The following is a 57354-nucleotide window of genomic DNA, read 5'->3' as shown; positions in this document are numbered from 1 at the left end:
CAAAGCCCGGCGGAAGGGGGAGGTCCTCTCCCCCAGCAGCTGCCCGCCGCCAAAGGGCTTCATCACCGAGATGCCGACCTCCTCCCGCTGGCACTCCCGGTAGAGGCGGTTCCGGTTCTCGGCGCTGCCGATGCCATAGGTGCCGGTGGAGTAGTCATAGGCCGGGTTGATACTGAACATCACCATGTCCACCTGCCCGTCTCCAAAAAGCGGCGGACGGTCTCGGGGTTGTGGGAGGAAAGCCCCAGGTGGCGGATCGCGCCGGGCGATCGAAGGGATTTCATGTAGTCCCAGAGACCGCCCGGCAGCACCTGGCGGCAGTCCTCCTCGTCGATGCAGTGGACAAAGCCCATGTCGGTGTAGTCGGTGCCCAACAGCCGCAACTGCTCCTGAAAGCTCTCTTTGATCTCTGCCAGCTCCCGGGGTCCAGCCGTACCCACCGCCCTTGTACACCGCGCCAAAGTGCATCTGCAGGAGGAGTTTCTCCCGCCGCCCGGCAAAGGCCCGGGCATAGCAGGGGTAGGGCCTTCCCTCCAAAGCGGCCATATCAAAGTAGTTGATCCCCGCCTCGATGGCCCGGTTGACGGTGCGCTCGATCTCCTCCTCGCTGCCGGCGTGAATCGCCCCCATCCCCAGGCCGATAACACTGATCTTCTCGCCGCCGCGGGGCAGCGCTCGGTACTGCATGTTTGAAATTGTTCACTCCTTCCTGTGCAAGGGGCTGCTAGGACTGCACCTTTTGGGCGAAATCCGCCATCGCCTCTGAAATTTTGATCTGCTGGGGGCAGACCGCCTCACAGCTGCGGCAGCCGATGCAGGCCCCCGGCTGTTTGTCCGCCGGCAGGGCCGACAGGGCCATGGGGGCCAGAAAGCCACCCTCTGAAAAGCTGTGCTCGTTGTAGAGGGCCAGCAGCGAGGGGATGTCCAGCCCACGGGGGCAGTGGCTGATGCAGTAGTGGCAGGCCGTACAGGGCAGGACCCTGCGCTCCAACAGGCCGTCGGCCACCTTCAACAGCGCCTTCTTCTCCTCTCCATCTAGGGGCCGCTCCCGGGAGAAGGTGCGGATGTTCTCCTCCAGCTGGGCGGGGCTCGACATCCCCGACAGGGTCACCACCACTTCAGGAAGGGTCTGCAAAAACCGAAAGGCCCAGGCCGGGATCCCCTCGTCGGGACGCAGGGACTGCAGCCGCGCGGCGCTCTCCTCCGGCAAGTCGGCCAGCCGGCCGCCCCCCAGCGGCTCCATCACCCACACGGGAATGCCGTACTCCGCCAAAAGCTCCACCTTGCCCCTCGCGTCCTGAAAGGTCCAGTCCAGGTAGTTGAGCTGAAGCTGGCAAAACTCCATCCCCCCGCCGTAGGCCGCCAAAAAGCGGCGCATCACCTCACAGCTGCCGTGGGCCGAAAAGCCCAGGTGCCGAATCCGCCCGGCCCAGCGCGATTTCCGACTGGCCGCCGTGGTCGCCCCAGGCGGTGTCGCAGTAGTTGGTCCCCCGCTCCATGGCGATGTCCACCATCCGGCCGGTCTCAGCCTCGTCGATCTTCCCCTCCTCCCCTTCGACCGTCGGCAAGCGCATGGCGCCCATCCCCAGGGCCGACAGCCGCAGCTCTTTAAATGCCTTGTAGATCACAGGCTCTCTCTCCTCTCAACAGGGCGGCCCGCCAGTTTCAGGCCCCCTTTTTCCCACCTTACACCCTGGAGCCCACTCCAAGTCAAGGGGAGATTTTTCTTTTTTGCCCCCGCGTCTTGACAGCCATCCAGGCGTGGGGTACGGTGAGAAAAAGCGCCCTTTGTGGGTGCGAGAGGAACAAACAAGATGCGCAAGACCACTGTTTTGTTGATCGCCCTGCTCTGTCTGGCGCTGCCGGGCTGTGCCAAGACCGCCAGCACCCAGGAGGAGATGGTGGCCCTGGCCCTCCCTCACCTCCCCATCACCGGGGGGGGAAGCCGCCTCCCTGCGGGCAGTGGGGCAGGCCCGCCAGGGGGGATGGCCCTCCTGATCCTCGCCGTCGGCGAGGGGGAGGTGGCCGTCTACTTCCCTGTCAGCTTCGATCAAAACGGCAGCCGCTATATCTTTTCCGCCCTGGAGGAGGGGGAACTGACCCGGCGCGCCCCGGGCTGTTACAGCTACCGGTGGCGAAATGGGCTGGTGCTGCTGGTGGACAACCCCGACTGTGTCCGCGTCGAGCGAAGCGGGGGGACAATGGGGACAGGTCGCGTCGCCGACGGCTTTGACACCACCCCCATGCTCATTTTCGACGCGGAGGCCTTCTCCGCCGACAACGGGAGCGGAAGCGAGCCCCCCTACCGCTGCCGCTTCTTTGACGCGCAGGGGCGGGAGCTGCAGTGACCTTGCACCGGATATATAAAAGAGGAAGGACCCCACCGCGGTGGGGTCCTTCCCTTTTGGCTATTTTGCGGCGCTTCTGGCCGACAGGAAACCGCCCTTTTCCAGCCGCTGGCGGATGGGGTAGGCCGCCAGACAGGCGACAACGATCTTCCCCGCGTCTCCCGGCAGGAAGGGAACCACCCCCGTCAGCAGCGCCTGGCCAAAGGAGAGGTGCATCTGCATCCCCAGCCAGAGACTGCCGAAGGCATAGCAGAGCAGGCTCCCTGCCACCATGGCCACCGGGTAGAGCCAGACTGTTCCCGGAGACCGGTCCACCAGCCAGCCGGTGGCGGCGGCACAGAAGACAAAGCCGACGATGTAGCCCCCGGTGGGGCCGAAGAGTTTGTCCGCCCCGCCGGTAAAGCCGGCAAAGACCGGCAGCCCCACCAGCCCCACAGCAATGTAGACCAGGGTGCCGGCAGTCCCCCGCCAAAAGCCCAGACAGGCCGAGCAGAGAAGGACCGCAAAGCTCGCCAGGGAGATGGGCACCGGGGTGAAGGGCAGGGGAACGGACAGGGGGGCCAGCAGGGAGATGAGAGCTGCGGCCAGGGCGGTGAGCACCAGCTCTCTGGTCTTGGACGGTTGACGCATGGGAATTCCTCCTCAATGTAAACTATATTTTATATAACAAGTATACATTGATTTCCCCTTCCGTTCCATCCACAGATGAAACAGCCTTTCCCGTCCACCTCCACTGTAAACTATTTATAGTACACAAAGTTTACAACGGAGACATAAAAAAGGATCGCCCTGCCGGATTTGGCGGGGCGATCTTTTTTATGTAGGCGCCGTCAGGAGAAGAGTTTGTCCAGATCAAAGGTCTGGCCAAAGGTGGGCAGCAGCTTGGGGATCTCCCCGGTGTCCAACAGCTCGGGGTGGTTGCCGTGCAGGGGGGCCACCAGTTTGGGGGCGGCCAGCTTCATCATCCGGGTGATCTCCCGGGGAATGGCGTGGCCAAAGGTGCCGTGGAAGTGGTAGCGCACCCCAAAGTCATCCAGCCAGGCGTGCAGGATTTTGTCCCCCGCAAAGAGGGGGTTGCCGTCGGCGTGGAAGTAGTGGGAGGGAACTCCCTGCTCCCCGGTGCGCTCCAGCTCGGCCATGATGGGGGTCTTGGGGTAGATCAGGTAGAAGACATAGTCCCTTTTGTGGTGGACGATTTCCTGCAAGCTGACCGTCTTGTAGGGCAGGCCGCTGGGGTCCTCCCCCTCAAAGAGGCGGATGGCGTCGGTCTCCTCCAGCACCGGGTCCCCCTCCAGGTGGCTCAGCCCCTCGGTGGCGGCCGTGTGCCAGAGCAGGGCGGTGGCCCGGTCGAGCACCAGGGTGCGGCCGCACTCCTTGGTGACTTTTATGAAGTCCGCCACCCGCTCCACGTTGCGGCAGAGGATGTTCAGGTAGCACAGCCCCTGGGCCTCTCGCAACATCTCCCGGTAGAGGCCGGGCAGCTCCAACTCCTTCTGGGGCAGCTGCTTTTGCCAGAGGGTCTCCTCCTTCAGCTGGGTGGTCTCGGTGATGATCATGTCCAGGTGCTGCTCGGCCATATCGGCAAAGAGCCGCTCCACATAGTCCCGGTGGCGGCCGTGGGTCCGCCAGTCGCCGGTGTAGAGGATCTTGTGTCCCCCGGCAGTGACGAGGAGGGCCGAAGCGCCGGCGATGTCGTGGTCGGTCTCCCGCAGCTGGATGCGCAGCCCTTCGCCGAGCTGGCGCTCCTCCCCGTCGGCCAAACCGATGATGTTTGCCCTGGTGCCGTACCACTCGCCGCTGGCCACCACCCCGTCATAGACCGAGACCGAGTCCCTGTGCATATACAGGTCCACCTGCTCCCCCAAAAAGGGCAGCAGCTCCATGTGGTCTTGGTGGATGTGGCTGACAAAGGCCGACACCCGCTTGTAGCGGGGGAACTGCATTCCGTCCCAGGCGTTTTGGATCACGTCTTCATAGGACAGATCCCCCAAATAAGCCGGGTCGTAGAGGGGGAAGACCGGCGGGGCCTTGCGGGTCAACAGGTGCTGGCGAAGCCCCCGTGGCAGCTCCATGTGCACCGCCGGGTTGAGCCAGTCGTAGTGGGCCGAGGGGCGGGCGCCGTAGTCAAAGAGGATGGCATCCTCCCCACAGCCGATGAGGACGTGGGTGCCGCCGATGGTGTTGAGGCCCGAGAAAAAGGTGATGGTGGGATGCATGACGTCTCTCCTTTCTGCCGCTTAGCGGGCCAGCTGGCGCAGGGTGTCGCAGAGCTGGTCAAGGGTGGTCAGCCGGGCGTCCCACTGCACGTTGTCGTGAATTTCATAGGGGGACATGCAGATGGTCTTGCCCCCGAACTTCTTGATGGGCGAGAGGTCGTTGAAGGTGTGATCGCCGATGGAGAGCATCTCCTCCGGCCGCACGCCGGTCTCTTTTTGGATCTGGGGCAGCAGGGTGTCCAGCCCGTAGGGCTTGTTGGTGCCGTACTTCACCTGGTAGACCTTATCCAAAAGCCCCAGCTTGCGAATAAATCCCTCGGCCCCCACCTGCTGGGTGTTGGTGAAGATGTAGGTCTTTTTGCCGCTGGCAGTCACCTGGCCCACCGCCTCCTTGATGTCCTCGTGCAGCCGCATGGCATAGGGGCCCTCCAGCATCTCCTCGCGCACCTTCAAAAAGCACTCGGTCCCCCGGGCGCGGGGGATCCCCATCCGCTCGCCGATGAAGAAGGTCACACTCCAGGCGTCGCCCATGTAGGTAAAGTGCTTGTTGTGGTCAAAAAACCGCTCTTCAAAGCCGTCGCTGCGCCGGTTTTCCACCGGGGTCACGGCAAACAGCTCCTCCACCGTCTCACAGTGCAGGCTGGCGTCGGTCTCGTAAAAGTGCCCCAATTTGAGAGGCATCTGCCCCCGAATGAGCGCAAAGCACTTGGCGGTGATGTCGTCCTCCCGCCCCTGCCAGCGGGTCCCCTCGGCCAGATAGGCCACGTTGCGGGAGATAAAGCCCTCGTCCTGGTACAGGGTGCCGTCCATGTCCAGGATGACCACCTTGCAGTCCTCCAAAAAATCCATCTTCAAAGCGTACTCCTCCTCGCCGCCCCGGCAGAAATCAAGCCAGCCGCTGCATCCGTCCCTCTAAAAGGCCTGTCCCCTCAAGCACAGGCCTCTACACATCTGCCGCTGCTTTGCAGAAATCGCCAGGTGGGTTTCATTGATTTGCCTCTATGATAAAACGTTTTTACAAGAAAAACAAGGTCTCATTTGCACAAAGGCGCTCCCCCTCTTTTGTCACTTTGGGTCAGTCGCGCCGGGACTGCTCCGCCCGCATATCCTCCCGGCGGACGGGCCATACTCCCCCTGTATACAAGCGAAAGGGGGAAATGGCCTGTGAAACGCAGCACCCGTCTTTTTTGGCAGAGCTTCAGCCTCACCTTCCTCGCCCTCATTGCGGTCTTTGCCCTCGCCTTTGGGCAGCTGGTGCAAAAGCCCGCCTTGGAGGAGCGGGAGAAGCAGGCCCAGGTGGTGGAGGCAAACTACGCCTCGGGCACCAATCTGCTGCTCTGCCTGCGGCCTGAAGAGCGCAGCCTGCCCGACGCCTTTTTGCTGGTGGGGATAAGCGGGGCCAAGCGGCAGCTGGCCCTGACCGTCCTCCCCCCCTGCTGGAGGGTGTCCTTTGCCAACCGAGAGGACAGCCTGCAACAGTGCTACGGCTACGGCGGCGCCATGGAGTGCGTCAGCGCCCTGCAAGCCCTCACCGGGCTGCGCATCGACTACTACGCCGACTTGACCGATCAGACCCTGGCCGCCATCCTCGACGAGGTGGGGGAACTGCCCTTCAGCGTGGCCGAGGACATCTACCGCTACAACGAGACGAGCGGCCTGCTCACCTTCAAGCTGCCCTACGGCCTTCAAGATCTCAGCGGCGACAAGCTCACCGGCTACCTGCGCTACACCAAACTGGAGGGGGACGAGAAGGAGACGTTGCGCCTGAACCTCTTTAAGGCATACCTGGACCGCTACCTCACCGCCCAGTCGGTGGCGGGGATGTCCCAGTGGTTTGCCCGCTGGTCGGGCCAGTGCAAGACCAACATCACCTCGGTGGCCTGTCTGCAACTGCAAAAAGAGCTGACCGAGGCCCTCTCGGGCCAACCCAAAACCATCACCGCCCCCCAAATTTTTTACGGCGGCGGGCGGGACTACGATCCCACCCAGGACGGGATGCTGCTGAAAAGCTACTTTCGCTAAAAGGCGGGGAGAAGCGCCCGGACAGACAGCTGTCCGGGCGCTTCTCGCCTCTGTTCCCCTCACAGCAAATCGAGGCGGCCCAACACCGTCCCCAGGCAGCTAAACTGACTTCCCTCCTCCACGGCGACGTTGGGAAAAGCCCGGTTGAGCGCCGCCAGCCGCACCCCGCCGCGCACCCGCTGGTAGAGCCGGATATACCCCTCTCCGTCCAGGTTAAAAAGGCCGATCTCGTCCTGTCTGGCCGGGCGGCGGGAAACCGCCAGCACCTCCCCGGCGTAATAGGCCGGCTCCATGGCGCTGCCGTAGAGCACCACGGCAAAGTCGGCGGCTCGGGCCGTTTCATTGTCCTTTACCGAGATGTGGCGAACGGAGATGGAGTCCACCGCCGTCCGCCCACCCTCTGCCCGGGTGGGAAGATAGCAGGGCAGCACCAATTCATTCGGATTGCCGGGGCGGTGAAGGGTGTCAAATGTCTTGACCATGGTCAGGAGGATCCGCCGCTCCCTGCCGGTGATCCGCCGCAGGCTCCAGATCAGCTGGTACTCCTCCTCGGTGAGGAGCAGGGGCTGCTCCACCTCCTGCTCCAACAGGGCGGCGCGGCTCTGCCCGCTGGGATAGACGTCGCTGAAGTAGCGCATCGGCAGCCCGAAGAGTCGGGCCAGCCGCTCCACCGTCTTGAGGGAGGGGTCTTTGGTCGCCCCGCTGAGAATTTTGTTGAGAGTCCCCAGGGGAACGCCCGAGTAGTCCGCCAGCATCTGGGTGGTAAACCCCTCCCGCTCCTTCAGCAACCGCAGCTTTTCTGAAAGCTCCCGGCCTCCCCCCTCTACCCAAATATCCGCACACGGTAAATTTTCGCCCATTTCCTGTAAAAAGTCCCTCCTTTCATTGACTTTGTCCCCCTTCCTGGTAGCATGGGGTAGGCGGCGTGTGGGAGCCGCACAAGTTAGCAGAAAAGGAGACGTTTTTATGAACACACCGAGACATCGCTTTGCAGTCATCTCCAACCCGGAGAAAAACCGTTTTGGCATACAGGCGGAGGGCGGAATCGAGACGCCCCTCTTCTCCCCCGACCCCTTACAGGTGGCACGGCTGGCCTCTCTCTTTGAGCAGGAGGAGCTGGATCCCGCCCACCTCTGCGACGTGGTGCGGGATCTGTTCTGCTCCGCCGCCTTTCCCGACAGGGATTCCTACTTTCCCTCCCTCGAGTGGTAGACAGTCTTCTCTGATTCTATTTTACCATTATCAAAATCTTCTGAAAAGCGCCGATTTTCGACAAAAACAGACACCCTTTTCAGGCCTGAAAAGGGTGTCTGTTCTCTCTATCGGATGGGTGGACGCGATTGCCGGTTCACATCTCTCCCCGGTCCCGTCGCCGGGTGCGGCGGATCAGGTAACCGCTGCCCAGCAACACCGCCCCGGCGAGAGCCAGCAGCGCCGGGATGTCAAGGCGGCAGCCTGCAAAGGCAAAAAGGGCCACGCCCCCGCCCGCCACCAGGCTGAAAAAGAGAAAATCACAGAGTTTCACGGTCTTGTTCCTCCTCTCGGTCCAACTGCCCCTTGCGAAAGAGGGTGTAGCCGGCAGCCAGCGCCGCCAGCGACAGCAGACCCCAGTGGATGCCGCAGGAACCGGCTTTCCGGCCCATCTCCCTGCCCAGCAGCCCGGCGCCCGCATCCCCGGTGTTGGGCTGCCCGTCCCCGGGCGCAGTGCTCTCCCCCTCGATCGACCCGCCGGCGGTTTTCTCTGCCAGCACGTACTGCAAAAAGAGGGAGGTGCGGTTGCCGGAGGAGTCCTCCAGGGTGTAGGCGATGACGTATTCCCCTGGCAAGGCGGTGTCGATTCCCTCCACCGCCTTGCCGTTTTGGGTCACGGCGAAGCGGGTCTCCTTGAGTATTCCGTCCGGCTGGGCAGAGGTGAAGCGGTAGCGGCCGTCGATCAGGGCGCGGATTTCCGCCCCATCCAGCCAGCCGCCCGACAGGGGCGGGTCGGTGATGGCCTGCACCAGCCGGTCTGTCACCGTGGCGTACTTGGCGCCGCTCTGCCAGTCCTCTACCACCTCCGGGCCGTCGGGGTGACTGCCCGGCTCTACGGTCTCGTCCTCCGGGTTGTACTCCACCGCCGGGGGGCTGTCTTTGCCCAAGAGGGTATAGGTCAGGTGGACGGTGGTCCGGTTGCCCTGGCTGTCGGTCACTGTCTGGCTGATGACGCAACTGCCGGGCTTGGCAGTGTCGAGGGCCGCCTCCCTCCCGTCCACCGTCACAGTGACCGGGCTGCGGGTGAGGACCCCGTCCCCCTGGGCACTGCCGAACTGGTAGCGGCCCTGCAAAATCTGCTGGGCAATCTCCGGGGTCAGCTGGCCACCATAGGCCGCCGGGCTCCCCACCACCTCGGTGACGGCGTCGTACACATGGGCGTGTTTTCTCCCGGTCTCCGGGTCGTCCTTCACCGCCGGCTGGGGGAGGGGCTTTAACGGGTCAAAAGAGGGGCCCACCGGCGGGTTGGGGTTCTCGCCCCAGGCCACTGTGGGCGGGGCGTCTCGGTCAACGAGGGTGTCGGTGAGCACCACCGTAGTGGTGTTGCCCTCGGCGTCGGTCACCACGCAGGTGACGGTGAAGGCGCCGGGCCGGGTGGTGTCCACCCCCTCGCCGGTGACGTCCTTGCCGCCCTGGGAGATGGCGTAGGAATAGGTGAGTTCGCTGCTTCCCGGCAGGTTGGAGGAGAAGCCGTAGCGGCCGTCAAAGAGGTCCTTGGCGTCCTCCGCCGTGAAGCGGCCACCGTAGAGGGGGGTCTCCCGGTCGATGACCTCCTGGATGCGGTCGCGGATGGAGAGGTGGACCAGGCCGGTTTCGTCGGTGGTCTTCTCCGGGTCGGAGGGGGAGGCGCCGGGATCGCTGGGGTTGGCCGAGGGCGGGTCGTTGACGGTGACCGCCAGGGGATCGGAGAGATTCCCCGCCGCGTCCAGTACCCGGTACTTGCCGTTTTGGGTGGCGGCAAAAGTCTGGCTGGCGGCGCCGTTGCCGCCGGTGAGAGAGAAGGTCTGGGCGCTGGTCCAGCGGCCGGTCTTGGCGTCATAGCGCTCGACCTTCCAGACCCCCGAGAGGTTGTCCGACAGGGTGAGGGTTTTCCCCGAGGCGGCGAGGGTGGGGGCGGTGACGTCGATCTTCACCGCGTCCTCCACCGTGGTGGACAGTTCCCCCGTCTGGGTGTTCTTGGCCTGATAGGCCGTCTCCGTCCCGCCGGTCTCCTGGCTGTAACTGGTTTTGCGGTTGCCCTCATCCAGGGTGGCGGCGACTGATTCCCCCTCTTTGACGAGGAACTGGTTGAACTGGTCGGGGTAGAAGGCGATCTCCACCGGGCCGGCGTTCCAGCCGTTTTCGTTGGCCGGGGTGCGGGTGTAGTGGTAGTCCTTTCCCGCCGTCCCCTGCTCTGCCGCCGGCTTCTCCGGGTCGTAGGGCACCAGGGGGACCGCGGAAATCAGTTCCGCCCCCGAATACCGCTTGGACTGGAAAAAGTCGTCCACCATCATCTGGCCGATGGTCACCGCTTTCCCCTCTGTGTTCTGCACCATGGCGCGGTAGGTGATGACCGTCTCGGCGGGCGAACAGGTGAAGGGGATGCCGTCGTCGACCCCGTCCCCATTTGCATCCACCCCAACAATGTTGACCCCGCTCACTTCAACGCCGTCCACCGTCACCTTTTGGGCGGCGCCCTGCAAAGCTTCCAACCCTGCCGTGGGGTATTTGCCGTACTGCGCATCCTCTTTGTCCACCTGTTTCAGATGGGCGTAAACCACCTCGCTACCGGCAGCGGTATTGGCATTTTTTACCTTCGCCTGTACTGTCACCACCGCACCGTCGGGAATGGTGTTCCCTTCGCCAAATCTATTCCCATCTTCATCCAGCAGTTTGGTCTCCACAAAACTGGGGGAGTAGTGGGTATACTGAAGGCTCTTAAATTCGCCGGATACATTGATGCTTTGGTCGGGGGCAACGGAGCTGGGCCAACAGAGGTCGTTTCCCAACTGGATGGTGGCCTGATCTCCCTTGACAACCGAGCGAATATTAAAAGAAAAATTAACAGGCACTCGCCCTATCTCTCCATAACTCTCCATAAGTGATACCCGTATTACCTTTTTGGGATTTCTACTTTCCCTAACTCGGTCTATCACACCATATCACGCCGTAAGTTTAGTATTACGATAGTATAAAGAAAAGCCTTGACTGGTTGTTGTTCCTGTCAAGGCTCTCTTTGTTTTCTCCACTTATTTTAATGTAAAGATTTCTGATGGGAAGTATCGTCCACCTGCTTCGTTTTCTTTTATGCTGTCTTTGTCACATACGACCTTGCCAACATCTCCAAAATCAACTGTTATCGTGTTCCATTGACTGTCGTAATCAGTAAATTCAAGTATAGCGTCTGTGATTGAACTTGTACGAGAGATTGCCAAGTCCTCTATTGTAAGAGGGCTGGGGTCAGCTTTACTCAAATCAACTGTTACACACAAATCTTTGTCTTTCAACGCAACATCTGTGATTGCTTCATTGTCACTGTCAATAGCACCAGAAATAGCGGTTTTCACATCTTCAACGAATTTGTCAGATGTTGCTTGCTGTTCTGTTGAACTGATAGCGTCTTTTGCTCCGTCCTCAACACCGTTCTTTGCTCCTGTGTTTCCAAAGATAGCGGCCAGAATAACAACAATAATTACCCAAAACCACCACTTCTTGAAAATCGGTTTCTTGACATTGCTTTTGGTTGATTTATCTTTCATAATGCCATACCTCCAAGTTTGGTTGATATTAGCATTATAGCAGAGTGTAACACAAAAGTACAGTATAATTTTAACTCACTATTGTGTCATAGTTTTGCACCTCTTGTCAATACTATAATGTAATCAAAACCAATGGAGGAATTGCATTATGGAGAAATTTATCGTAACACCCAAAGAAGATAAATCTGTCACCATGACGATACGCATAGATAGAGCCTTGCAAGAGGAATATAACGATTTAGCAGCTAAAACGAATCGTTCTCGTAATGAACTAATCAGCATGGCTTTACAATATGCCCTTGACCACATGGAATTGAAAGATGAATGATGACTAAATGAGAGCCTTTGGATTTTTTCCTCTGGCTCTCAATTATTTATGCGTTCAATCGTAAGAACTCATTTACCTTTGTTGCTACTTCCTCTTGCTGTTCCTCAAAGCTATGAGCATAGATGTTCATTGTAGTGGAACAGGTTGAATGGCCTAATGTCTTTGATATTTCAATGATGTTGACTTCCAGATAATTGAGCAGGGTAGCACATGAATGTCTCAACCCATGAAGCGGAATAATCGGTAATTCCTCTAATCCCTCGGCCTTTGCTTTGTCTGGATTATTCTGCACCCATTCATTATAGCGGTGTAAATGCTTTGTGAAATACTGATAAGGTGTTGTATGCCCCATAAGTTTTCCGTCTGCTTGAATGAACAGATTACCGCCATTGCTCAAATCGCCTTGCCATGCAGTACCATGACTAAATCGTGTCTGTATGTACTCAAAGTGATACTGCTTCAAAAGTGGGATTACATCATCTGGAATAGATACCTTTCTGACAGATTTCTTTGTCTTAGGCTCTTTATAATCAAATCCGTTTTCCGTCATACCCACAGACTTTGAAATAGAGATTTTCTTCTCCTTAAAATCAATGTCATTCCAATGCAAAGCAAGTGTTTCGCCTTTTCTGAATCCACAGAATAATGAGAGAGTGAAGAACACCTTATATTGTGTAGGCACAGTATAGGATTCTGTGTACTCATTCACATAGTATGGTTTACCTGTATCATCAATACGCTGATGGCCTTTGTAGGTTACCTCGTATGACATATCCAGAGATTTCATAAACATCAATGCTTGCTTTGGAGTAAAGAACTTTAAGCCCTCGTCCTCGTCTTTTCTTTTGGGCTTTTGTGCGTCTTGGCAAGGATTGTTTTCAATCATGCTGTAACGCTTGGCTGTCTTAAAAATCAGATTCAACACATTAGCAAATCTCTTTATGGTACCTGTTGCATAGTCATCAACCAGAGTTCTATAAAAGGCTTCAATGTGTGGTGTTTTGATATGAGCTACCTTATATCCCTTAAAGTAGGGAATGATTCGGCTTTCTAATGCCTGTTTATATCCTGCATAAGTACCATAAGCAATGTTATCTTTAACACTCTCAAGCCATTTGTATGCAAAATCTTCAAATGACATTTTTTCTGCGTTGAAGTCATAGCCATATTTTAATTTATCTTCCATATCCATGGCATACTTCTTCGCTTCTCGTTCTTGTTGTTTGGGTGTTGCTGACTGATTAACCGAATATGTAAGATTCTTAACCAGTTTCTTACCCTTATTATCGTAACCCATACAGATTACTATACGATAGACAACTCTACCGCTTTTATATTCAACTCTGTTGACTGATGCCATATTTAACACCCTTTCTCAATTTGATTTTTGTAACGATAAAAGGTAGGTTTTGTCATGCCTAATTCACGCATAAGCTCAAATGGTTTCTTTTCCCCTTGCTGTACTAAGCGATAGTGGGTAGCAAATTCTTCAAGGTCCATAACTCTTGGCCTGCCATAATCGTCCCATTCTCCACGAGCCTTTTTCTGTTCAATGCCTTCTCGCTGTCTTTTCTCTCTTTTCTCAATTTCAACCTGTGCCATGCTTGCATACAACTCAATCATCATATTATTGATAGTCTCTAACATCATACGAGCCATTGAGTTTTCCATAGCTGATAGGTCAATCAATGTTGTGGGCAATTCTAACACCATAACACGAATACCGTTGTCCTTAAAGAATCGTAATTCCTTTAGTGTGGCTTCCTTATTTCGCCCTAATCGGTCAAGTTCTGTGACGATCAGCACATCACCACTTTCAAGGATTTCCTCTTTCAACATAATATATCGTGGCCTGTCAAAGTCTTTACCTGTTCTCTGGTCTGTATAAACTTTGCTTTTATACAACTGGATATTATGTGTTTTGCAATACTTGGTAAGTTCTGCAATTCCTCTGTCTAAGTGCTGGTCCTTTGTGCTTGTCCTGTGATAAGCTACATATTTCATTCCGACACCCCCTTATCGTATAAATCGCAGTTTCCACCATCAATAACGGTAGAGGGCTTTTCTTCATACATCTCACATTTAGAAACATTGCATGGCATATTCGTATCATCATATTTGTATAGGCAATCCGTACACACCAAATCAGCGTTTCTGATAAGTTCAAACTTTAGCTTGTCATTCTTAAACTTATCGTTCATCTGAACACCTCATTTCTTTGCCGAACAACTGTTCGTTTCTGATTTGATAATATCAGGCAGGTATCAAAAAGTACACCTCTTTTTTGAGAATAATCAAAAGTTTTATCTTGTACTTTTTGAACCCTATTTTTAAGCCTTTAGAGATAGTATCAAATTTTATAAATTCTGATACCACATCAACAAGCGGCCATTGCACGCTGTTTTGCTCTGTATCTTTTCATTGCTTGGCTGATTCGTGCATTACGAGTGCCATGCTTGAATTTTCCTTGTTTGTCATAAGCTCCAGATTATCAATGCAGTTATTTGCTTTGTTCTCGTCCTTGTGATTGATTTGCATACCCTCTGGAATAACACCTTTATGAGCCATATAGACAAGCCTATGAACTCTCATGTGCTTTTTGATACCCTCATCATTACACACATCAACTTGTTTATATCCTCTTTGTGTATATCCTTGTGGTAAAAGCCTGTCACGTTTTAGGCTGTAAACCTGTCCGTCAGTAGAAATGAGATATTTTGAAAATCCCTTTGCCTGTCCCCATTCGACATTGTTTTTATGCTGTGTTGCTGTCTCCGTCATTGCTCTCAACCTCCGTTTCGCCGGTATTGAGAAACTCAATGAATTTATCTACATTCACAAGAAACTTATTACCGGACTTAATATGCACGATTTTGTTCTGTTTGCACATCAACCAAAGTGCTTTATATGAAATACCAGATTCATCTGCAAGAGTCTGTAAAGGCACCATACGAGGGATGCGTACATCTGATACAATAAAGTTAAATTCCTGCTCTGGTAAAGTGTTCGTATTGTTTGTGTTATTTTTCTTTGCCATTTTGTATTCTCCCTTTCGATTAGGGACACGAATACAAATTCATCTGAACTATTGTATTGTTGTCCATGTTTTGTGTTTGCTCCGTCTGGACAACTGGACTATTCTTTAGTGACCGATTTATTTTATTCTCAATTTTATGTTTATCCCCAGAGGTTCTCTGTTGACTTCTGGTGAACTTTTATCCTATACAATAGGAATACATTACCTTATGACTTCTGATTCAATCTGGATTATCCTGTGTTATTCTGGGATTATCCTTTATGCTGTCTCTTCGTTTGGACTCCATGCAGAAGGCTTCTTAAACGCATTGACCTGTTTTTCAATGTTTCTAAGATGAAAGCCCTGCATATACACAGAAGCAAGTCCCTGTTCAGCCTCTTTCAATTCAGATTCTTTCAATCTGTCAAAAGCCTGTTCAGCAGAAGATTTACTACCCTCAAAAGCACGCTCCCTAATCTTTACAGATACCATATCAGCATAAGCGGGATATTTAAGCAGTTCCAGAACAGCCTTGCTACCGACAACACCAGAATTGATAGAATCCGTCAAAACCTTAGTAATACGGTTTGCATGGTTGCTGTTCATTACCTTAGGCATCTGAGACATAAGCTGAAGTGCTTTGCTCTGTACTGCCTGTGTATCGTCCTTTTCATTTGCATAGTCATAACCACGATTGCGGATTTCCTCAACCCTGTTATTCATACGGTCATACACAAAAGCATTTTCAGCAACCATATCGTGAAGTTTGCCCTGGAGCTTTTCATAGATTTCATTTACCATGTTCTTATCAACACGCTTATACACAGAAATAAAATCTCTGACATTTGCAACCAGAATACGCACATCATCAATGGTCTTTGTTTTTCTGAACTGTTCAAGCAGTTTATTGTAGTTCTCAATGATAGTCAGTCCGTTATTTGCAATAGTATTGACTTTAGCCATTTTCTTCTTCCTCCCATTCGATATTTTCGTTCTCGTCTGACACAGTCACAAATCCTTGCTCTTTGTAATATAAGTCATACGCACCTTGCGTTACCTCTGTGGTAACTGTTCCGTTTGTAATCTTAACCATTATTCGTCTACCTCGTTTTCATCTGGGGCATTGTTCCATTCATCTTCCCAGTCGTCTTCGTCCCAGTCCTCGTTTTCTTTACCGTATGGAACAATCCTAATCACAGTAGGAGCAGTATCTTCTGTACCGTCTAAAAGAAAAGCAGTATTTGCACCATAAGCCTTGTCAATGATGTACTTACAAGCATTGAATCGGTCCTTGTTGTATCTGTCATTGGCAATCTGAATTATGCTTTGCAGAGCTTCAACGGTAGAAGATTTAAGCAACCTCTGAAATTGCTCCTTTTGTGATTTCTGCTCTGCGGTTTGCTTTGGCCTGCCTTTTGGATTACCGCTTTGTCCTTTAGCATAAGGCATAGAAAATCACTCCTTCCTACATATCATAGATGTTCACGCTCCTTGTTGTAGGATTCCAGTTCTCTATGAATTTCTGTTTTACTTTGTCCTGTGAGAGATGAGATAAAATCTCTTGTTTTTCCTGTATCTCTGCTTTGAGAGATTCAATCAGCATATTGTAAGCCTGTGTTCCTGTTCTGGGTTTGTGCTTCAATGTAATGTCTGCTGATATGCGTTCTACCTGCATTAGTGAACACCCCCTTATTGTTAATGTACTGTTATCTGTTTGTGTATCTGTCTACTTTATAGACACTTTTTGAAATTCTTAATTTGCTCAAACACATCAAATAATGGCTTTTATACACTCATAAATGCTGTTTTACACATAGATTTTGAGTTTTGCACTTTCTTGATTTTGGGGTCGCAGGGTACCAATTATTAGTACCTTAGAAGCCCTCTTTTATAATGAATTGTGCATTTGCTTTACGGTTCGTATTACATCTTCTGGCATACCAAAATTGTTTTCACGATAATATGCAATGACCTGTTTTGACCTGTCGCCCTGTTTCTTAAACGCATACCATTTTTTCAATGCCTTGCGTAGCACCTCAACATCAACAATACATTCCTTGCATTTGTATAAAGTTTCACTAATTTCTTTACCAGAGTTAGAGGTCGTCAAACATTCAAACACCTCTTGCACACAACCATTCAGCATAGGTTTAATGTTCTTTTCGCATATATCAGTAAATGTTTCTTGGTATTGGTCGATTAGCTTTCGTAAAGACTTTCTTGTGAGAATATCCTCTAATGACATTCTATCGGCATACATACTATCGAGCATTCGTTCTAAGAATACAAACTCAACACGAATAAGGTTGCTTTCCACTAACGGATTTCCTTTATCATTTTGTTCCTTAGACTTGTTGTAAACTTTCAAACGGTAATAATGGTCTTTTCTGTATATAATGCTGTCTTGGTCCTTACGAAAGGTTTTCTTTTTGTCCCTTGCTTCCTGCGCAATAAAAGTTTTGTCAACTGATTTCTCAAACAGATTGATTACATCTTTCGGTTTGCATTTGCCCACACATTTAATAGTAATGTTGCACTCCATGCTTGACACATTCAACTGCTTTAATATCTCGTTGGAGTAATTACCTTTCATGTGCTTTTTTAAGTATGCTTTCATGTATTCGATAACCTTATCACTAATCAAATCTATCTGAATGCAATCAGATAATTGAAATGGTTGAATGTTGTTTGGTCTTACTGCGTGTGGCAGATTCACATAAGCAGAGACTTTACCGCCTAAGCACTCAATCCATGCAATATCTTTGCCAGATTCATTTGTTAGAGTTTCCTTTGGAAATGTTACGGTTTCCAAGCCTTTTATTGTAAGTTGCATTTGGAAGTTGATTCCGTCAGCACCTTGTAATTTTTTCTTTCCCATTTTCACACCTCGCCCATTGCTTTCTTTATGTCTTTGATTATTGAAGCTGTTTCCTTGATAATTGCTTCGATTAAAGCAATGTAGCTTTCAGCATAATAATTTCTTTCGTCAGTCTTTGCTCCGTTCATATCCAATACCTCACATTCTTTGCTCACATATATTCATCAATGCAATTCACATCAATGCTGTTCAAGATTTCCCTTAACTTGATAAACTCTTCCTTAGAGAAAGTGATACCACGCAAAGGATATTGCAATCCATCTCTGTCAGATACTCGCCATGCTCTAATATCAAACACAGGCTTCTTGTCGTTCCACTTTACAATCGACACTTCCTTTGAGAATCCACGAAAGCCCACCATGATAGTGTCAATATGTTCCTTAACTTCGTACTCGGTAACCTTACCAGCATTACACGCAAATTCATGCTTATTTGTTTTGTTATCCATTTTCCTTGTTCCTTTCCTTTTGATTTTAGGCAACAAAAAAGAGAAGCCAGTTAAACCTCGTCTAAAGGTAACTTTGCTTCTCTAAGCATTCAAAATATTAAATTAACTGGTCTTTTCCGACCTGTATATATTATACCACATTATTTTCTGAAAGTACATAGGCAAAATAAACTTTTTTCCTTATTTTTCCGACTATTTTCTTGAGGTCCTTTTTATATATAATCCTCAGATTAACCAGATTGACCCCAGATTGATTTTAATGGATTAACCTATATTTTATATATCCTATTCCTAAAAGTCAATTCTGGATTATCTGGGAACTTCTGATGATACCCCTTAAATAAACAGTAATACAATAGTATAAAGTTGTTATGCCTATCCACAAAATACAAAGAGAATTAAGGGCAAATAAACCGAAACTCATTTGTTCAGTTTTGCATTGTGCAGTATGAGAGATAATTGTCATAAAAGCCTTTAACTGCAATACTTTGTTGACCTTTTCTGCCTTGCCAAAAGTGAAACTCAATGCTATGCTTTTTCTATATTGCTTGTGATGTCAGTATTACGCTTGCTGAACAAACAAGCACAATCAAAGAAAAATAGGATTACACCTCTCAAAAGGAGATACAGCATGAATATGAACTTTCATTTAACCGATCAGCGTAAAAAGAAAATCAACTCTGTACAATCCATACCGATGAAACATTGTGCAGAGTATAGCGTATAAACGACGCATTTAGATTTCATCGGGAAGCCATCAAGGGGGATTTTGTACCCATTTTTAGAAAGCGGCTTCCCATGCAGTTATAATGTGTATGAGGCTATGGACAATGTTTTGTCCATAGCCTTTTGTTTTTGGCGCTGCTATGCCAGAGGCAGAAGGCAGATACATTTGTGTATCTTTGCTTTCTGCCTTTTTCTTTTGTATCAGAGAATATACAGGAAAGGTTTGATAAACATGAGCTTATTAGAAATTGACGGACTGACACACTCTTTTGGAGAGAATGTGCTATACAAAAATGCAGGCTTCACACTCAATAAAGGAGAGCATATCGGCATTGTCGGCCAAAATGGAACTGGAAAAAGCACTTTAATCAAAATATGCACGGAACAGATCATACCAGACAGCGGGCGCATTGTCTGGCAACCAAATACTACGATTGGCTATTTGGATCAATATGCGGAAATCGACCATACCTTAACGATGAAAGAATTTCTCAAATCCGCTTTCACAAAGTTATTTGAAATGGAGGCACAGGCAATGGAGCTCTATGAAAAAGCTGCTGGCGGCGATATGAAAAGCCTTGAAATGGCCGCCCGTTATCAGGAACAGCTTGAAGCCCATGACTTTTATTCGATAGATACCGCTATTGAGCGTGTCGCCAATGGGTTAGGACTTCTTGCGATTGGCCTTGACCGTCCGATTGCTGAAATGAGCGGCGGTCAGCGAGCAAAAGTGATTTTAGCAAAATTACTGCTGGAAAAGCCGGATGTTCTATTGCTGGACGAGCCGACCAATTTCCTTGACAAAGACCATGTAACATGGCTGGCGGAATATTTATCTACTTTGGAAAATGCTTTTTTAGTGGTTTCCCATGATTTCAATTTTCTGGATAAGATAGCGAACCGCATTTGTGATATAGACAATGACACGATTACAAAATACTACGGCACATATTCCGAATTTCTGCGGAAGAAAACCCTGCTGCGGGAAGATTATGTACGGCAATATGCGGCCCAGCAAAAGGAAATTAAAAAGACAGAGGAATTTATACGGAAGAACATAGCGGGCAGAAAAGCAAAAATGGCGCAGGGACGGCAAAAGCAGCTTGACCGGATGGACAAAATGGAAGCCTTAGACCAAAAAGAAATTATTCCGCACTTCCATTTTCCCGTACTTCCTTTAACCGACACAGAACACTTATTAGTGAAGCATCTGGCAGTTGGCTACCATTACCCCGTCTTATCAAATATTGAATTTAGCATTAAGGGAGGACAAAAAGTTGTTATTACTGGATTCAATGGAATTGGAAAATCGACACTGCTAAAAACCCTGATTGGGGAAATTCCATCTATACAGGGCCATTTCAAATTTTCCGATCAGGTTACTATCGGATATTTTGAACAGGATTTAGAGTGGCAAGAACCTGAATTGACGCCTATTCAAATTGTTGCCAATGCTTATCCCAATATGGTGACAAAAGATGTCCGCAAACATTTGGCACGATGTGGGATTTCCAGTAAACACGCTATGCAGGCTATAGGAACATTAAGCGGTGGAGAACAGGCAAAGGTAAAAATGTGTCTGCTTACACTAACTCCCTGTAATTTTCTAATTATGGACGAGCCTACAAACCATTTAGATGTACAGGCAAAAGAGGCTTTGAAAACAGCCCTTATGGCTTTCGTAGGAACGGTATTACTTGTATCACATGAAGAATCCTTTTATCGTGACTGGACGCAGAGAGTAATTAGTATCGAAAAAAATAAGCCTGTTATGGACAGGCTACAGGCTGGCGGGATATTTTCATTATCCTCTAATAGCGTCGATTGGCGCTATAATTTCTCGAATAATAATGAAAATTGATGGAGGTAATTTATTGGGGAAAATTATAATTCTGTCTTTTAGCGACAATGAGAATACTCTCTATAGCAGCATCATATCAGTTCTTGCTTCTGTTGCAGACTTCTCCACGGTGGCCGCCTCCACAGACGCACCGCTGCTCTTTGGCTCTCTGCAAATTGACCCGCAGCGCAGGTTGGTTTGGCAGGCCGGCCAGACGGTGGATCTGACGCCGATGGAGTTTGACATTCTGCTCCTGCTGGCCCGCCGGCCAGGACAGGTATTCTCCCTTCGACAGATCTATGAGGCTGTTGCTACGGACTCATATGATGCCAGTTGGACAGGCATCTCCAGCATGGTCTACAAACTCCGTCGCAAGCTGGGTGCCAGCATAATTGAAACGGTGTATGGTCGTGGCTACCGTTTCCCGTCAAAATAACAAAACAGCGCCGCCTCGGCTCTACCAAGGCGACGCTGCTGTTTGTTATATCAAAACTATTCAGTTTTCGACTTCCACATGGAGCTGCCCAGCAATTTCCTCTACGGACATTCCGTTTTTCATTGCCAGCTTCACAATCTCTTGAATTTTCTGCTTTTTCGTCTTACGGGGCTTTCGGGGAGCCTTGGGAGCAAGGATCTCCTGCTTTTTTGCCTCCAGAGATTTGATGCGTTCCTTTGCTGCGGTGATCTTCGCATCGTACTCTTCTACAACAGTTTTCTTTTTCTCCTCCAGCTCATTGATGGACTGATTTATCTTCGTGATTTTTTCATCCAGTTCATTCGCTCTCTCTTGCGGGGTACGGCGCTGACGCTTGTTCTCGGCTTCTGCCATTTTAAGATCACCTTTCCTTTGTGCATAAATAAGATGTGCGTATGGTAAAAGAGTACCACACAGCATATCAAAACACAAGAAGATGAGGTCGAAGTATAATAGAAAATTGAGACCAAAAGAGCATACGGCCGTCCGATTATGAAATACCGTAAAATGATTTCGCTTGATTTGACACGGGCCATGTCAGCCCCAAAAAGAAGGGCCGGGTAGAGGAATTTTCCTCCGCCCGGCCCTGTTACGAATTTACACGGATTCTGCCCTATGCTTTTGATAAGGGCAGACAAAGCACTTTTCAGTCATCCGTCTTAATCAGGATATAAAAACTGTCGCCGGCATCGCGGGCTTCTTCTCTGCGCCAGTCCTCTCTATAGGGAAGACTATAGAAGCCGCATATATAGCGAACATCATCGTTATTCACTCCCGTTTGGCCCAAAGAGCCGAAACAGTGAATCACACAATCTCCATCCTCATTTCGGCGCTCCAGAAGCCTGAAGCGGCCAGCGAGTTTCCTGTGGACTTTGCTCCAATCCATTGTTAAACCTCCCATTGGCCGCGGCCGATAAGCACCGCTTTCTTTCCTGCCTTTTCCGGGATCGGAAGTTCAATGCGCATATTTGCGCCGTCACCTTCGACTTTCCCCTTCGGCAGAACATATCGCGCAAAGCACTCCCACTGGGGTTGTCTATAACGGCCAGTCAGTCCGCAGAGCCCGCTGGCAGCCGACCACTGGTTGCACTCGCTGCACGGGAAGCAGACTTTCCTCTCGTCCTGGTATGCCTGTGTGGCCTTGTTGTCCGCCACCAGGCGCTCAAAACGCTGGATCAGTTCTTCCTCATCGGTGACGATATAGAAAAAGTTCCCATAATGCAGAAACCGCCCCGAAATTACCGTGCAGCCCTGATACGCCTGACGCTCTTCTGACCGCTGCCACTCCGGCTTCCGATTTACGAAATTTCCATACCACTCATAGATCGGGTCCAATGTGTACTGCTCAAACAGCGGATAAAGCCGCTCCAGCGTCTCTATTGGCTCCCATCCCCAGAAGCCGCCATTTATTTTAATAATCGTCATGGTATGTACCTCCCTGTTATAATTAGGTGTGGACGCTGTACTGGGCTTTCTGCAGGTTATCCGCACCATGCAGAATGATGCCGCCGCAGATTCCCGTGCCCCGGGGCGTGACCTCTTCAAAGAAGAAGCTGTACGGCGCACCGTCATCATAAATGAGGATCTTCTCCGCATCCCGCCACTGGAAATGGTGTTCCAGAGTTTTCCCCAGCTTGTGCCGCAGGAGCGGTCGCTGGGCGATTTGATGGAGATTCTGCCTGCTGTGAAATTCAAAGCGGCGGGTCACCTTCTCCGGCACGGAGAGCTGGCTCCAGTTCCATCCGGCCATATCCGTCCCGGCCTCCACACACTCGTGGAAGCGGCGGTAGGGCAGCCGCACCCACTCCTCATAGCCGCGCAGGCTGTCCGCACCGGCGCTTTGCAGCCAGGAAAAGCGGATCACCAGCATCTCGCCGTCCAGTGCCCGTGTGAGCCGAAGGGCGGCATAGCAGCCGCAGTCAGCCACGATAATCTGACGCCCCGGCTCCCGCTCCAACTGCTCCAGCGTATCACGCAGGATTGCAAAGCGGTACGGGGATTTATGCCTCCGGGATATGGTGTGGAGATACAGCAGTTCTTCACTGCAGGATACTTTTACCAAAATACTGTCAAACATCATAAAGAAACCTCCTGTCATGCCGCATGGGCTCGGTCCAGTGCGGCCCGTTCTACAAAAAACGATTCTTGCTTATACTGTTCCTCTGCCAAAGTCACTGCAGCGCCTCCCAGAGAGTCAAGATACTGGCGCCCATTTTTGGACTTTGAGATGTAGATATAGATTGGGGCGCTGACATACCGCCCACTGGGATAGCATCCGCGATACTGATTTGACAGCACCGCAACCGCGTCGAGTTCTTCCGCTTTCTGCGTTGCCAGTGCCACTACCATTTCTTTTGCCGCCGTCTCTTCACTTTTCTTCAATCCAGAGGTATAAATGTGTTCCAGAAACAGCACCAGCTTCTCACTGTATGCGTGACTGCCTGTGGGAACATCTTCTTTGGACAGATCAGCAAATTCAAAATTGAGCGTTGATGGCTGCTGGAAAGAGCCTTTCGTCAGCCGGAGACACGCCCGTGCTACTACGCTCTCGTCTTTGTAAACCAGAATGATTTTTTTGTTGCTATCGAATGCGGCTAAAAGGCAGTCCCTCTGGCTGCCCTGATAGCAGGATAAGCAGGTAAAGTGCGGAAGCTCGCCCATGCGGATTGTGTGGTAAAAATCATCCACCTCTTTCGCCATAAGGCCCAGTCTGGTCAAAGAGAGATTCTGTTTCCAGACATCTTCCCGCGCCTCTTGAATTGGGTAATGGATTTCCTGCTTCAAATCACCAGCAAAGTATTTCAGTTTATAGAACTGGCCCATCAGCTCTGCCTGTACAATACGCCGGAGCGCCTCGCAGTTTTTTTCACTTTCGTTCCTATACTGCAATTCGTTATACAGCGGGCGGACCATCGAGCTGCCGCCCCGGAGCAGGAAATTCACAATCCCCGGCTGATACTCGCGGACGAACTCCTCGGAAAATCCCATGTTTTCTTTCAGATAGGCCCAATTCTGATCGGTAACCAGTATTGAGCCGCACACCTGACTCCAGTTTGAAAAGCCTGTGATCTTGGAAGCGTTGCTGACCGCGAAAACCGCATCCGCCTCTGTCCGAAATTCCGGGATAAATGCCTGAATCTCCGGATAGTGCTGCAGCATAAGCATTGCAGTCTGCCGCGTCAGTCCCCGGATATGCCCGAAATCTTTCTCATACCAAGCTCCAAACGGCTTTTCCAGCAAGCATTGAGTTGCCTGTTCCAGCGCCTCGTCTCCGATATTCTGGCTGACAAGATCCCGCTTTATCAGCTGCCGGATTGTGAGCATCCTCTGGTCCACGGAGAGCGGGGAGAGTTTGGCGTACAGTCTTACATATACTTCCTCTTGGTGCCACAGCAGACGCAGTTCCTCAAAGGTATATTGCTGGCCCTCTTCCAAAAGTTCAAAGTAGCTGGTTGTCCGTTCAATAGAATCACTGTCCTTTAAGTTCTTAACCGTCAGCGAATTGAGATTACAGCGTTCGCAGAAACCGCTCACAAATAAGAGCGAATACCGCCCCAGCGAGAAAAATAGTTCGCTGTTCTGATTCACCAGATTCAAAAAATGCTTTTTCTTGTGCTCCACCGCATAGATAAGGAGCTGGACCTGAAAATACTCTACTTGTTCAAAATTGATGTGAAGGCAGCCAGCGTAAAGGGCATTGAGATAACTCAGCCTGCTTTGCAGGATTTTCTGCCGCCGCTCTTTGCTGATGGGCAACAGCTGACTCAGCCACCATTCGACATCATATTGTCCGGCCCGGTTTTCCAGCCAGAGCGTCCAGAATTCCGATAAATCTTCCGCATCATACTCGAAGGCTTCCATCAGTCGGCGGAATTTTTCTACATCCGGCATTTGCAGCCATTTGAGATTTTTCAGACTGTCCGCATCCAGAAACAACTCCACTCCCCACACATAGTTCATCATCAGGATTTTCTGAAGGGGCAGATTCTGCTCCAACAGCTCTACAGCCTTCCGCTCATGGTCGTGCCAGTTGAATAGATAAGCGCCAAGAAACGGCAGCCGCATCATTGACCGCTGATGTTCCGTCAGCGGAGAGATTTCCTGCCACTCCAGAACAGGGAAGGTATCCAGGTTGTCTGCAACGGCCCGTTCCTCTTCTTCATACCGCACCAGCGGCTGGTAATGCTTCATGTACTCAAATTTCAGGGAAGGCTTGAGATCCAGTGCCGCCGCCCCCAGCACCTGTTCCTTCGGATATTGGGACAAGTGCTCCTGATAGCTTCTTGCCGATTGGAGCATCGTATGGATGACAGATACCTCTACTCCCTGTGCGCACAGGGCCTGATACAATTCTGCAAATTCTGGAACTTGAATCAATTCCCTCTGGATCTGCGTGGCTTCTTCCTTGCGGAGCTTCTCTTGCAGGCCCATATCTTCGATTTTTTTACAGGTCTGATCCAGTATTTCTTCTGGAAATTCTCCAGTGAAACGCAGTTGCAGCCCATCGCGCTCCATTCGGGACAACAAAGATAAATGCTTTTCCGCATAGATCATGCCGCAAGACCTCCCATCATTGTTCTCGCCATATTCAAAATTTTCTGCTCTTCTCCTGGATTGTTTCGTGCCAAATCACCGCACAGTTTGAAGAAGTGTTCTAATTCGTCCGCTTCAAATGCCGCCGCACAGCCTGCAGGCTGTTCCCGCAGTTTTTCGTACACCATATCCAGGGCTTCTTTCACATCCCTATCGTAATAGAAACTTTTTGTAAACTCTTTTAGAGAAGACATCGTACCGTCATAGGTCTGCTCCAACCGTTCGCATTTCTTCTGGTGCTCCTGCTCCCGGCGAAGGCGTTCCTCCCGTTCCGCTTTTTCAGCGTCGGCTTTTTGATCGGCTTCCAGCTCTTCCTTACTGTAGAATTTTTCCTTTAGATGGTCCGCACGGCCACCTGTGTACTTCCCGCTGGATAAAAGGCTTCGCAAAACGGACGCAAGCAGCCGCCTGTCGTATAGCCGCTGCACATCCGAATCTTGTAAAGCGCACCAGATAAACTCTTGATAGCATTTCGGCTCCATTTGGAAAAAAGAAGCCTCGATCCATTCAAAGAGCTGCCGATGCTGCTCTTCTGTCAGGAAAGAGCGTTTGATAAAAAACTCATAGTCTCTGCTGCTGTACCGATTACCCCTTACAAAAAGTTCATGAAAGAAAAACCGCTCCCCAAAAAACTTCTGGAGCTGCACTGGGGTGTATTTCTGCAGCAGACGCCGTACAAAACGGAAGCCCTGCCAGCTGGAGATATTCATGGCATACCCCAAGAGCAGTTTCATCGGCTGCGCAGAGGGGCCGTCTCCCTGATGCTGTTCAAAAAACTGCCACAGCCGGATTTCTTTTCTCTCTACCAGCAGGGCAAAAGCTCTATCGGAGGAACGGTGCCATTCCTGAAAGCCATCACAGTAATCGACGCCCGTTAATTCCCGGTATCTCGCCAGCCATTGAACGATTGGCGTTTTTCCACAAGAGCAGAGCATCTGATCTGTAAACAGTTCCCAGTAATCGCCTTGCGGCACTTCTTTTGCCAGAATATTGTACTGGGGGTCAAAGGCGTCAAAGCGATACGGGAATTCCTTTTTGATGGTTTTCAGCATCCAGATTATTGTCTGCGGTGCGGATGGTGTGAGTTCTTTTTTGACCGCCTCCCAGAGATTTGGATACCCATTGTACTGGACAGCAAACTTTTCATAGCGGCCAAACAACCATCCAACATAGGCATAGAGCCCTTCCGACAGTCCATCCGATTGGTTTAAGAGCATTTGGCAGCACGCCGATGCGATTTTTTCTGCGGTGGTCCCGTTCCAGGAGATCCTGTCCCGGATTCTGTCTGCCCACACACAAAGGGAATTGGTCAGTATAATTTCCTGACCGCTGTAGCCGGCGTCTGTCAGGATTGAAAACTCCCGGCTGTCCGGTTTCATGTTCATTCTGAAAAACTTCGTCAGTGTTCGCAAAACAAGATCTGGCTTTCCGCGATACGACTTGATATACGGAGCATAATGCTGGACCAGCCATTCCAGCACGCCGCAGTTTTCAGGCAGGGAAAGCGTGCGTTCATTCCCCAGCAATCGGAGAAGCTGGCTGTGCATAGTGCGGTACCCTTCCTCCTGGTCATCGAACAGAGACAGGACAAACAAGGCATCCTCGGTCTTGGCATATTCTGTGGCAGCCAGTTCATCCAGCAGGGCGTGTCGGCGGGGCATATCTGTTTCCAACAGATAAAGAGCCCCTTGCAGGTACACATCTCCATTGGAAGTCCGACGGACCATCTGGAGAAAACTGCCGCGCTGATTTCCAACAAACATATTGTCTGACTGAAGCGCACGGGTTTTCCCCAGCGCCAGCGCCAACGCACGAATAATGCGGACATCTTTTCCCAGCTTCTCTTCAAACCGTTCCAGGACCTCGCCGGGGTAACGGAGGTTATAGGCTTCAAAATAATTCTGTTCTTCTTCCTTTTGTTGCCAGATTTGCGTGTCCACAATATTTCGATAGATCTCCCAGGCTTTTTCTTCTTGAGAGGTGTGTACGACAAGATCTACAAACGCATAGTACAGTTCAAGATCAATGGCCTGTTGATATACCTTGTAGGCTGGCAGAAATTCGTTATTCATCTTCGCTCCCTCCTCACTTTGATTCGCTCCATCTGCCTCCAGTAGAGTAATTCCACTCAATCGTTCCATCTTCATAACGGATAAGACCATGAGCCGTCAGAGTCCATCCATCAGAAGTTCGCCGCATCTGTGCGGTGGTATCGTTTAATAGGGGCCTTTTTTCCACAGACAGGCATAGATAACTCCTGTCATTTCGGTTTTGATAAACCTGCCCCACCTGCGGAACAAAGTAACTGCCTTTCATGCTGAAACATCTCCTTTGCCGATAAAGAAGGGGAGGACCGCACCCGCAGCCCTCTCCCTTGTTATTTTTTGACCTGTTTTCTTTTAAGCCACACCAGCCATATTGAAAAACTCATTCGGCGTCAGCACCCGAATGCCCAACTCCTGTGCCTTGGACAGTTTGCTGCCGGCCTTCTCACCGCAGACCAGATAATCGGTCTTGCGGCTCACCGAACTGCCGGCCACAGCGCCCAGAGAGGCGATCAGGCTGTTCATCTCATCGCGGGTATAGGGCTCTACTTTGCCTGTCACCACAATGTTCTTCCCGGCAAATGGAGTGTCCTGGCCGACTGCCTGATTGTTGGCCGCGGCCGGCTTCTGGATGTTCATCATCATCTGTAATTCCTCCCAAATACAAAAATTTTCTTCATTGCAGAACCATTCATGGATATTGTTGTGCAGCGTCTCTCCAAAATCCGGGAGCTGGCGGAAGTCATAGCCCGTATAAACCGCGTCCCGAAATTCTTCAAGACTGCCATGGAACTCCCGGCAGAGAACACCGCTGGCTGTGTTGCCGATCATGGGAATGTCCATGGCAATCACATACCGTTCAAAGGTGGTGTTGCGGCTCTGCTGGACAGCATCCCACAGACGCTGCCAGGACTTTGCACCAAAGCCCTCCATGCGGATAATTTCATCCCGGTGCTGATCCAGCCGGTATAGATCCAGATAGCTGTGAATCCATCCACGGCCAATCAGTTTTTCCAGCGTCGCCTCGGACAGTCCCTCAATGTTCATCGCCTTCTTACTGACAAAATGGACAAACTTTTTGAGTTTCCGTGTCTCGCAGGTGGCATTGTCGCAGAACAGGGTCTTGATGATCCGCTCCTTGCCGTTTTCATCCCGCCCTTTGGTTTCATGAACGCGGGTAGGCTGGCCGCAGCAGGGGCACTGGTGCGGGAACGCCGCTTCCAGATTGAAACCGCCCCTGTCCATGTTTTCCTCCACATGCGGAATGATCATATTCCGCTTGCTGACCAGTATGCGGTTGCCCGGCATCAGCTCCAAGTCCTCAATGAAGGACAGATTGTGCAGGCTGGCCCGTGTCACTTCGCATCCTTCGATTTCTACTGGAGCAAAGATGGCTACAGGCGCAATCTCACCAGTCCGTCCCGGCGTCCACTCGATGGAACGAAGTGTTGTCTTAAACAGCTCGTCCTCAAATTTGAACGCCAGCCCGTCCTTATAGTGATGTCCTGTGCGCCCGCATCTTTTGGAAAAGGCAATATCATTGTAGGTTACAACGATGCCATCGATGGGAATATCGCTGTCTTTTGCATACTGCTGCAGCTGCTTGATGCCGTCCTCGGTCTCCGCCTGCGTCAATGGCCGCTTCGTCACCAGATACTTGCACGGGGTAAAGCCCAGCGGCCGAAGTTCTTTGAGGCGTTCCGACTTGCGGGGCAGGTCATCAAAACCCTCCAGAACATTGAAGGGCATGAAGGTCACACACCGTTCCATGCACTCGCCGGCATCCCGCAGGCGCACCGAGCCAGCCGCCAGATTACGGCCATTCTTGTAGGTTTCACCATTCTCATCCACTATCGAAGTGTTCAGACGCTCGAAATCACGGGGACGGATAAACGCCTCACCGGTGACTACCAGACGCCCCGGGTACTGAATATGGGCTGGAATCCCACTGATTGCTCTGGCGTTGTGAGTGACAATCTCACCCTCATCACCATCGCCCCGTGTGGCCGCTTCCACCAGTTCGCCGTTCTCATAGGTCAGTTTGATGGTAAGGCCGTCCAACTTGAGCATGATCATCACCTGATGCTCGCCCATAAACCGGCACAAATCCACGCTGCTTTTTACTTTATCCAGAGAAAGAAGCGGGATTTTATGGGCGGTTTTCTCTAACTTGCCTACCACGGGATAGCCCACGGTGACAGTGGGAGAGTTCGACATCTGGATGCCCGTCTCCTGTTCCAGTTTGTGAAGTTCGTCAAAGAGCCGGTCATAGACCTCATCGCTGACGCTGGGATTGTTGTAGTTATAGTATTCGTTGCGGTAGCGGTTGAGCCGGTCGGTCAGCTCCCGCTGCTTTCTCAAAGTATTCTGTTCCATCAGGCCGCCTCCTCATCCAAAACGCGGAACGCCATAATCAGCGTTTCCGCCGTCTTTGTTTGATTCATATATGAACTGCACACACCGTCCTCAAATGACCAGGTGCTGGCTGCACCCCACCACATTATGGAGCCCCGTCCATCGTTTGCCGCATTGATGCGCGGATCGGGCGGATTGAGGATTTTGGTGTAAACACCCTGGGTATTGACCCATGTAACCTCCCGCAGTTGGCCGATGCATCCGGGCCGGCAGTGGCCGGTGACCTCCAGGCGTGTGCCCGGCCGCAACCTGCGTTTGAGCTGATTCAAATTTTTAATCATGCTGCACCTTCTTCCTTCTTCCGTGGATGGGCGGCATAGCGCCCAAAGTTTAATTCCCTGATCATGTCCTGAATGGTGTCGTCATCCTCCCACGCAGTGGAGAGGGTGGCCCGCTCCGGCCCTTCGCCCACATGGATGCTCACGGTCCCACCGTAAATCTGCATCAACACATCAGGCCGCTGGGCGCAGACGATTGCTAAATTTCCAATCTGTTTCATTTTCTTCTCCTTCTATCTGATATTCAGCCAGACCACAATGGGCCGGTCAAAGTCCGCAGTCACATAATTCTTTCGCATATGGATAGGGCGGTAACGCCCATCCAGTTCGCACTCCACGCTCTGCTCAATACGGCCTTCGCTCTGGGCCAGATGCTCCCGGAATGCGCGCAGGGTCTGCAGGCGCACCGCCGGCGGGTCGTTCTCCCTGCATCGCAGGTCCGCACAGTACACATAACTGCACGGATTTTCTTTGAGCATAAAGCCGTAGGTCATATACAGGCGGCACTTGCGTTCCCGCTCCCGCTCGATATGCTTCACATAGTCTACGGCGCTCTTGATGCCCTGTGTCAGATAAAGATACCCCATCTGATAACGCTGCTCATCCGACAGGGGGAGCTCCGTCTTTTCCTGCCCCGGCAGTCCTTTATAGATGTGGAAGCTCTCCGGTGCATAGCGGTAACCGTGGATGTGGTACTCAAAAGATGTTTTTCTCATAAAGCCTCCTTGCAACAGTTGGCCGGACGCCCTCAAAGGACGCCCGGCCATTGCACCTGTATCATGCAGCCGCAGGGAGCTCCTGCTGCTGCACGATTTCTTTGTTTTCCATCAAGTCAGCCAAAAGCACATCTGCCAGCAAATGGCCGGCAAGGTGCCCGGTATGGATGACCACCCGATCTTTCTTCATCTGGATAAACTCCTCGTTGCGCAGGACGCGGCTCTGCGCGGCCAGCTTCAAATCTTGGCCTGTAAGCCGTGCCGCAATGACTTTTTGCCACTTCTGCAGAAATTCCGTCGCCTGCTCGATGTCCTCGTGCTGGCGGTCAAACAGCGTGCGTTTTTGACGCACAGTGCCGTCCGGCTCGATCTCCAGTGTGTAATAGGGATCTTCTGGTTCCTCCGCTCGGCGCAGAAACATGATGAAGCTCTCCCGGCGCTCGATGCGGTCATAGTACCGTTCGCCGGCGCCGTCATTTCCGACACAATGGTGAAGCATCCGTCCCTCTTTGATAATATCAAAAGTATTTTGAGGGGCAATGACCAGATAATCTTCATCTGCATAGGCATACTTTTTCTGCAATTCCTCGCAGATGGAGCGAACATGGGGGTACTTCTTGTCCATGTTCTCTGCTTGAAGCTCCAGGCTTCCAGCCTCACACTGGATAACCAGTTCATCATGCCGCTGACGCAATTTACGCGCACGATAGATAATTTCATCGCTGGTGTCGATATGCAGACGCTCTGCCATAGCAAGGTAGTCCTGCCATGTGGTCAACGCCTGCCGACAACTTCCGTCAAAATACGGCTTCTGTTTTTGCAGATAGTTTCGGATCTGAATCGGACTCATGCGGTCCGCGATGAACAGAATATCTTTGGCGCTGATCCGTTCTTTTTTTAACCAGCGAAACAGTTCATCCGGTATGCGTTGATTGGTCCGCTTTTCAAGCTGCAACCATGCCAGGTCTTCCGTATCGCCATTTATCTGCCGCAGACGGCGGAATTTGGGGCCGTCTAATCCCAATGCTCGAATCAGTCGCGTCTCATTTGGATAGAGTATCCGTTCCCGCACAGAATCACAATGTTCAAAGCATTCTTTTGTCAGCCTCGGCAAGTCTGCCTTCCAAATCTGCTCCATCTTCGGCATCCGCTTCCAAACAGCCAAATACTTTTCCGGATCAGTCACCGGATGGGTGCGTATCCACTGCACAAGGCCAGTGCCGAACAGCTCCTTCTGTTCCATGCAGGGAAGGCTCTTGCCATAGACCCTGCCTGTCTGATTGCCACAGTAACTATAGTAGCAGGGATTACCGGAAATCCAGCGTGTTTCCCGCTGGCAATACACGCCCCAATAGTAAGAGCGTATTTCTCCACTGCGGTCATAAATCGAACGGCGAAACTCATGCCAGTAAGGCTTTCCAGAGGGCAGACTGTCTTTCCAGTAAGTCCTCTCTGCCCAGAATTCACGGAGAACAAAGCCATCCTTGCACCGCTGAATCAGATAAGCATAGTCCTTTTCTGTCCGAATATACCCGGCGCGCCCCAGGGCTTTGAATACAATGGGATGCCGGCAGCAGGCACAGCGTCCTTTCTTATTGTGATATGGATGCCCGGATATAGGGACCTCTTTCCCACAAAAGGTACAATAACCGTTTTGGGCTCCGCCGCGTTTATAGCGATAGAAGATGAAATTTTCCCGCACAGCCACCTTATCAATCCAGCGCATCCAATCCTTGGGCAGTTCAGGCACCTGAGCCAGATCCTGATCCCACGCGCCGGTAATTCGTTTATGCCTCTGCTCCAACTGTTCGTCCCGTACATTTCTCTGAAAATCAAGGATACCGAGATCACCGCCGCGTTCCCCACAAAGATAGTCCTGTACTACGGCAGCATCTTTCTCACTGGCCCAGCAGGTGGCATAATAGTTTCTCCCCGGCCAATTCAGCCTGTCCAGTTTGGCGTCCCGCCATTTTTTCTCTAAATGGTCGTAAGTCAGAAACTGGTGCGCTTTCTTGTCAAGGAACACTTCATAAGCAGGATTGTTGCCATCCAGCCGCAGATGTTCCGGCAGATAAAAAGCCGCTTTGAGGATGCCATCCTGAACGACACAGTTCATATATGGATAGTAGGTCCGTTCAACATAGCGATAGCCATAGGGGTTTTCATGCTGTTTCGGCTCATCTGCTATTGCTGCCTGTTTCATCTCCGGCGTTGCCGTCAATTTCGGCATTGCCAGAAGTGCAGATTTCTTCAATTTAGTTCACCATCCTTTTTTCAAGCTCCACTCCATACCAAATTCCTGGTTGGAGCGTTTTCCCGTCGATCTCCGCCACCACGATCTGCTGGATGCCGCCGGTAGTGCCGTCCTCTTTTGCAAACGCAAGTACATCTCCGTTCCGAGTCCCTTTTGCAATAGGGTCGGCGCCGCGCACCGCTGCATAGCCATTCCACGCTTCAGCTTTGTCCGCCTTTATATTGCTGTTCCACTTCCGCTTCGGGTGGTCTGCCATAAAAGCAAGGCCATGGAGGAAGAGTTCTTTTTTTGTCAGCCGTTTCAAAATTGTCAACTCTGTACAGGAAATTTTGGAATCGACACCATCTTCGTCAATGTCTCCGCCAGCATCGACAATATAGTATTCTGCGTGGTTTATATCTCCGTAATAGCGCAAGCAATCCAGCGGATCCTCAGCACAGTGAAAGCCATTATGAGCGCAGTTGGCCTTTTCCGTTACATTGAGTCCCATCCTGAACTGGTAACCTCTGCAAATCAGGCCGGGAAGAAATCCTTTATATGCAATCATGCTGCACCCCCTTAACCTGCCTTTGTCATGCCGAGATCCAGCAGCGACAGCTGACCATCGTTGGCAGGCTTTTCCTTCTGCACAGGCTTCGGTTTGGCTTCTGCCTTTTTCTTTTCCTTCTGCTTCTTTTTGGTGGTTCTGGCGAAATCTTTTCCATAGTAGGGGTTCGGTACAAACTTTTCTTCTTCCTTATGATCCTCTTTGGCGTCTGGGTCGCGGAAATAATCCTCTGCCCACTGGTAGCACAAATCGTCCGGAACATCACAGCCATACCCTTGGCTGCCCGGACCTGGCTGAATGCCGCTTGCTTTGAGTTCATCCTGAATGTAGTCCCACGCCTTGCGGCTGATGTACTGGAAACAGTGGATCATTGACTTGCGCGGGTGCATGGTGAGGCGTGCGAAAGTAATATCCTCCAGGCACTTGGTTTGGATAAATTCTGCCACACACTCCTTCATGTTGCGCCGGGTCAGTTTTTCTGTATCTGCGCTGACCCGCTGCATGGAGGCGTTCACCACCTCGTCGTCGCTCATCGCGGCCAGACGCTCCAGCTGCTCCTGCTCGGCCTTTTTCTTTTCAGCCTGCCGGGCTTCCCATTCTGCTTTACGCTTGGCTTCAGCCGCCTCATGCTCGGCACGGCGTTTTTCCTCGTCCGCATCGGTGGCTGCATCGGCCTTGGCGGGCGCCTCCTGCTCTTTACCGGCATCATCCCCATCCGTGTCCGCTGCCTCGGAAGCATTGTCTCCGTTCATGTCTTCCAATTCCTCGGCCTCATCGTCTGCATCAAATGCGGGCGATGGCGGCGTTTCCACGGTAGGGGAAGCCGCTGAACGGCTGGCCGACGGCACCGGCAGCTCGTCAAAAGTTTCCTCATCCTCAAAGGCGTTTCCAGCCGATACCTGTTCTGCGGGAAGTCCGAGCTCCTCCTGCTTATTCAGCGCCATTTCTGAAAAATATCCCATAGTGATCTCCTTTCCGTCGTTTCATAAAAAAGGCACGGAACAGGCCAATGCCCATCCCATGCCTTTGCCACATTCTTTTACAGCACATAAACCAATGTACTGTAACCGTCAAAGCAGTAACACACCACATTCGGATATTGCTTTGACCATTCCTTGATTTGATCCTGTATTGCTTGAGCCGCCCTGCGCGCCGGATCGTTCCACGGCGGCGGAACCGTCACCGTAAAAAAGCCTTTTTCTTTACGGGGCCGCACATCAGCGTCCAGATGGACGCATTGCTCCAGGAGCGCCAAAAGCTGGCTCTCCTTTGTCTCACTCACGACAACCATCAAAACCTCTCTTATGTCTTTTCTGGAATTTCCTTCTTTGCGAGCATAGGGGAAAACTTTACTTGTCTAAACTGGTCTTGTCCGCTTACATAATAATACGCCCGCTTGGTACCATGATTTAGTTCCACTACATCAGAAATCGCCATCGGCCGCCCGCGGCAGCCTTCAGGCAGCCGCTCCCGGCAGTCGGCAAACAGGCGCTTCAAAAGTGCGTCATCCGATTCCTCCGCTGGGCAGTAGATTTCTCCACTTCCTGCCACATAGTACATCGCCGCAGGCGGCTGTTCATAACCAGCCGCTTTTAACGCTGTAATATCCTTGAAAGCAAATGGGATCGCGTTCTCTTCGTCCAGTTGAAGTTGATAAAGTACAAACCTTTGTTTTCGCCGCTGTGGCTCCAACAGGGCGGCAAGAGCGTCCCGGCCGCCGCACAGGAAGGTTTTATGTTCCTCCCCCGTCAGCCCCAGATACTCTGTCAGTCCGATGTCTTGCTCGGCCCGGTGCTGCCACTGTTCCACGCAGTCCTCAATGTGGGCCAGCTCGCACAGCCCGCGCAGATACTGCTCTTTGAAACTTAACTTTTCAATTTCCTTTTGCCGCTGACTGCCCTGGCGCAAAGCCAGCTGCCAGTCATCAAACCCTTTATAATTGGGATTCCAGGTCAACCGCCGGCAATTCATGCCGTGCTTTTGCGCCATTAAATAAATTTTAGATGCCCCGGCCATGGTCATTTTGTTGCTGTACTTGTCCATGTCGTGGGCTTCGATGATCTCCTCTGTGCCACTTTGCGCCAGCAACGCGAACATAGCGTCCAACGGACTGGTGTTATTGGCGCCGGCAATCGCGGCGAAAGTGCGCCCGGTCAGGCAATAGGAGATGTCTGCCTTCAAAAGACCTTCAATCACATAAACGACACGGGCAGATGGATTTCCTACCAGATGTACCGGGCTGCCCGATCCTGTTCCGTTCTTTTTTGAGGAAGACGAAAACCAGATATATTTTGCTCCCGGCTTTTCCGGCGGATCATCCTTGTTTTTCAGCGGTATATCCAGTTTGATTTGGAATCCCTGCAACATGCCATCAAAGCCGATGGCAGGGATCAGGATGCCGGCTGTCTTTTGACAAAAAGCCATAGTCCAATGTCCACCGCCATCCTGGTAAAAGCCCGGCACTCCCTGCACCTTGCATCCCTGCTTGATCAGCCGTTCTGTAATAGACCGGCATAGAAAAGGCGGTGGGGTACTCTTAAAGCCCAGTGCGTCAATCTGTTCATCAGACAGCCCGCGTTTAGGGGAGCGCAGATGCTCCCGATGCGCCGGCCGCAGCGTAAGTTGAGCAAGCAGCAGGGATAGCGTCTGGTGGATCTCCGCTGGACTGGCCTTATTCGACTGTGGTACTGTTTTTCGCTCGGAAGAAGAATGACCGGCAGGGGCAGCCCAGGCCCCCGAAGTTGAAGGGCATGGGCTGGCCGGCCGTTGTTGGGCTTCATTCCCGGAGCGTGCGTGTTCCTCTTGGATATTGTCACACAGAGCTTCTGCAATCTCCCAGTAGGCATCGGATGTAGTCGTATGGTTAAGTTCAGCATACAGCGCCAGCATTCCGCCATGTGCATCGCAGTGGTTGCACCGCCAGACATTCTTGACGAAATTGACATTCATCCGTCCCCGGCGGTCACCGCAGAACGGGCAGTCCACATAGACGCTGTTCGCCTGTTGACGCCTGATGCGCAGGTTTAATAGATTGACAACTTCCATGATGCCGAAAGGAAATTCATCCGGGTATGAGCCCATTTGTCATTCCTCCCTTCATACCCGAGCCAGGGCTTCGCATCAACCGGCCTTCTGAAGTGAATTGAGGACCAGCTGGGCGGCAGCCCGAACGATGTTGTCCTTGCTTTTGTTGCCCGGAGTCAAATAGAAACGCAGATTGACAGGCCGCTTCTTCGCCACTTCTGCAATAGTCAGCCCCCGGCACACACCGCTGTCCACAACGACCTCCTGTGCCTGTTCCAGCGTCATCACCTTCAGAATATCCTCTACAGGCATATCCGGGGTATATGCAGGGGCCTCTTGCACGATTTCGGCTTCCGGGACCTCCTGTGCCTCCTTGGTGGCCGTCAGATCCTCTGCAGGGCGCTGAACTGGCAGTTCCTCCGCAGGGAGATGAATTGGTAATTCCTCCGCCGCCTTACTGTTTTCCGGCTGTTCTTCCGTTGGTGCGAATCCCGCTGGCAGTGTATCCGTGTTTGCAGTAGGGCTCACCGGCAAACTCTGCCCCTTGGCTGGAGTTTCTGCGGGCTGAATCTTCGTTCTTGCTGTTTCCGCGTTTTCAGATGCCCTCTGTGGCGTTTGTGTGCCCCCGGAAATGGAATTACCCTCGGAAAGAACAGCGGCCTTCTGCGAGGCGCTGGAGGGCTCCTGCGGCAACACAGTGCTCACAGGCGGAGTAATGGCAGAGGGCTGCGTTTTACTCACAGGCGCCGCTTTCTGTACGGAAGCGGCATGAGTGTCGGCGCTCACAAGCTGGATGCCAAATCCGGCGTCCGAAAGGGCCTGGCTCAACGCCTCATTTTGAGCTGCCTTCACAAAGTCCCTGCTATCCTGCATGGTCTGCTGGGCAACGCTCACGCTGAACGGCTCCGCGTCACTGCGGTCCAGAAATACCTTGGCCTCAAAAATCGCCATCTGCTCCGTGATCCGCATGGCCGTCAGACGCATACGCCCATTGGGGTGTGCCATTCGGAACCAGAGTTTCTGATAGGGTAAGTCCAATTTCATGGAGTCCCCGGCACGCCGGAGGAACTTCAGCGGGTCGAACCCCGGTACCTTGTTCAGTTCCGCAGCGGCAGGAACGGCCTCGTACATCGTTTTTGCATTATTGTTGTTGTCACTCATCTTCTAAACTCCTTCCTGTATAATAAATAGGGGACGCTGGGCGTTTTTCTGCACCTTGCGTCACATTTTTAGCCTGCGTGCTTCAATTCTTTTTCCAAGTTCGCCGGAACGGGGATACCTGCCCGCCGGGCATACGCCTTATAGTACAGGTGGATGCGTTCACCCAAAAGCGTGTTGCGTTTGCCGATCTCATTGCGATGGATTGCCATGAACAATACCTGCTTTTGACCGATGAGCACCACACGCTTTTTTGCGCGGGTGATGCCAGTGTAGAGCAGATTTCGATAGAGCATGACAGTATGTGCCTTTAAGAGCGGCATAATGACCGTATCGTACTCGCTTCCCATTGCTTTATGAATCGTAGTGGCGTAGGCGAGGTCCAGATTGACCATATCCTCTATGCCGTACTCCAACTCACGGCCCACACCGAAGTCAAGTCCAACGCGAGTTCCATCTTCATCATTTTTGATATAGCGGATGAATCCCAGGTCGCCATTGGATACCTTGGCAGTGTTTTTGGTCTGCATGATCCGGTCATTGACCCTGAATACCTTGACGCCGATTTTGATTTCTTCCTCGGCGGAACGAAACGGGTTGACCACTTCGCGGATCGCTTCGTTGAGCTGTTCCGCAGAGGCCGCGCCGTCCGAGCGGAAAGGCGACAGAATCTGCACCCGGTCAATCCCACTTTCCTCGATCTCCCGGCAGTAGCGGGCAACAATTCGTTCAGCGGCTTCCGCCTGATTGTTGCTTGCCATGAAAACGAAATCCTGGCCGTAGTACAGCTTGGTGTTGCCTTCGTTAATGAATTTGGCGTTGTAGGCAATCAGGCTGTCCTTGGACTGACGGAAAATCTGATCCAGCACCGTCACGGTGATAAGGCCGCAGTCAATCAGTTCACGGAACACATTCCCGGCGCCTACACTGGGAAGCTGATCCGGGTCTCCGACAAGAATGACCCGTGCTCCACCTTTGATGCGTGAGAAAAATTTATTTGCCAGCCACATATCCACCATGGAAAACTCGTCCACAATGATCAAATCGGCCGAAAGCGGCTCTTGGGTGTTGTTGCGTTTTATTTCATCTTCCTCGCTGGCGAGCCCCAAAATGCTGTGCAGCGTCTTGGCCTTATCAACCCCGGTACTTTCCGCCATACGCCGGCTGGCTCTGCCTGTCGGCGCCATTAAGGCGATCTCTCCTTGGGGATGCAGGCGGCGGTAAACCTCCAGAATTGTTTTCAGCACCGTTGTCTTGCCGGTACCCGGGGAGCCTGTGATGATGGAAAGATTGTGACGATAGGCTGCATACACAGCCGCTTCCTGTTTTGAGGACAGGGCCAGTCCGATTTCTCGTTTGACCTGCTCCAAAATTTGTTCGATCTTCTCCGGGGTGGGAGGCTCCACCACACGCATCGCAATCCGGCGGGCAGTTTCATCCTCTTGTGCAAATACACGAGGAAGATAAATGCCTCCTTTGACGGATACGACCTCTCCATGCAGGATCATATCTTCGAGGACATCGCTGACCTCTTGTGCATGGAGCCGAAGCGAAGGAATAGGGATTTTAGCGTTGAGTAATTGGAGCGCCTCTTTTTGTAAAGCCTCACTGGTCAAAAACAAATGTCCGTTTTTCCCCTTGCTATCCTCCAACGCCCAGAACAAGGCGCCTTTGATTCGCATAGGGGCGCGCAGGTCGCCTCCGTTTTTCTGAACGATGGCATCCACCCTTAAAAAGCCAAAACCGGATATTTGGCAAAGCTCAAACGGACTCTTTTTCAAGATGTCCACGCTGGCCGGGCCGAAAAACTGATAAATCTTCTGCGCTGTTTTCGGTGTAATCTTGAACGGGGAGAGCAGCGTCATCAGGTCTTGCAGCATCCGGCTCTCTGCATATGAGGTCTTGATGGCCTCCAGCTTGTTCTCCGTGATGCCTTTGATCTCCAGCAGCCGCTCCGGGCGATTTTGCAGAATGTCCAGTGTCTCCACGCCGAAGCGTGATACGATCTGTTTGGCGAGCGCCGGCCCGATGCCTTTGATAAGGCCAGAGGCCAGATAGCCTTCCACTCCACTCTTGGTTTGAGGGACAATTTCATGCCACTGCTCCACCTGAAGCTGCATCCCATACTTTCCTTTTTTCCATTCGCCATCCAGTTCCAGTTCTACCGCATCTGTGCGGGGCAGTTCGTAGCCGGTAGCCACAAACCGAATCAGATGATCCTTGTGCCGGCGGGTAGACCTGGCTTCTTGAGGTACATCCTTGTCCGCAGTTTTTACACTGATGATGCAGAACTTATTTGCAGGATTATGGTAAATTGTCCCATCATAAGTTCCTCTATGGATCAAATCATTTTCCTCCTTTCTCATGCCGCCTTGGTATCAATTTTCACACTGAACCTTCGGGATTCTGAAACGGTTACATACTGCTCGTAAATATCAGGGTGGTCCAGCTTCAGCCGCATCAGATTGTCTTTGTCAATGCCGGGCTTTCTCACTGGATTGTAGGTGACAATATAGTTCACCCCATCCTGTTGGCAAACGGCCTTGCAGCTCTTGCCCATTTCTGCGACCAGCGCCGCCTTCAGCCGCTTCATATCCGCCTCAATCTCTTTGCTGCCCGCTTCCGTGAGTTTCTTCTGCTCCTGAAGCTGGAGATAGCGCATCAATTTGGCTGTCAGGCTCAAATCAAGCGTTACAACGGGAGCGTCCTGATCTGCAGAGCCCGTATGCCGGCGCACGCTTTCAAGCACCAGATCACCATCTTCGGTATAGGGCGGCGGCGTCCTGGTAAGAACATGGTTTTCCCAGAAATACTGCTCCAGGAAAATCATCTCCTCCTCATAGGACTCGTCCCGCCGGATTTCACGAATAATGGTTTCTTCCTCGTTGTTGCCATACAGGCAGCAGAAGAAGCAGCGGTCCACATTCATGACGGCCATATAGTGCCGCCCTTGGGCTTCATAATAGACGGGAACGGTTTCTTCACCGTTTAGCCACCAGTTATCCCTTGCGTTATAATTTGTCGTTTTAATCTCCAGAATTGCGGTACTGCCATCCGGCAATTCCACAAAATAGTCCACATCGGCCAGCATCCACGAATACTGTGGGTGCTGGAACATTTTTTTGATCTGATAGACCTTGTACCCTGTGCGGTGTTGGAATATCTTCGCCACCAACGACTCCAACAGGTGCCCCATTTCCAGAGCAACCCAGTTGTCCTCATTATCTTCGACCGCTACGATATTCAACTTGTCAAAGTAGAGGTCTCTTGCCGTCCGCCAGGGTGAAATTCCCAGCAGAGCCGCCACATCACTGCCGCCAATCCCTTTCCGGCGGTATGCAAGCCATTCCTCTTCGGACAGGCCCGCCGTTTCCACCAAAATTTGGGGTTGACTTCGCTTTTCGGCGGCTACATTGCTCGCCGGCATCTTTAGCACCCCCTCCGTGTTCGGCGGGGAATAGCGTGTACTCGAATCATTGGACTATGGACTTGGCTGGATTTGGGCACCTTCTGATGCTGCCAGTCCTCCAAAGGCCATTTCCTTTTTGCCATAGGCTCCTGCCTTCGCTTTTTTACATTCATGCGTGTTACCTGCCTTTCTGTAGTTTGATATATCCTCAAAGCCGTTTCCGGCATTTGGGCGACAAAAAAGCGAGCATGACAAAGGGCAAAACGCCTGTTGTCCATAGTTGCCTATGAACCAATGTCATCCTCGCTGATGGGGAAACCCCGAAAAATAAAAAAAGCCAGTAATATACTGGCCCGAATGGGCGCAGCAATACTACTGGCACAAATACAATCTTAACTGCGTGTGCAATGCAGGGCTTTGAGCCTTGCCGTACAGATACAAAATCTGTATCCCATATAGGGAACGCACAAAAATCAATTACAAGAACAAGATAACACAATATATTGATTTAGTCAAGAACAAATGTCTATATATAGTCTAACAGAAAAATTTTTTTACAAAAAATAGGCCGTGCAGAAAAAACAGCCTTCTTGCCCTATTTATAGGGTGTACAGACATGGTGCCGGATTTCGTAGCCAGTCCGCACGCTCTTTTTGTACCTTGACAATTCTCATAACCTCTTTTATCGGAGTTATACAGGAGATGCGGATAGTGTGTTTGTGCGCGCCCACAACTTAAATGTCGCATAGCGGCAGCCTGAAAATACGCGGCGGAAAGCCCCGGCGCAGGAAATGGACGATGGAAGAGCCTTCACACTTCCCGATGAATTTAAGTGACTTCATTGTTTTTGTTGAAAACCTTTTCCTACAAATCGTAGGGGATATATGTAATTGCAAATAAAGGAGGGCAATTATGGAAAAAAGAAAACCCAATGACCTTTCACCAGATCAGTGCTTGGCGGTCGATACAGAATCGCTTTGCAAACTGCTCGACTGCGGGCGGCACACGGCCGTCCAGATCGGCGACCTGGCCCACGCCCGCATCACCATGAATTCTCGTGTCCTTTGGAGCGTTCAGCGAGTAAAGGAATACTTGTACGAGATCTCATGCTAACAGCGCCCTGCCCATTCCGGGCGCAGCAACACACAAAACATCGGGAGGTATCAGCCTATGCCAAAAGTTAGAAAAGACAACAAAGGCCGTAACCTGCGGCCAGGAGAGACACAACGCTCAGACGGCAGCTATATGTTTGTCTATAAACTGGGCAAAAAGAAAAAGTACATCTATGATTTTGACCTTGCCAGTTTGCGAGCCAAAGAAAAAGTGCTCAACCGTGACAGCGATGACGGTATTCGTACCCAGGAGGCTATGAAAATTACCCTAAATGATATGTTCAAAGTCCTCATGGATACGAAAATTCAGTTAAAGGCTTCTACACGGGCGAATTACGAATATCTTTGGAACAACTATGTGAAGGACGAGCCGTTTGCTAACATCCCTCTGCCTAATATCCGAAAGAGCGACATCCTGACCTTTTACACGAAGCTTTTGAAAAAAGGCTTTGCAATCAATTCTCTGGAAAGCATCAATAACCTGATCCATCCCACGCTGGAATTGGCGGTCGATGATGATTACATCCGAAAAAATCCCAGCAAGGGCGTCTATCGCTCTCTCAAAACAGAGGGGGCCGGGGCACCCCCGAAGAAAAGAATCGCGCTGACTATGACACAGCAGAAGAACTTTCTTCGTTTCATTTCAAAGTCACCGATGTATAGCCACTGGCTGCCTGTCATGGTCGTGCTGCTCGGTACAGGAATGCGTGTTGCGGAATGTACTGGCTTAACTAAAAATGATGTGGATCTGGAGAACAACACCATCTCTGTCAATCATAATTTGATTTACCGTGTGATTGATGGGAAAGCAGGTTTTCACATCAACACCCCTAAAACAACCAACGGCACCCGTACCATCCCGATCCTGTATCCGCAGGTTGCTGAACAGCTCCGCACATTGATTGAAGTCATGGACACCCTCTATCCGGAAGACCTTGTGATGAATGGGTATCACGGTTTCCTTTTTAGGAATCGGGAAGGTTACTTTCTCAGTGCCCATAATATCAACCGGGCCATCCAGCGTATCTCCATCGCCTACAACGCCGAAGAAATGGATCAGGCTGAACTGGAAGATCGTGAGCCGGAACTGCTGCCGCATTTTAGCGTACATAACATGAGACACACATTCTGCACGCGGCTCTGTGAAAGCACGAACGACATCAAGTTTATCCAGCAAGTGATGGGCCACGCTGATTTTTCCACAACTATGGATATTTATACGCATATTACGCAAGAAAACATGAGGGAAAAAGCAGAGGCAATCAAGGGCAATTTGGTGCTAATGTGAAAAATGCAAAAAAGGGCAAATCCGCATAAAAAACACGGATTTGCCCTTCATTTTGGCCCGTCTGAAGCCGTCTGATTTCAAGCAAAAGTTGTAGAAAAGTTGTAGTTGTAAGCCCTTTTCACTACATCTTGTGCCGTCCTATTTCATCAGACGCTACATATTGTGGAATTTTAGTCCAAAGGCTTCATCGTGGGGAACACCCCTCCGGTCTCTTCATCCGGTTTCATCACGCCTTGCAGAGCTTGAAAAGTGGCATTCTCACATGGTTTTTCTAACTTTTTGGATTCCATAGGATGTCCTCCTGTGCCGTCTGGTTTGAGGCAAAAGTTGTAGAAAAGTTGTAGAAAGTTGTATTGGCACAAAATCGGCTTGAAATTGGCACAGCAATAGGCTTCATCGGCCTACAAGCGACCACAATATAAAATTGCTCGGCTGTAATAAGGTCTGTATAAGCTCTACATATTATTTCAAGCAGATCCATACAGAAACAAGTATAGCATAAGCTTTGTAGATGTTCAAGTCAACGATTTTTTAACCCTGATACGGAATTTCATGCCTTATATATAAAAAGGAGTACACCATGCCAGAATATCAATTACAGATCAAACAGGTCGTGGATTACCCACGATGCCGGATTTATCGGCAATTCGTCCATCGGCTGATGGCAGACCGGAGCATTCGCACAAGCGGAGGCTCTGGTCTTTTTTATTTTACCGTGCTTTGCAGCTACGCAAACTTCCGCACTTCATACCGCCGCATTGATGGTATTAGCTATACCATCTATCCGGGCGAATGGGTCTGCACACTCAAGGAAGTGTCCCAATGGTTTCGCACCCGGTTTCAATGCCAGGCGTTGACAGTGCTGGAACAACTGCAGAAGCAACACTTTATCACTTTTCAAACACTGGATCGCGGCAATGTGATCCGCTATAAAATTTGCGACTGGGCGCGGCATAACACGGTGCTTGAATATAATGCTCCCTGCCAAAAGGATACCGGCTTTTTCTTTCTGCCCGTTTCCGTTGTCACAGATCTCATCAGCACAAGCCGATGCTCCGAAATGGATATTATTCTGGACCTCTGGGTTTCAGCCGTCTACAACGATAATCAGGTACAGGGGTCAGACCTGGGGCCAGTAGTCTATTTCCGCAACGGCACCGGCAATCCTCTTGTTGCCTACACTGAACTGGCTGTCCGCTGGGGGTTGTCCCGGGCGACAGTCGGCCGCGTCCTCAAAAAGCTGGCCGCGCTGGACTATATCTCCCTTATGTCCTTCCCGGGCCGACACGGCAGCGTGGTCTATTTGAAAAATTACCTATCCACCATGTTTGAAGTATCAGATGTCATGGTGGACAAAGAGGAGGTCGCTATGACGCTCAACATCCGTTTGGAACTCCCCGATGAATCAGGCTCCAGCCAAAACACACCAAGTATAGAGCATGAGGTTATCGTTTCAAACGAACTCAATAGCGTTTCAAAATCGCACATTGAAATTATCATCCAAAAGATGGCTCAAATCCTGATGGCACAAGGTATTTCGTGCTTTGGTTGTCCCCTCTCCCGCTATAAGTTATATCCCTTATCGGGCGACTGCCGGGAAGATTTACTACCCCGCGCACGGGACCTGTCAACGCTCTGTTTTGGCCTGTCTATTCTGTGCGGGAACAGGCAGGTCACCGCTTTTGAACTTACACTCTCTCCCATCGCGGAGAATTGAATAAGGAGGTCTTACCATGAAGAAATTTGTTGAAAAAGATGTCGCAGAAAACCCGCTGTACCATGATACCTGGAAACTGTTGAAAAAATACCGCGATGTGGTGTGGAGCCTGGAAATTTCTGTCCAGCATGTGCGCTCCAAGTTTGAGATCGAATACGGCACATCCATCGAGGAATTTCTGGATTCCATCTATCTGGCCGGCGCCGATCTGAATGGGAGCGATATTGAACACCATGCCAAGTGCATTGAGCGCAGCCACAAGATGCTGAAACTTTTGGATTCGGCAGTCGAATTGCTTCGTACCCGCCATAAGAACGGCGAGGCCTATTATTGGCTGCTTTACTACTCCTTCATCTCCCCGCAGCAACTCAAAAATGTGGAGGAGATCATCGAGAACCTGCGCCCGCATATCCGGGACATCTCATTCCGTACTTACTACCGCAGGCGCAGGGAAGCCATTGACGCACTCAGTTCCGTACTATGGGGGTACACCTCCAAAGACAGTTTGGATATGCTGGAACAGTTCTTTCCAGCGCCAAAACCAGATGAAAAGGCCAAGGGCAAATAATTGGCAGAATACGGGAATGAAATTGGCGCATTCCTGCCCTTGAGCCGTAAATCCTGGTGTGCTAAACTGAATATGCTCAAACTTGCACCCAAAACTGAATGCAGGCAGTGAACGGCACCTTTTTCAAGGTGCTTTTTTGCTGCCCTAATGACCGACTGATTGGGGAGGGAGCCCGCATCTATTACAAGAGCTGCGGGCTCCTCTTTTGTTTGAGTCCCGCATATTACATTTGGATTGGAGGTCCGAAAATTGAAAAAACGCAAGATTCCTCACCAAAAGCGAAACGGCGATACCAGCCCTCCGTGCCGTTTTTCCATTGGCAGAATCGCTTATATGGCGTTTCTGTGTCCCACCGTCTCATTGATGTTCAGCCAGCCGGCCTTTGCCGCAACCGATGTTTGGACAAAAGCCACAGAAATCATGCAGGATGTCTACACGCAGCTCCTCGCTATCTCCACGATTGCGGCCATTGTGACCGCTTCGGTAGCATTGCTGCTCATGAATTTCTCCCGTTCTGGTAAAACGGTGGATGAAAGCAGAGCTTGGCTCAAACGAATTGTTATCACCTGGGCCATCTTAAACAGTCTGGGCTTTATCATGTCCTATATCGTCCCCTTCTTTGAGGGTGGTCAGTGGGCAGGTTGATCGGCATCACATTGATACCCGACGAAAGGAGGCATGACCTATGGGTATTCTGGACGGCATTGTTGAATGGATTGCAGAGCAGGTCATGGCGGGCCTTGACTTGATAACCACCTCGGTTTTGGGGGCACTGGGCTGCGATATGGCGGTATTTCTGCGCTACTTTCCCGCAGCCGAAACGATGTACAGCGTTTTTGTGGCACTGGGCATCGGTATCATTCTCCTCAACTGGGTGTGGCAGCTGTTCAAGAACTTTGGCCTGGGAGCCGGTATTGAAGCGGAAGACCCGCTCAAATTGAGCATCCGGTCCGTCATTTTTATTCTTTTAGCGTTCTTCTCCAATGAGATTGTCAGCATGATCCTGACCATCGGCGGCACACCGTATAACTGGATTATGGATTCGGAGCTGCCGGCACTCAGTTTTGCAGATTTCAATTCTGTCATGCTGGTCATCATCGGGGTGTGCGCCAATGGGGCTGTGGCCCTTATCACTCTGATTTTAGTCATCATTCTGGCGTGGAACTACCTGAAGTTGCTGCTGGAAGCGGCAGAGCGATATGTATTGCTCGGCGTGCTGGTCTATACGGCTCCAGTAGCCTTTTCCATGGGGGCAAGCCAGACAACATCAAACATCTGGAAATCCTGGTGCCGGATGCTGGGCGGTCAGATTTTTCTTCTGCTGATGAACGCCTGGTGCCTGCGCCTGTTCACGAGCATGGTTGGTTCGTTTATCTCCAACCCGCTCTCTTTGTAAGGAGGGCCATTTTGAAAAGACTCAAGAAAATCTTGTTCCTTGCGCTGATGGTCGCAGCTCTCTCCTGTCTGTTCTGCCAGCCTGCTTTCGCTATTTCGGAGGAAGAAGTCCAGGCACAAGTGGACGCCGTAGGCAAAGAAGCCGTTTCGGGGAATGTGCTGATCTGGTTTATGTGCGCAATCGGATTTCTTAAAGTATCACAGAAGGTTGATTCTTTTATGGCGAGTCTGGGCGTCAATGTCGGCCATACCGGCGGCAGTATGCTGGCGGAGGCTATGATTGCGGCCAGGGGATTCAGCGGATTTAAGAGCTTTGCCAGCAATCACTTTGCGGGAGGCCGCAGCAGTCATTCCTCCCATGTCCGTGCAAACGGTGGCGGAAAAGGCGGTGCTGGATTCGGCGCTGGTTTTGCCAGCGGTGGCTTGGCCGGCGTGATTAAAAGGAATGTTACCAATAATGCGGTCAAAACGGCCACAACGCCCCCGGATGCCAAGCCCTCCGGATTGAGTGGGCTGGTCGGCGGCGCTGCAGGCGGCATCGGCGGACATATCTACGCTTCATCCGTGAGCAAGGGAGGCAATTTTGCCAACAATGTCATAGGCTCGGTCGCTACTGGGAGCATTACCCAAATGGGGACTATGACCGGGGATAAAGCTGTAGAAGCTCTGCATTCCTACATGGGTCATGCGGCATTGGAGCCCGGGGCCGAGAATATTCCCACTTATCAGAATGTGGAGATTGGCGGTGGCCGCATTACCGGCACTGAAGTCACTCCGGAACATCCAGAAGGCATCGCTTTTGGTATGTATCATGCAGACCAGTATGTGGCGCCGGAAGGCCAGTACACAACCGTTCACTCCGTAGATGGTACCGCCTGGTATAAGCAGTATGCTGCGGATGCGGTTGAAAAATCTCCCTATATGGCACCGGACGGCTCGATTGCCTATCACGAATCCATCGTGAAGAAACTGCCGCCTACTCCCAAAAGAAAGGACAAACTCTAATGGCTGAAGAACAAAAAAACAGCTCCGCCGAAACAGTAGATGCTGCGGCCTCTGCCGCACATACGGTCAAAGGCGCTATCAAAGCTGGCAAGGCCATCTCTGGAGCAGCGAAAGGCGCTGCCGCCGGCGGCCCCTATGGGGCTGTGGCTGGAGCCGTCTGGGCCGGCCGAAAGCACATCGGCAAAATCATTGCCATCATTGCCATTCTGCTTTTGCTGCCTGTCCTTTTCCTCCTGATGCTGCCCGGCCTGATTTTTGGAGGGCTGGTCAATGCCTTTTCACCAGCTGATCCTGACACGCCTATCCTCAACAGCGAAACCGCCATCGTAGAAAACGCCAACGACATTACCTTTGCCATCAACGCCATTCTGGGTGAGGCGCTGGATGATGTGATGGCCCGTATCGAAGTGGACTTTGCCTCTTCTGGCGCCGACAAAATGGAGGTCAAAAACCCCTATTCTTCCGGCCTGGTCTACAACGCCAACCTCATCGTTTCACAGTATTGCGCTGCCCGGGATGAAGACTTTGAGAGCATTTCGCTGGATGACCTGTCCACTGTCCTGCGGGAGAACAAAGAGCATCTATACTCTTATACCAGTGTGCGGGAGAGCCGTGAGGTCACATCCGAAGATCCGGAGGCCGGGGAGAAAACCACCTCCACCGAGATCTGGATGGTCTATACCATTCGCTACAACGGTGAGTCTTATCTTGCCGACCATGTTTTCGCGCTTACGGATGAGCAGAAAGAACTGGCGTCCGATTATGCCTCTAACCTAAGTCTCTTTTTAGGCGACGGCCTGCTGCAAAATGTGGACGAGTGGACGGGGAACAGCATCCCCTCCCTTGGAGATGTAACTTTTACCGACGGCGGGACCCCGGTTGTTTATTACAATCAGTTGGATGAACGCTATGCCAGTCAACCCTATGGCACCGATAACATCGGCGGCTATGGGTGCGGGCCCACCGCCATGGCAATCGTGGTTTCCTCCCTCACGGACGATATGGTGGACCCGGTGGAAATGGCAAAGTGGTCATATGACAATGGCTATTGGTGCAAAAGCAGCGGCTCTTATCACGCATTGATTCCCGCTGCTGCAGAGGAATGGGGGCTTCCGGTATCCGGCTGCACGACTTCCGAGCCCCAGCGGATTCTGGACGCTCTTGCTGACGGCAAGCTGGTTGTGGCAATTATGTCCGAGGGGCATTTCACTTCATCCGGCCATTTCATCGTTCTTCGCGGCGTGAAGGATGGTCAGATCATGGTGGCAGACCCGGCCAGTTATAAGCGCAGTGAACAACTCTGGGATTTATCCATCATCTTAAACGAAGCAAGCCGCCGTGCGGCAGCAGGCGGTCCTTTCTGGATTATTGGCTGACTGTATCGCACCCCGGCATCAGAAAAGAGGTAATACATGAGCAACAAGAATGACCATGATATTTATATCATACCGCCGAACTTCATAGAAACAGGCACTTTTTTTGGCGGTATGTTCCGTGCGCGGAATGTGATTGAAGCCGGCATCCTGGCATTTGCCATCGGGACGCCGGTTTTTTTGTTCCTTCCATTTGGATTGACTGCCCGCATTATTGCTTTATGCCTGACTGCGCTCCCGGTGGCATTGGTTGCCCTCATTGGCATTTCAGGAGAAAGCCTCTCGCAGTTTCTGGTCACTTTTCTGAAATACCTGCGGAATCGCCGCATTGTCGGCGGTGACGGTGAACAGCCCGGCGAAAAAACGGGGACCTCCAAATCAGCCGGCAAGCATTTCAAACAGAAGCCTCCAAAGGAGAGAAAGCCCAAGGCGTCGAAGCGCCGGCGGTCTGGTGAAGCAGATTTCCCAGCTGAGTTTGATGAAGTCCGTGGATATGAGATCCGCGAAAAACTCCGGCCCAAGAAAAACACCAGGAAGGAACGGCCTGTCAAGGCCAATAAGGCGAAAAAGAAAGCAAAGAAGCGACCTGAAAAAGAGCGGATGCCTAAACGCCCAGCCCATATCAAGGAGGAAAAGCCTCCCTGCGTCAATCCGGTGGCAGACTATCTGCCCATTGAGAAGATCGTCAACGGCATTATCTACACGAAAGACCACCAATTTGTCAAGGTGGTTGAGGTGGTCCCCATCAACTTCATGCTGCGGAGCGCACGGGAACAGAGAAATATTATCTACTCTTTCGTCTCATACCTAAAAATCAGTCCTGTTAAATTGCAGATCAAAGTGCTTACCCGGCGTGCCGACATCAACCGCCACCTGGACACAGTACGCCGTGAAATGGCGCAGGAGGACAATGAGCAGTGCCGCTTGATGCAAGAGGACTACTTGGACTTTGTTCAACAGGTCGGCTCCCATGAGGCGGTTACACGACGCTTCTTTTTGATTTTTGAGTATGAGCCTTGGAACAACACACGGCGCTCCGAACAGGAAGATGAGGCAATCCAATCTCTCCAAAGTGCTGTCCACACGGCATCCAATTACCTGCGTCAATGCGGCAACGAGGTCGTTGTCCACGAAAATGAGGACGAATTTACCGTAGATGTTTTCTATAATTTGTTGTGCCGAAATGAAAGTGCAGTCAAGCCCCTGTCGGTACGGGCACAGGAAATTGTGGCACAGTATCTCCAAAAGGGACGGGAGGGTGAGATTGACCGCATCCCGGCAGTTGAATTTGCCGCGCCCAAAAGCATCGACTTCACCCATGGACGGTATCTCTGCATAGACGGGCTGTACTATACTTATCTGCTCGTCCCATCAGATGGTTACAAAACCCAGGTGCCCGCAGGCTGGTTGAGTTTGATCGTCAATGCCGGTGATGGTATTGACCTCGATATGTTTCTTTCGCGTCAACCCAAAGAGCGCATTATTCAGCGGGTCGGCCAGCAGCTCCGCATCAACCGGTCAAAAATCAAGGATGCCAGCGACACGAACACGGACTTCGATGATATAGACGGCGCTATTCGGAGCGGTTATTTTCTGAAGGAGGGCCTTGCGAACAACGAAGATTTCTATTATCTCAACTTGTTGATTACTGTGACTGCCCCTTCTGTGGAGGACCTGGAGTGGAAGGCCAGCGAAATAAAAAAGCTCCTGCTTTCGCAGGATATGGATGTCTGCAACTGCCATTTTCGGGAGGAGCAGGCATTTTGTTCTGCCCTCCCGCTGGTTTCCATGGAAAAGGGACTGTTCGAGCGTGGTAAGCGCAACCTGTTGACTGGAGGCGCGGCCAGCTGCTATCCGTTCACTTCATTTGAGATGTGCGACGACAACGGAATCCTTCTGGGGGTCAACAAATATAACAGTTCCCTCATCATCGTGGATATTTTCAACTCTGCGATTTACAAGAACGCCAATATGGCGATCCTGGGTACCAGCGGCGCAGGCAAGACCTTTACGATGCAGCTCATGGCGTTAAGAATGAGGCGGAAAAACATTCCCGTTTTCATCATTGCGCCTCTGAAAGGGCACGAATTCCACCGTGCCTGTGCCAATGTAGGCGGGGAGTTTATCCAGATTTCCCCGGCCAGCCCGCACTGCATCAATGTGATGGAGATCCGCAAGGTGGATCGGTCGGTCAGTGAGCTTCTGGACGGGCCGGGAATCCAGCTCTCCGAACTGGCCGCCAAAATCCAGCAACTCCACATATTCTTCAGTCTGTTGATACCCGATATGTCTCACGAGGAACGGCAGCTGTTGGATGAGGCTCTGATCCGCACCTACAATTCCAAAGGTATCACCCATGACAACGCCTCATTGGAAGACCCGGCCAATCCGGGCTGCTACCGGGAGATGCCGGTGCTGGGCGACTTGTATGAGATTTTGAAGGCCGCCCCGGAAACCACTCGCATGGCCCATATCCTCAACCGTCTGGTGAATGGCTCCGCCAGTACCTTTAACAAGCAGACCAATGTGCGGCTGGATAATAAGTACACCGTACTGGATATTTCCTCGCTTACTGGTGATTTGCTGACTGTGGGGATGTTCGTGGCCCTTGATTTCGTTTGGGACCGCGCCAAAGCTGACCGCACCGAGGAAAAAGCCATTTTTATTGACGAGTGCTGGCAGCTTCTTTCCGGCGCAGGCGCCACGGGTACCCGGCTGGCCGGCGATTTCGTTTTGGAAATTTTCAAAACCGTCCGCGGCTTCGGTGGGTCAGCGATCTGTGCCAGCCAGGACCTTAACGACTTTTTCAATCTGGACGAAGGGCGTTTCGGAAAAGGCATCATCAACAACAGCAAGACTAAAATCATTCTCAATCTGGAGGATGACGAAGCGGAGCGTGTCCAGGACACCCTCCATCTCTCTGACGCAGAAACGATGGAGGTCACACACTTTGAGCGCGGCAGCGGCCTGATCTCTACCAATAATAACAATATCATGGTGGAGTTCAAGGCCAGCCCATTGGAAAAAGACCTTATAACCACAGACCGCAGGGAGCTGCGGGAGCTTTTGGAGCGCAAGCGCCAAGAACAAGCTGATTCCGCTTAAAAGGCATTTTCTCTAGGGGCTGTTGCAAAATGTAAAATTTCTACATGATGTTGTTTATCCTTACATAGCAATACTCAATATCATGTATCAAAAATTCATTTTGCAACAGCCCCTTTATTGCGCGGAGTAGTGTAAAGAACATGGTTGGATGCTTTACCAACAGACGGCGGGGCAGTACCGTCCTCCGCAACCATTTAGAATTTTATATGAGGTGAGTCCAATGTATCCGACAATAAAGTAATCAAACAAAGAATTGAGAGGTGATATAAAGCGAGTTTAAGAGTTTCTTTAAGCAAGTTGGAGGCAATGAAGGCGACAAATGCAAATATAACACCCGTTTAGATACTTACGGCTGCGGCTGTCAACACAACTGTAACTACTGCTATGCCCGTTCATTGCTTCATTTTCGTGGATTATGGGATGCGGCGCATCCTCGTGTTGCGGACATTGAAAAGGTCCGGCGGAAAATCCGCAGTCTCCCATCCGGCAGCATCATCAGGCTTGGAGGCATGACAGACTGTTTTCAGCCCTGTGAACTCCAGTACCGCACTACCTACCAGGCCATCCAGGAGATGAACCTGTGCAGGGTAAGCTATCTCATCGTCACGAAGTCTGCACTTCCCGCTGCCCCGGAATATTTAGAGATCTTGGACAAGGAACTGGCCCATATTCAAATTACCGTGACCTGCCTAGACGATGCACAAACCGCCCAATTTGAAAAGGCCAGTCCTCCCAGCCAGCGTATCCGCGCAATTCAGGCTCTGCAAGCGGAAGGGTATGATGTAGCAATCCGATTAAGCCCCATCGTTGAGGAATACATGGATTTCGACAAGCTGAATGATTTGGGAATTGAGCGGTGTGTGGTTGAATTTCTGCGCGTCAATTCGTGGATTAAGCAGTGGTTTCGGGGTGTTGATTTCTCTAAATATACCGTGCGGCAAGGAGGCTACTATCATCTTCCTTTGAAAGAAAAGCAGCGGATCGTAGAAAAGATACATATCCCACAGAAGACAATCTGTGAAGATGTAACGGAACACTATCAATTCTGGAGGGATTTTGTAAATCCCAATAAAGAGGATTGCTGTAATCTTCGGAAAACGCATCATTGACAGTTTCAATACGCCTATAAGACGCCTTTTTTCCTATTGTTCTCGAAAAACGCCGGATTGACGCTCAAATGGCGTCTTTCCGCAATTTCTATTTTAACAATGCGCTTTGAATGCGTCTGATTGACGCCTTTGATAAAGGAGGTGAGCCCCATGAAGACCAGGGCTGAAATCTATGGAAACGAGGCTGCGGACTTGTTGCGGATCGTGACGATGTACCCCGGCCTCTGTGAACACCAGCTTCTTTGTTTTCACCCTGGCAAAGAAGATACTGCAAAGGCCCTGCTCTCTCATTTGGAGAGGCAGGGCCGCATTTTTCAAACAGACGGCGGTGGTTATTTCCTGGCAGGGCAAGCACCAAAAACTGACCATGCGCTTGTCCGGGCAGTGTGGGTCCTGCTGGACTTCATCCGACGGGTAGATTACCACGCTCCGGCTGATTTTCCCGTTAAACTCGTGTTTTTTGCCGACGGTGAATTATATGAAATCGCTTATATTGCCGCCGGACAAGAGGCGCTTGTCTGCCATGCTCTGCGGGGCAACAAAGGGGGATGCCGCCGTATTATGCTGGTCGATGCTCCGGCGCAAATCGCCCAAATCGACTGTCCGGGCATATCCGGATTTTGTACTGTAGACGAGGAAGGCCGGACAAATTATTTCAAGAAAGCAGGAGGCACATGATTGGATCGAAAACTAATATCCCACCGCATTGGAAGCATTCTCGACGATATATCCCGTCTGAGTAATGCGCTGTACGCGCTGGACACCACCGACATCCAGCGTTACCCCGACAACTATGAAACGCTTTCCATAGATGCCGCTTTACGGGCAGAGCGGATTGCCTGCCGGCTGCGGCATCTGATTTATTCCAGTACAACCATCCGCAAAGGTGACTATCTCAAATCCGCCGGTGCAACGCACGGCATCACTGTCAACTGCGAGAACAGGGTGCTGGAGGTGACGCTGCCCTGTTTGCTGCCAAAGCGCAAACAGCGGCAAAGCGATGAGTTCCTGTTGGACCCGCTCTATTTTGTCCTTGATCAATACGCCAGAGAACACCCACTTCCGTATTACCGCGATTGCGTTGTCTGCTTCGCCCAGGTCTATGACCGGGCACTTCCCGACAGGAGGATACGCGATTACGATAATTTGTCGGAAAAGCAATTACTGGATCTTCTCTCTTCCTTTGTGATGGCTGATGATACCGGCCTGTTGTGCGACGCCTATAACACGGCTGAACTGGGCGACCAGGATTGCACAAAAATCTATATCATGGAGAAGCAGCGTTTTCCGCAATGGCTGACAGAGCATAAAACGAGTCTAAAATCCATCTCGGATTTTTGACCATTTTGGGCCTTCTCCGGCCCGACATTCAGTGAAGCGGCTGAAACGCCCGATTTTCCGGGCTTTTTCCCCTCATGGGGAGGCCCATTTTTACCGAAGTCCTCAGTCATTACGGTAAAAATCCTGTGCTTTCAAGGGAGGTGACTACTTGGGAAAAGCACCAACTATTTTCCACAGCCGGATACGCTTCCGTTCCGGCTTTTATCGCTGACCGCTATTTCGGGAGAGTTCCCCACCAGCCAGCTCAACCGCCTTCCCGCCAGTCCTTACTACTTGGAGGCGGTCGTGACTGCGCTCAAAAAGGCCGGACTGCTGCGCACCTACTACCGGGACCGGCTCCGGGGCTATCGGCTGGGGATCAAAGCCAAGTCAGCTCTGCTGGACGGATGGCCCGAGCGTTTTACATTCTGCCTTACAGGAGACGCAGAAACCAACCGGCTCAAAAGCGAAGCAAACCGGAGGTTTCGGCTCCACCGCCTCGCGGAAACCTATATCACTATAGGCAATGCCGGGGTACTGCTCTACCCGGATGAAAAGCCGAAGGTCTTTGCCCAGACCGGTTTTGGCGGCGAAGCTGTAACATATCCTGTGTTTTACAGTTCACGCGAAGTCAAGGAATTGGGGGCTGATGCCACCCAGATTCGAAGCTCCCGCTTCGCAGGGGTGCTGCTGGCCCCCACCGGCATCTTTGTGACCTACAATAGCGGGGGCGCTCTGATGAAGTGGCGCTACAAATCCGAACTGCGGGTAAAAACGCTCCTCTGGAACATTCTATGCCAGCAGCGTCTGGCCCAGCAGTACCGTGTCGAGCAGGTACATGGACTGGTATTGGGGGACAGCATGGATCTGGCCTACCAGATACTCACCAGTACCGGCGGGGCCAAGCATGACTACTTCATGCTGGACGGCAGCTACGACCACTTTTATTTCCTAACCAATGACCATCAGGGAGAGGTGATACTGGCGTTACTGTGTGACCCTGTGAAAACCGCGGAACTTGACCGCATTCTGTCACAGGGCCTCTCCGCCGGCAATCCCGGCAGTGCCATGGAGCAGGATGCCGCAGAGCCGGATGGAACGCCGGTGCTGTTCGGTTACTTCTGCGATCTGCCCCGGATCGTGCGCTTTAACACCTCCCTCGAACTGATGGAACGCCCCGGTACACTGATCTGCTTTGATTTTCAAGCAGATGTGCTGCGCCGCTACTGCGGTGACCGGGTACACCTGCAAACCATTGACTTTACAAAATTCGAGGGGAGGTTGTTCCCATAAACAAAAAGAAACTGATCATAGGCCTGGCAGCAGCACCGGCCGCCGCATTTGCGATTCTATACGCAGGCGGTTTCCTGGCGCAGCTGTTTGGCAATTATGCAGTATGGAAACAGGGTGGCGGCATCCCCGGAGACGGAACTTCTCCGGCGATGGCATCACCCGATTTTTTTACCTGTCTGGCCTCCGTATTTCGTCCGCCCTACGGAGTGTACGGTGTCCTGATCTGCATCGGCCTGTTGGCAGTCCTGCTGCTCATGGTCATGCGCATGGGCTACAGCGATACCGGCGAATATGATACTGACCGGAATTTCATTTACTCGGCCAAGGGCACCTACGGTACCTCCGGCTGGATGAGCCGCAAGGAAATGGCTGGTGTGTTGGATCTGGTGCCTGACCTGCGCAAGCATAAAGGCGTTGTACTGGGAATGCTGGACAACAAGGCTGTCTGTATTCCCGAAAATCCCCATATCAACGGCAATCTGGCTGTGTATGGCTCCAGCGGCAGCATGAAAACCCGGTCCTTTTGCATGAATCGTATCCTTCAGGCGGCGGTCCGCGGAGAAT

At 51.4% G+C, this 57354-nt stretch carries 60 protein-coding genes and 1 pseudogene (2 of these 61 only partly in view); 20 read left to right on the top strand and 41 right to left on the bottom strand.

Going from position 1 to position 57354, the window contains the following annotated elements; translation table 11 throughout:
- The 4 genes from HJY11_RS03950 to HJY11_RS15615 all read right to left on the bottom strand — a co-directional run.
- Positions 1-192, bottom strand: the start of a protein-coding gene (locus HJY11_RS03950) for a hypothetical protein (protein ID WP_208074688.1). It extends 369 nt beyond the left edge of the window; 192 of the gene's 561 nt are visible here — the first part of the coding sequence; its start codon is at positions 190-192; its stop codon lies off the left edge, out of view.
- On the bottom strand, positions 180-440 hold the full coding sequence (locus HJY11_RS15430; protein WP_208074687.1) for an aldo/keto reductase: 261 nt from the start codon (positions 438-440) through the stop codon (positions 180-182). The genes HJY11_RS03950 and HJY11_RS15430 overlap by 13 nt, the downstream gene beginning before the upstream one ends.
- Before the next feature lie 284 nt (positions 441-724).
- Positions 725-1411, bottom strand: coding sequence for an aldo/keto reductase (locus HJY11_RS03940; protein WP_368041538.1), 687 nt, complete (start codon positions 1409-1411; stop codon positions 725-727).
- Positions 1383-1628 (bottom strand): aldo/keto reductase, encoded by a 246-nt coding sequence (locus HJY11_RS15615; RefSeq protein WP_368041532.1) that lies wholly within the window; start codon positions 1626-1628, stop codon positions 1383-1385. Before HJY11_RS15615 ends, HJY11_RS03940 begins: the two co-directional genes overlap by 29 nt.
- 186 nt (positions 1629-1814) lie before the next feature.
- Between HJY11_RS15615 and HJY11_RS03935 the strand changes: the two genes are divergently transcribed.
- Positions 1815-2348 carry a hypothetical protein gene (locus HJY11_RS03935; protein WP_208074686.1) on the top strand — a complete coding sequence of 178 codons (534 nt, stop codon included), beginning with the start codon at positions 1815-1817 and terminating at the stop codon, positions 2346-2348.
- Between the two features lie 60 nt (positions 2349-2408).
- Here HJY11_RS03935 and HJY11_RS03930 read toward each other — a convergent pair whose 3' ends face one another.
- From HJY11_RS03930 to HJY11_RS03920, 3 genes are all read right to left on the bottom strand, one after another.
- Positions 2409-2978, bottom strand: coding sequence for a biotin transporter BioY (locus tag HJY11_RS03930; protein ID WP_208074685.1), 570 nt, complete (start codon positions 2976-2978; stop codon positions 2409-2411).
- A 200-nt stretch (positions 2979-3178) separates the two neighbouring features.
- The gene (locus tag HJY11_RS03925; RefSeq protein ID WP_208074684.1) at positions 3179-4564 is read right to left on the bottom strand and encodes a hypothetical protein; all 1386 of its coding nucleotides are present in this window, start codon (positions 4562-4564) and stop codon (positions 3179-3181) included.
- 21 nt (positions 4565-4585) lie between these two features.
- Positions 4586-5413 carry an HAD family hydrolase gene (locus HJY11_RS03920; protein WP_243764183.1) on the bottom strand — a complete coding sequence of 276 codons (828 nt, stop codon included), beginning with the start codon at positions 5411-5413 and terminating at the stop codon, positions 4586-4588.
- Positions 5414-5728: 315 nt separating this feature from the next.
- On the opposite strand from HJY11_RS03920, the gene HJY11_RS03915 reads away from it, so the two are divergent.
- Positions 5729-6586 (top strand): LCP family glycopolymer transferase, encoded by an 858-nt coding sequence (locus HJY11_RS03915; protein ID WP_208074682.1) that lies wholly within the window; start codon positions 5729-5731, stop codon positions 6584-6586.
- 59 nt (positions 6587-6645) lie between these two features.
- On the opposite strand, the gene HJY11_RS03910 is transcribed toward HJY11_RS03915, so the two are convergent.
- Complete coding sequence (locus HJY11_RS03910) at positions 6646-7446, bottom strand: helix-turn-helix domain-containing protein (protein WP_208074681.1); 801 nt, start codon at positions 7444-7446, stop codon at positions 6646-6648.
- A 106-nt stretch (positions 7447-7552) separates the two neighbouring features.
- Here HJY11_RS03910 and HJY11_RS03905 point away from each other — a divergent pair, with 106 nt between their 5' ends.
- On the top strand, positions 7553-7798 hold the full coding sequence (locus tag HJY11_RS03905; protein WP_208074680.1) for a hypothetical protein: 246 nt from the start codon (positions 7553-7555) through the stop codon (positions 7796-7798).
- 136 nt (positions 7799-7934) lie between these two features.
- Here HJY11_RS03905 and HJY11_RS03900 read toward each other — a convergent pair whose 3' ends face one another.
- From HJY11_RS03900 to HJY11_RS03890, 3 genes are all read right to left on the bottom strand, one after another.
- Complete coding sequence (locus HJY11_RS03900) at positions 7935-8111, bottom strand: hypothetical protein (protein ID WP_208074679.1); 177 nt, start codon at positions 8109-8111, stop codon at positions 7935-7937.
- Positions 8098-10668 (bottom strand): hypothetical protein, encoded by a 2571-nt coding sequence (locus HJY11_RS03895; protein ID WP_208074678.1) that lies wholly within the window; start codon positions 10666-10668, stop codon positions 8098-8100. The genes HJY11_RS03900 and HJY11_RS03895 overlap by 14 nt, the downstream gene beginning before the upstream one ends.
- Positions 10669-10845: 177 nt before the next feature.
- Positions 10846-11355, bottom strand: coding sequence for a hypothetical protein (locus HJY11_RS03890; RefSeq protein ID WP_208074677.1), 510 nt, complete (start codon positions 11353-11355; stop codon positions 10846-10848).
- Between the two features lie 148 nt (positions 11356-11503).
- On the opposite strand from HJY11_RS03890, the gene HJY11_RS03885 reads away from it, so the two are divergent.
- Positions 11504-11683, top strand: a complete 180-nt coding sequence (locus tag HJY11_RS03885) for a hypothetical protein (RefSeq protein WP_009532310.1) — start codon at positions 11504-11506, stop codon at positions 11681-11683.
- 46 nt (positions 11684-11729) lie between these two features.
- Here the strand turns inward: HJY11_RS03885 and HJY11_RS03880 are convergent, their stop codons facing one another.
- The 12 genes from HJY11_RS03880 to HJY11_RS03830 all read right to left on the bottom strand — a co-directional run bounded on the left by HJY11_RS03880 (position 11730) and on the right by HJY11_RS03830 (position 18025).
- Positions 11730-13043, bottom strand: a complete 1314-nt coding sequence (locus tag HJY11_RS03880) for a tyrosine-type recombinase/integrase (RefSeq protein WP_208074676.1) — start codon at positions 13041-13043, stop codon at positions 11730-11732.
- Between the two features lie 2 nt (positions 13044-13045).
- Entirely contained in the window at positions 13046-13687 is a 642-nt protein-coding gene (locus tag HJY11_RS03875) for a recombinase family protein (protein WP_208074675.1), read from the bottom strand.
- Positions 13684-13884 (bottom strand): hypothetical protein, encoded by a 201-nt coding sequence (locus HJY11_RS03870; protein ID WP_066866675.1) that lies wholly within the window; start codon positions 13882-13884, stop codon positions 13684-13686. Before HJY11_RS03870 ends, HJY11_RS03875 begins: the two co-directional genes overlap by 4 nt.
- A 217-nt stretch (positions 13885-14101) precedes the next feature.
- Positions 14102-14464, bottom strand: coding sequence for an HNH endonuclease signature motif containing protein (locus tag HJY11_RS03865; RefSeq protein WP_208074674.1), 363 nt, complete (start codon positions 14462-14464; stop codon positions 14102-14104).
- Entirely contained in the window at positions 14439-14720 is a 282-nt protein-coding gene (locus HJY11_RS03860) for a hypothetical protein (protein WP_208074673.1), read from the bottom strand. Before HJY11_RS03860 ends, HJY11_RS03865 begins: the two co-directional genes overlap by 26 nt.
- Positions 14721-14978: 258 nt before the next feature.
- Positions 14979-15662 (bottom strand): hypothetical protein, encoded by a 684-nt coding sequence (locus HJY11_RS03855; protein ID WP_208074672.1) that lies wholly within the window; start codon positions 15660-15662, stop codon positions 14979-14981.
- Positions 15655-15792: a hypothetical protein gene (locus HJY11_RS03850; RefSeq protein ID WP_208074671.1), complete on the bottom strand. Its 138-nt coding sequence runs from the start codon at positions 15790-15792 to the stop codon at positions 15655-15657. Before HJY11_RS03850 ends, HJY11_RS03855 begins: the two co-directional genes overlap by 8 nt.
- Positions 15792-16148, bottom strand: a complete 357-nt coding sequence (locus HJY11_RS03845; RefSeq protein WP_208074670.1) for a DUF5681 domain-containing protein — start codon at positions 16146-16148, stop codon at positions 15792-15794. Before HJY11_RS03845 ends, HJY11_RS03850 begins: the two co-directional genes overlap by 1 nt.
- Before the next feature lie 16 nt (positions 16149-16164).
- Positions 16165-16374, bottom strand: coding sequence for a hypothetical protein (locus HJY11_RS03840; RefSeq protein WP_066866683.1), 210 nt, complete (start codon positions 16372-16374; stop codon positions 16165-16167).
- A 213-nt stretch (positions 16375-16587) separates the two neighbouring features.
- Positions 16588-17577: a hypothetical protein gene (locus tag HJY11_RS03835; RefSeq protein WP_154429974.1), complete on the bottom strand. Its 990-nt coding sequence runs from the start codon at positions 17575-17577 to the stop codon at positions 16588-16590.
- A 2-nt stretch (positions 17578-17579) separates the two neighbouring features.
- A complete protein-coding gene (locus tag HJY11_RS15425) occupies positions 17580-17705 on the bottom strand; it encodes a hypothetical protein (protein WP_256184603.1) in 126 nt (41 codons plus the stop codon).
- Positions 17706-17728: 23 nt separating this feature from the next.
- Positions 17729-18025 (bottom strand): PC4/YdbC family ssDNA-binding protein, encoded by a 297-nt coding sequence (locus HJY11_RS03830; RefSeq protein WP_066866686.1) that lies wholly within the window; start codon positions 18023-18025, stop codon positions 17729-17731.
- A gap of 958 nt (positions 18026-18983) precedes the next feature.
- Here HJY11_RS03830 and HJY11_RS03825 point away from each other — a divergent pair.
- Positions 18984-20612, top strand: coding sequence for an ABC-F family ATP-binding cassette domain-containing protein (locus HJY11_RS03825; protein ID WP_024729799.1), 1629 nt, complete (start codon positions 18984-18986; stop codon positions 20610-20612).
- A gap of 13 nt (positions 20613-20625) precedes the next feature.
- On the top strand, positions 20626-21027 hold the full coding sequence (locus HJY11_RS03820; protein ID WP_024729798.1) for a winged helix-turn-helix domain-containing protein: 402 nt from the start codon (positions 20626-20628) through the stop codon (positions 21025-21027).
- Between the two features lie 60 nt (positions 21028-21087).
- Here the strand turns inward: HJY11_RS03820 and HJY11_RS03815 are convergent, their stop codons facing one another.
- From HJY11_RS03815 to HJY11_RS03730, 18 genes are all read right to left on the bottom strand, one after another.
- Positions 21088-21420, bottom strand: a complete 333-nt coding sequence (locus HJY11_RS03815) for a hypothetical protein (protein WP_024729796.1) — start codon at positions 21418-21420, stop codon at positions 21088-21090.
- Positions 21421-21712: 292 nt separating this feature from the next.
- The gene (locus HJY11_RS03810; protein ID WP_024729795.1) at positions 21713-21952 is read right to left on the bottom strand and encodes a hypothetical protein; all 240 of its coding nucleotides are present in this window, start codon (positions 21950-21952) and stop codon (positions 21713-21715) included.
- A gap of 2 nt (positions 21953-21954) precedes the next feature.
- A complete protein-coding gene (locus HJY11_RS03805) occupies positions 21955-22491 on the bottom strand; it encodes a hypothetical protein (RefSeq protein ID WP_009257981.1) in 537 nt (178 codons plus the stop codon).
- Between the two features lie 22 nt (positions 22492-22513).
- Complete coding sequence (locus HJY11_RS03800; RefSeq protein ID WP_009257980.1) at positions 22514-23146, bottom strand: hypothetical protein; 633 nt, start codon at positions 23144-23146, stop codon at positions 22514-22516.
- 14 nt (positions 23147-23160) lie between these two features.
- Entirely contained in the window at positions 23161-25620 is a 2460-nt protein-coding gene (locus tag HJY11_RS03795; protein WP_208074669.1) for a hypothetical protein, read from the bottom strand.
- A complete protein-coding gene (locus tag HJY11_RS03790) occupies positions 25617-27731 on the bottom strand; it encodes a hypothetical protein (protein ID WP_024729793.1) in 2115 nt (704 codons plus the stop codon). Before HJY11_RS03790 ends, HJY11_RS03795 begins: the two co-directional genes overlap by 4 nt.
- A gap of 327 nt (positions 27732-28058) precedes the next feature.
- Complete coding sequence (gene ligA / locus HJY11_RS03785; RefSeq protein ID WP_024729792.1) at positions 28059-30080, bottom strand: NAD-dependent DNA ligase LigA; 2022 nt, start codon at positions 30078-30080, stop codon at positions 28059-28061.
- Positions 30080-30400, bottom strand: coding sequence for a hypothetical protein (locus HJY11_RS03780; protein ID WP_009257976.1), 321 nt, complete (start codon positions 30398-30400; stop codon positions 30080-30082). Before HJY11_RS03780 ends, ligA begins: the two co-directional genes overlap by 1 nt.
- The gene (locus HJY11_RS03775) at positions 30397-30618 is read right to left on the bottom strand and encodes a hypothetical protein (protein WP_024729791.1); all 222 of its coding nucleotides are present in this window, start codon (positions 30616-30618) and stop codon (positions 30397-30399) included. Before HJY11_RS03775 ends, HJY11_RS03780 begins: the two co-directional genes overlap by 4 nt.
- A gap of 12 nt (positions 30619-30630) precedes the next feature.
- A complete protein-coding gene (locus HJY11_RS03770; RefSeq protein WP_024729790.1) occupies positions 30631-31113 on the bottom strand; it encodes a hypothetical protein in 483 nt (160 codons plus the stop codon).
- A 61-nt stretch (positions 31114-31174) separates the two neighbouring features.
- The gene (locus HJY11_RS03765; RefSeq protein WP_024729789.1) at positions 31175-33367 is read right to left on the bottom strand and encodes a PcfJ domain-containing protein; all 2193 of its coding nucleotides are present in this window, start codon (positions 33365-33367) and stop codon (positions 31175-31177) included.
- A gap of 1 nt (position 33368) precedes the next feature.
- Positions 33369-33914, bottom strand: a complete 546-nt coding sequence (locus tag HJY11_RS03760; RefSeq protein WP_024729788.1) for a DUF7666 domain-containing protein — start codon at positions 33912-33914, stop codon at positions 33369-33371.
- 11 nt (positions 33915-33925) lie between these two features.
- Positions 33926-34876, bottom strand: a complete 951-nt coding sequence (locus HJY11_RS03755; protein ID WP_024729787.1) for a Cas9 inhibitor AcrIIA9 family protein — start codon at positions 34874-34876, stop codon at positions 33926-33928.
- 77 nt (positions 34877-34953) lie between these two features.
- A complete protein-coding gene (locus HJY11_RS03750) occupies positions 34954-35205 on the bottom strand; it encodes a hypothetical protein (RefSeq protein WP_024729786.1) in 252 nt (83 codons plus the stop codon).
- Between the two features lie 11 nt (positions 35206-35216).
- Complete coding sequence (locus HJY11_RS03745; RefSeq protein ID WP_024729785.1) at positions 35217-36995, bottom strand: YodL domain-containing protein; 1779 nt, start codon at positions 36993-36995, stop codon at positions 35217-35219.
- A gap of 39 nt (positions 36996-37034) precedes the next feature.
- Complete coding sequence (locus HJY11_RS03740) at positions 37035-38099, bottom strand: hypothetical protein (protein WP_024738476.1); 1065 nt, start codon at positions 38097-38099, stop codon at positions 37035-37037.
- Positions 38100-38167: 68 nt separating this feature from the next.
- On the bottom strand, positions 38168-40441 hold the full coding sequence (gene recD2, locus HJY11_RS03735) for an SF1B family DNA helicase RecD2 (protein WP_024729784.1): 2274 nt from the start codon (positions 40439-40441) through the stop codon (positions 38168-38170).
- A gap of 17 nt (positions 40442-40458) precedes the next feature.
- Positions 40459-41523 carry a YqaJ viral recombinase family protein gene (locus tag HJY11_RS03730; protein ID WP_024738477.1) on the bottom strand — a complete coding sequence of 355 codons (1065 nt, stop codon included), beginning with the start codon at positions 41521-41523 and terminating at the stop codon, positions 40459-40461.
- Between the two features lie 894 nt (positions 41524-42417).
- Here HJY11_RS03730 and HJY11_RS03725 point away from each other — a divergent pair.
- From HJY11_RS03725 to HJY11_RS03660, 14 genes and pseudogenes are all read left to right on the top strand, one after another.
- Positions 42418-42618, top strand: coding sequence for a hypothetical protein (locus HJY11_RS03725; protein WP_006573960.1), 201 nt, complete (start codon positions 42418-42420; stop codon positions 42616-42618).
- Positions 42619-42675: 57 nt separating this feature from the next.
- A complete protein-coding gene (locus tag HJY11_RS03720) occupies positions 42676-43905 on the top strand; it encodes a site-specific integrase (RefSeq protein ID WP_024729783.1) in 1230 nt (409 codons plus the stop codon).
- 580 nt (positions 43906-44485) lie between these two features.
- Positions 44486-45622: a MarR family transcriptional regulator gene (locus HJY11_RS03715; RefSeq protein WP_208074668.1), complete on the top strand. Its 1137-nt coding sequence runs from the start codon at positions 44486-44488 to the stop codon at positions 45620-45622.
- 16 nt (positions 45623-45638) lie between these two features.
- Positions 45639-46190, top strand: a complete 552-nt coding sequence (locus HJY11_RS03710) for a hypothetical protein (protein WP_208074667.1) — start codon at positions 45639-45641, stop codon at positions 46188-46190.
- Positions 46191-46439: 249 nt separating this feature from the next.
- A complete protein-coding gene (locus HJY11_RS03705) occupies positions 46440-46835 on the top strand; it encodes a fimbrial protein (protein WP_243764152.1) in 396 nt (131 codons plus the stop codon).
- Positions 46836-46875: 40 nt separating this feature from the next.
- Positions 46876-47586 (top strand): hypothetical protein, encoded by a 711-nt coding sequence (locus HJY11_RS03700; protein ID WP_009258066.1) that lies wholly within the window; start codon positions 46876-46878, stop codon positions 47584-47586.
- Between the two features lie 11 nt (positions 47587-47597).
- Positions 47598-48590, top strand: a complete 993-nt coding sequence (locus HJY11_RS03695; protein ID WP_208074666.1) for a hypothetical protein — start codon at positions 47598-47600, stop codon at positions 48588-48590.
- Complete coding sequence (locus tag HJY11_RS03690) at positions 48590-49966, top strand: C39 family peptidase (RefSeq protein WP_208074665.1); 1377 nt, start codon at positions 48590-48592, stop codon at positions 49964-49966. The genes HJY11_RS03695 and HJY11_RS03690 overlap by 1 nt, the downstream gene beginning before the upstream one ends.
- Before the next feature lie 36 nt (positions 49967-50002).
- Entirely contained in the window at positions 50003-53068 is a 3066-nt protein-coding gene (locus tag HJY11_RS03685; RefSeq protein WP_208074664.1) for a PrgI family protein, read from the top strand.
- A gap of 362 nt (positions 53069-53430) precedes the next feature.
- Positions 53431-54177 (top strand): annotated as a pseudogene (locus tag HJY11_RS03680) (SPL family radical SAM protein); the annotation flags it as partial.
- Between the two features lie 150 nt (positions 54178-54327).
- Positions 54328-54855: a DUF5697 family protein gene (locus HJY11_RS03675; protein ID WP_208074662.1), complete on the top strand. Its 528-nt coding sequence runs from the start codon at positions 54328-54330 to the stop codon at positions 54853-54855.
- Positions 54856-55518, top strand: a complete 663-nt coding sequence (locus HJY11_RS03670) for a DUF6100 family protein (RefSeq protein ID WP_208074661.1) — start codon at positions 54856-54858, stop codon at positions 55516-55518. It abuts the gene before it with no gap.
- A 285-nt stretch (positions 55519-55803) separates the two neighbouring features.
- A complete protein-coding gene (locus HJY11_RS03665; protein ID WP_256174561.1) occupies positions 55804-56790 on the top strand; it encodes a hypothetical protein in 987 nt (328 codons plus the stop codon).
- A 17-nt stretch (positions 56791-56807) separates the two neighbouring features.
- Positions 56808-57354 carry the start of a VirD4-like conjugal transfer protein, CD1115 family gene (locus tag HJY11_RS03660; RefSeq protein WP_208074767.1) on the top strand. Its footprint extends 1370 nt past the window's final position, so only the first 547 of its 1917 coding nucleotides appear in the window; it begins with the start codon at positions 56808-56810; the stop codon falls past the right edge of the window.

Origin of the sequence: Bittarella massiliensis (ex Durand et al. 2017) (genome assembly GCF_017566145.1) — a bacterium.
GTDB classification, from domain to species: domain Bacteria; phylum Bacillota; class Clostridia; order Oscillospirales; family Ruminococcaceae; genus Bittarella; species Bittarella massiliensis_A.
The sequence above is the reverse complement of the archived record's forward strand: the minus strand, read 5'-3'. Positions and strand labels throughout refer to the sequence as shown.

Excerpts from the sequence above, each read along its gene's own strand:
- HJY11_RS03935 (WP_208074686.1), top strand. The coding sequence starts at position 1,815 with ATGCGCAAGACCACTGTTTTGTTGATCGCCCTGCTCTGTCTGGCGCTG.
- HJY11_RS03930 (WP_208074685.1), bottom strand. The coding sequence starts at position 2,978 with ATGCGTCAACCGTCCAAGACCAGAGAGCTGGTGCTCACCGCCCTGGCC.
- HJY11_RS03925 (WP_208074684.1), bottom strand. The coding sequence starts at position 4,564 with ATGCATCCCACCATCACCTTTTTCTCGGGCCTCAACACCATCGGCGGC.
- HJY11_RS03920 (WP_243764183.1), bottom strand. The coding sequence starts at position 5,413 with ATGGATTTTTTGGAGGACTGCAAGGTGGTCATCCTGGACATGGACGGC.
- HJY11_RS03910 (WP_208074681.1), bottom strand. The coding sequence starts at position 7,446 with ATGGGCGAAAATTTACCGTGTGCGGATATTTGGGTAGAGGGGGGAGGC.
- HJY11_RS03905 (WP_208074680.1), top strand. The coding sequence starts at position 7,553 with ATGAACACACCGAGACATCGCTTTGCAGTCATCTCCAACCCGGAGAAA.
- HJY11_RS03890 (WP_208074677.1), bottom strand. The coding sequence starts at position 11,355 with ATGAAAGATAAATCAACCAAAAGCAATGTCAAGAAACCGATTTTCAAG.
- HJY11_RS03885 (WP_009532310.1), top strand. The coding sequence starts at position 11,504 with ATGGAGAAATTTATCGTAACACCCAAAGAAGATAAATCTGTCACCATG.
- HJY11_RS03880 (WP_208074676.1), bottom strand. The coding sequence starts at position 13,043 with ATGGCATCAGTCAACAGAGTTGAATATAAAAGCGGTAGAGTTGTCTAT.
- HJY11_RS03875 (WP_208074675.1), bottom strand. The coding sequence starts at position 13,687 with ATGAAATATGTAGCTTATCACAGGACAAGCACAAAGGACCAGCACTTA.
- HJY11_RS03870 (WP_066866675.1), bottom strand. The coding sequence starts at position 13,884 with ATGAACGATAAGTTTAAGAATGACAAGCTAAAGTTTGAACTTATCAGA.
- HJY11_RS03865 (WP_208074674.1), bottom strand. The coding sequence starts at position 14,464 with ATGACGGAGACAGCAACACAGCATAAAAACAATGTCGAATGGGGACAG.
- HJY11_RS03860 (WP_208074673.1), bottom strand. The coding sequence starts at position 14,720 with ATGGCAAAGAAAAATAACACAAACAATACGAACACTTTACCAGAGCAG.
- HJY11_RS03855 (WP_208074672.1), bottom strand. The coding sequence starts at position 15,662 with ATGGCTAAAGTCAATACTATTGCAAATAACGGACTGACTATCATTGAG.
- HJY11_RS03850 (WP_208074671.1), bottom strand. The coding sequence starts at position 15,792 with ATGGTTAAGATTACAAACGGAACAGTTACCACAGAGGTAACGCAAGGT.
- HJY11_RS03845 (WP_208074670.1), bottom strand. The coding sequence starts at position 16,148 with ATGCCTTATGCTAAAGGACAAAGCGGTAATCCAAAAGGCAGGCCAAAG.
- HJY11_RS03840 (WP_066866683.1), bottom strand. The coding sequence starts at position 16,374 with ATGCAGGTAGAACGCATATCAGCAGACATTACATTGAAGCACAAACCC.
- HJY11_RS03835 (WP_154429974.1), bottom strand. The coding sequence starts at position 17,577 with ATGGGAAAGAAAAAATTACAAGGTGCTGACGGAATCAACTTCCAAATG.
- HJY11_RS15425 (WP_256184603.1), bottom strand. The coding sequence starts at position 17,705 with ATGAACGGAGCAAAGACTGACGAAAGAAATTATTATGCTGAAAGCTAC.
- HJY11_RS03830 (WP_066866686.1), bottom strand. The coding sequence starts at position 18,025 with ATGGATAACAAAACAAATAAGCATGAATTTGCGTGTAATGCTGGTAAG.
- HJY11_RS03825 (WP_024729799.1), top strand. The coding sequence starts at position 18,984 with ATGAGCTTATTAGAAATTGACGGACTGACACACTCTTTTGGAGAGAAT.
- HJY11_RS03815 (WP_024729796.1), bottom strand. The coding sequence starts at position 21,420 with ATGGCAGAAGCCGAGAACAAGCGTCAGCGCCGTACCCCGCAAGAGAGA.
- HJY11_RS03810 (WP_024729795.1), bottom strand. The coding sequence starts at position 21,952 with ATGGATTGGAGCAAAGTCCACAGGAAACTCGCTGGCCGCTTCAGGCTT.
- HJY11_RS03805 (WP_009257981.1), bottom strand. The coding sequence starts at position 22,491 with ATGACGATTATTAAAATAAATGGCGGCTTCTGGGGATGGGAGCCAATA.
- HJY11_RS03800 (WP_009257980.1), bottom strand. The coding sequence starts at position 23,146 with ATGATGTTTGACAGTATTTTGGTAAAAGTATCCTGCAGTGAAGAACTG.
- HJY11_RS03795 (WP_208074669.1), bottom strand. The coding sequence starts at position 25,620 with ATGATCTATGCGGAAAAGCATTTATCTTTGTTGTCCCGAATGGAGCGC.
- HJY11_RS03790 (WP_024729793.1), bottom strand. The coding sequence starts at position 27,731 with ATGAATAACGAATTTCTGCCAGCCTACAAGGTATATCAACAGGCCATT.
- ligA (WP_024729792.1), bottom strand. The coding sequence starts at position 30,080 with ATGGAACAGAATACTTTGAGAAAGCAGCGGGAGCTGACCGACCGGCTC.
- HJY11_RS03780 (WP_009257976.1), bottom strand. The coding sequence starts at position 30,400 with ATGATTAAAAATTTGAATCAGCTCAAACGCAGGTTGCGGCCGGGCACA.
- HJY11_RS03775 (WP_024729791.1), bottom strand. The coding sequence starts at position 30,618 with ATGAAACAGATTGGAAATTTAGCAATCGTCTGCGCCCAGCGGCCTGAT.
- HJY11_RS03770 (WP_024729790.1), bottom strand. The coding sequence starts at position 31,113 with ATGAGAAAAACATCTTTTGAGTACCACATCCACGGTTACCGCTATGCA.
- HJY11_RS03760 (WP_024729788.1), bottom strand. The coding sequence starts at position 33,914 with ATGATTGCATATAAAGGATTTCTTCCCGGCCTGATTTGCAGAGGTTAC.
- HJY11_RS03755 (WP_024729787.1), bottom strand. The coding sequence starts at position 34,876 with ATGGGATATTTTTCAGAAATGGCGCTGAATAAGCAGGAGGAGCTCGGA.
- HJY11_RS03750 (WP_024729786.1), bottom strand. The coding sequence starts at position 35,205 with ATGGTTGTCGTGAGTGAGACAAAGGAGAGCCAGCTTTTGGCGCTCCTG.
- HJY11_RS03745 (WP_024729785.1), bottom strand. The coding sequence starts at position 36,995 with ATGGGCTCATACCCGGATGAATTTCCTTTCGGCATCATGGAAGTTGTC.
- HJY11_RS03740 (WP_024738476.1), bottom strand. The coding sequence starts at position 38,099 with ATGAGTGACAACAACAATAATGCAAAAACGATGTACGAGGCCGTTCCT.
- HJY11_RS03730 (WP_024738477.1), bottom strand. The coding sequence starts at position 41,523 with ATGCCGGCGAGCAATGTAGCCGCCGAAAAGCGAAGTCAACCCCAAATT.
- HJY11_RS03725 (WP_006573960.1), top strand. The coding sequence starts at position 42,418 with ATGGAAAAAAGAAAACCCAATGACCTTTCACCAGATCAGTGCTTGGCG.
- HJY11_RS03720 (WP_024729783.1), top strand. The coding sequence starts at position 42,676 with ATGCCAAAAGTTAGAAAAGACAACAAAGGCCGTAACCTGCGGCCAGGA.
- HJY11_RS03715 (WP_208074668.1), top strand. The coding sequence starts at position 44,486 with ATGCCAGAATATCAATTACAGATCAAACAGGTCGTGGATTACCCACGA.
- HJY11_RS03710 (WP_208074667.1), top strand. The coding sequence starts at position 45,639 with ATGAAGAAATTTGTTGAAAAAGATGTCGCAGAAAACCCGCTGTACCAT.
- HJY11_RS03700 (WP_009258066.1), top strand. The coding sequence starts at position 46,876 with ATGGGTATTCTGGACGGCATTGTTGAATGGATTGCAGAGCAGGTCATG.
- HJY11_RS03690 (WP_208074665.1), top strand. The coding sequence starts at position 48,590 with ATGGCTGAAGAACAAAAAAACAGCTCCGCCGAAACAGTAGATGCTGCG.
- HJY11_RS03685 (WP_208074664.1), top strand. The coding sequence starts at position 50,003 with ATGAGCAACAAGAATGACCATGATATTTATATCATACCGCCGAACTTC.
- HJY11_RS03675 (WP_208074662.1), top strand. The coding sequence starts at position 54,328 with ATGAAGACCAGGGCTGAAATCTATGGAAACGAGGCTGCGGACTTGTTG.